At 68.1% G+C, this 54,531-nt stretch carries 49 protein-coding genes, 1 tRNA gene and 1 pseudogene; 26 read left to right on the forward strand and 25 right to left on the reverse strand.

What is annotated here, in order from left to right; genetic code table 11:
• The 4 genes and pseudogenes from D7X99_RS26130 to D7X99_RS26145 form a co-directional block, all read left to right on the forward strand.
• Positions 1-542 (forward strand): annotated as a pseudogene (locus D7X99_RS26130) (DNA primase); the annotation flags it as partial.
• Between the two features lie 90 nt (positions 543-632).
• The gene (gene rpoD / locus D7X99_RS26135; RefSeq protein WP_120563928.1) at positions 633-2,753 is read left to right on the forward strand and encodes an RNA polymerase sigma factor RpoD; all 2,121 of its coding nucleotides are present in this window, start codon (positions 633-635) and stop codon (positions 2,751-2,753) included.
• Positions 2,754-2,840: 87 nt separating this feature from the next.
• Complete coding sequence (locus tag D7X99_RS26140; protein WP_120581521.1) at positions 2,841-3,173, forward strand: MGMT family protein; 333 nt, start codon at positions 2,841-2,843, stop codon at positions 3,171-3,173.
• 71 nt (positions 3,174-3,244) lie between these two features.
• Positions 3,245-3,317, forward strand: a tRNA-Ile gene (locus D7X99_RS26145).
• 59 nt (positions 3,318-3,376) lie between these two features.
• Here D7X99_RS26145 and D7X99_RS26150 read toward each other — a convergent pair.
• From D7X99_RS26150 to D7X99_RS26155, 3 genes are all read right to left on the reverse strand, one after another.
• A complete protein-coding gene (locus D7X99_RS26150; protein ID WP_147476267.1) occupies positions 3,377-5,986 on the reverse strand; it encodes a hypothetical protein in 2,610 nt (869 codons plus the stop codon).
• Between the two features lie 596 nt (positions 5,987-6,582).
• On the reverse strand, positions 6,583-6,894 hold the full coding sequence (locus D7X99_RS44705; protein WP_346729745.1) for a DUF3592 domain-containing protein: 312 nt from the start codon (positions 6,892-6,894) through the stop codon (positions 6,583-6,585).
• Positions 6,895-6,942: 48 nt separating this feature from the next.
• Entirely contained in the window at positions 6,943-7,452 is a 510-nt protein-coding gene (locus tag D7X99_RS26155; protein WP_147476268.1) for a hypothetical protein, read from the reverse strand.
• A 210-nt stretch (positions 7,453-7,662) separates the two neighbouring features.
• Here D7X99_RS26155 and D7X99_RS44310 point away from each other — a divergent pair, with 210 nt between their 5' ends.
• Positions 7,663-7,797 (forward strand): hypothetical protein, encoded by a 135-nt coding sequence (locus D7X99_RS44310; RefSeq protein ID WP_255429570.1) that lies wholly within the window; start codon positions 7,663-7,665, stop codon positions 7,795-7,797.
• Positions 7,798-7,843: 46 nt separating this feature from the next.
• Positions 7,844-9,058, forward strand: a complete 1,215-nt coding sequence (locus D7X99_RS26160) for a methyltransferase (protein ID WP_121780160.1) — start codon at positions 7,844-7,846, stop codon at positions 9,056-9,058.
• 51 nt (positions 9,059-9,109) lie between these two features.
• On the opposite strand, the gene D7X99_RS26165 is transcribed toward D7X99_RS26160, so the two are convergent.
• Entirely contained in the window at positions 9,110-9,460 is a 351-nt protein-coding gene (locus D7X99_RS26165) for a nuclear transport factor 2 family protein (protein ID WP_121780161.1), read from the reverse strand.
• 149 nt (positions 9,461-9,609) lie between these two features.
• Entirely contained in the window at positions 9,610-10,017 is a 408-nt protein-coding gene (locus D7X99_RS26170; RefSeq protein WP_147476269.1) for a hypothetical protein, read from the reverse strand.
• A gap of 633 nt (positions 10,018-10,650) precedes the next feature.
• Between D7X99_RS26170 and D7X99_RS26180 the strand changes: the two genes are divergently transcribed.
• Positions 10,651-12,591, forward strand: coding sequence for an Ig-like domain-containing protein (locus tag D7X99_RS26180; protein WP_158627072.1), 1,941 nt, complete (start codon positions 10,651-10,653; stop codon positions 12,589-12,591).
• A 109-nt stretch (positions 12,592-12,700) separates the two neighbouring features.
• Entirely contained in the window at positions 12,701-12,943 is a 243-nt protein-coding gene (locus D7X99_RS44315) for a cytochrome c oxidase assembly factor Coa1 family protein (protein WP_121760943.1), read from the forward strand.
• Between the two features lie 144 nt (positions 12,944-13,087).
• Here D7X99_RS44315 and D7X99_RS26190 read toward each other — a convergent pair whose 3' ends face one another.
• From D7X99_RS26190 to D7X99_RS26205, 4 genes are all read right to left on the reverse strand, one after another.
• Positions 13,088-13,501 carry a thioesterase family protein gene (locus tag D7X99_RS26190; RefSeq protein WP_121780165.1) on the reverse strand — a complete coding sequence of 138 codons (414 nt, stop codon included), beginning with the start codon at positions 13,499-13,501 and terminating at the stop codon, positions 13,088-13,090.
• Positions 13,501-14,250 carry a class I SAM-dependent methyltransferase gene (locus D7X99_RS26195; protein WP_121780166.1) on the reverse strand — a complete coding sequence of 250 codons (750 nt, stop codon included), beginning with the start codon at positions 14,248-14,250 and terminating at the stop codon, positions 13,501-13,503. The genes D7X99_RS26190 and D7X99_RS26195 overlap by 1 nt, the downstream gene beginning before the upstream one ends.
• Positions 14,240-14,746, reverse strand: coding sequence for a MarR family winged helix-turn-helix transcriptional regulator (locus D7X99_RS26200; RefSeq protein WP_121780167.1), 507 nt, complete (start codon positions 14,744-14,746; stop codon positions 14,240-14,242). The genes D7X99_RS26195 and D7X99_RS26200 overlap by 11 nt, the downstream gene beginning before the upstream one ends.
• 272 nt (positions 14,747-15,018) lie before the next feature.
• Positions 15,019-15,447, reverse strand: coding sequence for a tellurite resistance TerB family protein (locus D7X99_RS26205; RefSeq protein WP_121780168.1), 429 nt, complete (start codon positions 15,445-15,447; stop codon positions 15,019-15,021).
• 245 nt (positions 15,448-15,692) lie between these two features.
• On the opposite strand from D7X99_RS26205, the gene D7X99_RS43905 reads away from it, so the two are divergent.
• The gene (locus D7X99_RS43905; protein WP_233613738.1) at positions 15,693-17,318 is read left to right on the forward strand and encodes an MSCRAMM family adhesin SdrC; all 1,626 of its coding nucleotides are present in this window, start codon (positions 15,693-15,695) and stop codon (positions 17,316-17,318) included.
• Between the two features lie 60 nt (positions 17,319-17,378).
• Here D7X99_RS43905 and D7X99_RS26215 read toward each other — a convergent pair whose 3' ends face one another.
• Complete coding sequence (locus D7X99_RS26215) at positions 17,379-19,469, reverse strand: aldolase/citrate lyase family protein (RefSeq protein WP_121780169.1); 2,091 nt, start codon at positions 19,467-19,469, stop codon at positions 17,379-17,381.
• 222 nt (positions 19,470-19,691) lie between these two features.
• On the opposite strand from D7X99_RS26215, the gene D7X99_RS26220 reads away from it, so the two are divergent.
• Positions 19,692-20,330, forward strand: coding sequence for a response regulator transcription factor (locus D7X99_RS26220; RefSeq protein ID WP_304997803.1), 639 nt, complete (start codon positions 19,692-19,694; stop codon positions 20,328-20,330).
• A 48-nt stretch (positions 20,331-20,378) separates the two neighbouring features.
• Here the strand turns inward: D7X99_RS26220 and D7X99_RS26225 are convergent, their stop codons facing one another.
• On the reverse strand, positions 20,379-21,968 hold the full coding sequence (locus D7X99_RS26225) for an adenosine deaminase (RefSeq protein WP_121780170.1): 1,590 nt from the start codon (positions 21,966-21,968) through the stop codon (positions 20,379-20,381).
• Between the two features lie 297 nt (positions 21,969-22,265).
• Here D7X99_RS26225 and D7X99_RS26230 point away from each other — a divergent pair, with 297 nt between their 5' ends.
• Complete coding sequence (locus D7X99_RS26230; RefSeq protein WP_121780171.1) at positions 22,266-23,849, forward strand: amidohydrolase family protein; 1,584 nt, start codon at positions 22,266-22,268, stop codon at positions 23,847-23,849.
• Positions 23,850-23,942: 93 nt separating this feature from the next.
• On the opposite strand, the gene D7X99_RS43910 is transcribed toward D7X99_RS26230, so the two are convergent.
• A complete protein-coding gene (locus D7X99_RS43910; RefSeq protein WP_233613746.1) occupies positions 23,943-24,215 on the reverse strand; it encodes a hypothetical protein in 273 nt (90 codons plus the stop codon).
• Positions 24,216-24,448: 233 nt separating this feature from the next.
• Between D7X99_RS43910 and D7X99_RS43920 the strand changes: the two genes are divergently transcribed.
• Positions 24,449-24,622, forward strand: coding sequence for a hypothetical protein (locus D7X99_RS43920; protein ID WP_233613748.1), 174 nt, complete (start codon positions 24,449-24,451; stop codon positions 24,620-24,622).
• Positions 24,623-24,694: 72 nt separating this feature from the next.
• On the opposite strand, the gene D7X99_RS26240 is transcribed toward D7X99_RS43920, so the two are convergent.
• Both D7X99_RS26240 and D7X99_RS26245 read right to left on the reverse strand, forming a co-directional pair.
• Positions 24,695-25,030, reverse strand: coding sequence for a hypothetical protein (locus D7X99_RS26240; protein ID WP_121780172.1), 336 nt, complete (start codon positions 25,028-25,030; stop codon positions 24,695-24,697).
• 204 nt (positions 25,031-25,234) lie between these two features.
• Positions 25,235-25,780 (reverse strand): ester cyclase, encoded by a 546-nt coding sequence (locus D7X99_RS26245; RefSeq protein ID WP_121780173.1) that lies wholly within the window; start codon positions 25,778-25,780, stop codon positions 25,235-25,237.
• Between the two features lie 142 nt (positions 25,781-25,922).
• Here D7X99_RS26245 and D7X99_RS44320 point away from each other — a divergent pair, with 142 nt between their 5' ends.
• From D7X99_RS44320 to D7X99_RS26260, 4 genes are all read left to right on the forward strand, one after another.
• Positions 25,923-26,057 carry a hypothetical protein gene (locus D7X99_RS44320; RefSeq protein ID WP_255429572.1) on the forward strand — a complete coding sequence of 45 codons (135 nt, stop codon included), beginning with the start codon at positions 25,923-25,925 and terminating at the stop codon, positions 26,055-26,057.
• A gap of 56 nt (positions 26,058-26,113) precedes the next feature.
• Positions 26,114-27,352, forward strand: coding sequence for a site-2 protease family protein (locus D7X99_RS26250; RefSeq protein WP_121780174.1), 1,239 nt, complete (start codon positions 26,114-26,116; stop codon positions 27,350-27,352).
• 4 nt (positions 27,353-27,356) lie between these two features.
• Positions 27,357-29,327, forward strand: coding sequence for a tetratricopeptide repeat protein (locus tag D7X99_RS26255; RefSeq protein WP_121780175.1), 1,971 nt, complete (start codon positions 27,357-27,359; stop codon positions 29,325-29,327).
• 84 nt (positions 29,328-29,411) lie between these two features.
• Positions 29,412-30,218, forward strand: a complete 807-nt coding sequence (locus D7X99_RS26260) for a hypothetical protein (protein WP_121780176.1) — start codon at positions 29,412-29,414, stop codon at positions 30,216-30,218.
• Positions 30,219-30,314: 96 nt separating this feature from the next.
• Here the strand turns inward: D7X99_RS26260 and D7X99_RS26265 are convergent, their stop codons facing one another.
• From D7X99_RS26265 to D7X99_RS26275, 3 genes are all read right to left on the reverse strand, one after another.
• Positions 30,315-31,247, reverse strand: coding sequence for a PD40 domain-containing protein (locus tag D7X99_RS26265; protein WP_121780177.1), 933 nt, complete (start codon positions 31,245-31,247; stop codon positions 30,315-30,317).
• A 103-nt stretch (positions 31,248-31,350) separates the two neighbouring features.
• Complete coding sequence (locus D7X99_RS26270; protein ID WP_121780178.1) at positions 31,351-32,136, reverse strand: LytTR family DNA-binding domain-containing protein; 786 nt, start codon at positions 32,134-32,136, stop codon at positions 31,351-31,353.
• Positions 32,133-33,185, reverse strand: coding sequence for a sensor histidine kinase (locus D7X99_RS26275; protein ID WP_121780179.1), 1,053 nt, complete (start codon positions 33,183-33,185; stop codon positions 32,133-32,135). The genes D7X99_RS26270 and D7X99_RS26275 overlap by 4 nt, the downstream gene beginning before the upstream one ends.
• 38 nt (positions 33,186-33,223) lie before the next feature.
• Between D7X99_RS26275 and D7X99_RS26280 the strand changes: the two genes are divergently transcribed.
• Positions 33,224-34,288, forward strand: a complete 1,065-nt coding sequence (locus D7X99_RS26280) for a hypothetical protein (protein ID WP_121780180.1) — start codon at positions 33,224-33,226, stop codon at positions 34,286-34,288.
• A gap of 18 nt (positions 34,289-34,306) precedes the next feature.
• Here D7X99_RS26280 and D7X99_RS26285 read toward each other — a convergent pair whose 3' ends face one another.
• Positions 34,307-34,963, reverse strand: a complete 657-nt coding sequence (locus D7X99_RS26285) for a hypothetical protein (RefSeq protein ID WP_233613743.1) — start codon at positions 34,961-34,963, stop codon at positions 34,307-34,309.
• Positions 34,964-35,251: 288 nt separating this feature from the next.
• On the opposite strand from D7X99_RS26285, the gene D7X99_RS26290 reads away from it, so the two are divergent.
• Entirely contained in the window at positions 35,252-35,746 is a 495-nt protein-coding gene (locus D7X99_RS26290) for a hypothetical protein (RefSeq protein ID WP_121780182.1), read from the forward strand.
• Between the two features lie 68 nt (positions 35,747-35,814).
• On the opposite strand, the gene D7X99_RS26295 is transcribed toward D7X99_RS26290, so the two are convergent.
• Together D7X99_RS26295 and D7X99_RS26300 are read right to left on the reverse strand one after the other, a co-directional pair.
• Complete coding sequence (locus D7X99_RS26295) at positions 35,815-37,248, reverse strand: aldehyde dehydrogenase family protein (RefSeq protein WP_121780198.1); 1,434 nt, start codon at positions 37,246-37,248, stop codon at positions 35,815-35,817.
• Positions 37,249-37,281: 33 nt separating this feature from the next.
• On the reverse strand, positions 37,282-38,913 hold the full coding sequence (locus tag D7X99_RS26300) for an acetolactate synthase large subunit (RefSeq protein ID WP_121780183.1): 1,632 nt from the start codon (positions 38,911-38,913) through the stop codon (positions 37,282-37,284).
• Between the two features lie 102 nt (positions 38,914-39,015).
• Here D7X99_RS26300 and D7X99_RS26305 point away from each other — a divergent pair, with 102 nt between their 5' ends.
• Both D7X99_RS26305 and D7X99_RS26310 read left to right on the forward strand, forming a co-directional pair.
• Positions 39,016-39,900: a LysR substrate-binding domain-containing protein gene (locus D7X99_RS26305; protein WP_014395108.1), complete on the forward strand. Its 885-nt coding sequence runs from the start codon at positions 39,016-39,018 to the stop codon at positions 39,898-39,900.
• Between the two features lie 225 nt (positions 39,901-40,125).
• Positions 40,126-40,656, forward strand: a complete 531-nt coding sequence (locus D7X99_RS26310) for a hypothetical protein (protein ID WP_121780184.1) — start codon at positions 40,126-40,128, stop codon at positions 40,654-40,656.
• A gap of 31 nt (positions 40,657-40,687) precedes the next feature.
• On the opposite strand, the gene D7X99_RS42910 is transcribed toward D7X99_RS26310, so the two are convergent.
• Positions 40,688-41,098: an MAPEG family protein gene (locus tag D7X99_RS42910; protein WP_158627073.1), complete on the reverse strand. Its 411-nt coding sequence runs from the start codon at positions 41,096-41,098 to the stop codon at positions 40,688-40,690.
• A 205-nt stretch (positions 41,099-41,303) separates the two neighbouring features.
• On the opposite strand from D7X99_RS42910, the gene D7X99_RS26320 reads away from it, so the two are divergent.
• Together D7X99_RS26320 and D7X99_RS26325 are read left to right on the forward strand one after the other, a co-directional pair.
• A complete protein-coding gene (locus tag D7X99_RS26320) occupies positions 41,304-42,056 on the forward strand; it encodes an alpha/beta fold hydrolase (protein ID WP_121780186.1) in 753 nt (250 codons plus the stop codon).
• A gap of 85 nt (positions 42,057-42,141) precedes the next feature.
• The gene (locus tag D7X99_RS26325; RefSeq protein WP_233613740.1) at positions 42,142-42,684 is read left to right on the forward strand and encodes a biotin transporter BioY; all 543 of its coding nucleotides are present in this window, start codon (positions 42,142-42,144) and stop codon (positions 42,682-42,684) included.
• Positions 42,685-42,706: 22 nt separating this feature from the next.
• Here the strand turns inward: D7X99_RS26325 and D7X99_RS26330 are convergent, their stop codons facing one another.
• On the reverse strand, positions 42,707-43,618 hold the full coding sequence (locus D7X99_RS26330) for a LysR substrate-binding domain-containing protein (protein WP_121780188.1): 912 nt from the start codon (positions 43,616-43,618) through the stop codon (positions 42,707-42,709).
• A gap of 114 nt (positions 43,619-43,732) precedes the next feature.
• On the opposite strand from D7X99_RS26330, the gene D7X99_RS26340 reads away from it, so the two are divergent.
• Both D7X99_RS26340 and D7X99_RS26345 read left to right on the forward strand, forming a co-directional pair.
• Positions 43,733-45,673 carry a M61 family metallopeptidase gene (locus D7X99_RS26340; protein WP_158627074.1) on the forward strand — a complete coding sequence of 647 codons (1,941 nt, stop codon included), beginning with the start codon at positions 43,733-43,735 and terminating at the stop codon, positions 45,671-45,673.
• Positions 45,674-45,909: 236 nt separating this feature from the next.
• Complete coding sequence (locus D7X99_RS26345) at positions 45,910-47,664, forward strand: SBBP repeat-containing protein (protein WP_121780191.1); 1,755 nt, start codon at positions 45,910-45,912, stop codon at positions 47,662-47,664.
• A gap of 33 nt (positions 47,665-47,697) precedes the next feature.
• Here the strand turns inward: D7X99_RS26345 and D7X99_RS26350 are convergent, their stop codons facing one another.
• The gene (locus D7X99_RS26350; protein ID WP_147476271.1) at positions 47,698-48,660 is read right to left on the reverse strand and encodes a hypothetical protein; all 963 of its coding nucleotides are present in this window, start codon (positions 48,658-48,660) and stop codon (positions 47,698-47,700) included.
• 218 nt (positions 48,661-48,878) lie between these two features.
• Here D7X99_RS26350 and D7X99_RS26355 point away from each other — a divergent pair, with 218 nt between their 5' ends.
• Together D7X99_RS26355 and D7X99_RS26360 are read left to right on the forward strand one after the other, a co-directional pair.
• Entirely contained in the window at positions 48,879-49,916 is a 1,038-nt protein-coding gene (locus D7X99_RS26355) for a sensor histidine kinase (protein ID WP_121780193.1), read from the forward strand.
• Complete coding sequence (locus D7X99_RS26360; RefSeq protein WP_121780194.1) at positions 49,909-50,706, forward strand: LytTR family DNA-binding domain-containing protein; 798 nt, start codon at positions 49,909-49,911, stop codon at positions 50,704-50,706. The genes D7X99_RS26355 and D7X99_RS26360 overlap by 8 nt, the downstream gene beginning before the upstream one ends.
• A gap of 12 nt (positions 50,707-50,718) precedes the next feature.
• Here the strand turns inward: D7X99_RS26360 and D7X99_RS26365 are convergent, their stop codons facing one another.
• Both D7X99_RS26365 and D7X99_RS26370 read right to left on the reverse strand, forming a co-directional pair.
• Positions 50,719-52,260 carry a hypothetical protein gene (locus D7X99_RS26365; RefSeq protein WP_147476272.1) on the reverse strand — a complete coding sequence of 514 codons (1,542 nt, stop codon included), beginning with the start codon at positions 52,258-52,260 and terminating at the stop codon, positions 50,719-50,721.
• Between the two features lie 41 nt (positions 52,261-52,301).
• A complete protein-coding gene (locus D7X99_RS26370) occupies positions 52,302-54,362 on the reverse strand; it encodes a glycosyltransferase family 39 protein (RefSeq protein ID WP_121780196.1) in 2,061 nt (686 codons plus the stop codon).
• Positions 54,363-54,531: the final 169 nt, after the last annotated feature.

A 54,531-nucleotide genomic window follows, 5' to 3' on the forward strand; every position in this document is an offset into this window, starting at 1 on the left:
CCCCTGCCTCGTACCCCAACGCCGTCCCCGTCCAGGCCGTGCCCCGCCCGGTGCCCAAGCCCCAGGCGGAGCGCCCTCCGCCGGAGTCGGAAGCGCTCTATGTGGCCGCAATCCTTCGGGATTCCCGGCTGCTCGCCCGGGACACCTTCCGCGTGTGTGATGAGCTGTCCCACATGGGACTGCGGATGGTGCTGGCCCAGACAACGTCCGGGCAGGGGCTGGAGGAGGCGCTCTTCGAGGCGTCGGAGGTCGTCAAGCGGACGCTCCTGGAGGCCGGCCGCCGGCTCTCTCCCGCGGGAATGGAGCTCGAAACGGAGTTCATCCTCGCGTGCCGCGACATCATGAAGAAGCGCATTGACGAGCGGCTCGTTTATATAAAGCGAGCGACGGAACAGACGCAGGGGGCTTTTGATTTGACAGAGGAGACGCGGTTGCTCCTGTCAGAGCGCAAGGAGCTGCTGGCGCTCCGCAAGCGCGTCCTGGATGAGCTGACCCCCGCTTCCTCGGCAACGGGAACAAAGGGACCAATGCAACCGGTTTGAGTTCGCGTTTGTAAGAAAGCTCGACTTTGCGGTAGATCGGCCGGCTCGCCCAGGCCAAAGCACCTGATTTTCTTAAGGAGAAGTACCCGAATGCCGACGCAGAAGCCCCCCAAGGCATCCGTGAAGCCCACCAAGAAGAAGGTGGACCCGGTGATCCGCAAGAAGAAGGCCCCGGACAGCCCTGCGGCGAAGGTCACGAAGGCAGCGGAGCCCGAGGAGAAGGAGCTGCTGGCGAAGGACGCCCCCGCCGAGGCGCCCGAGAAGATCAAGAAGAAGAAGGGCGTCGCCGCCATGGCCGACGACGTGGACCCCGAGGAGGCCGCGGAGGAAGCCGCCGCCGCCGTCCAGGTGGACCCGGACGCCGTGGAAGACGACGTGGAGGAGGATCCCGTCGCCGAGCGCAAGGAGGTCAAGGACCTGCTGGCCGCGGGCCGCGAGAAGGGCTTCCTCACCTATGACGAGGTGAACGACGCCCTCCCCGCCGACATCGTGTCGTCCGATCAGATCGACGACGTGATGAGCATGTTCGGCGACAACGACATCGAGATCGTGGACGCGCAGAAGGCCGCGCAGTCCAACGAGATCAAGCCCACGGTCGCCGTCGAGGAAGAGAAGGAAGACCAGGACGAGGACGAGAAGGACGAGGACGACGAGCCGGGTGGCAAGTCCAACGATCCCGTCCGCCTCTACCTGCGCAAGATGGGCAGCGTCAGCCTCCTCACCCGCGAGGGCGAGGTGGAGATCGCCAAGCGCATCGAAGAGGGCGAGAAGGAAGTCCTGCGCGCGCTGCTCGCCTGCCGCGTCGCGGTGGCGGACATCCTGGACATCAGCAACCGCCTGAAGACAGGCAAGCTGCGCGTGCGCGACGTCATCAAGGACGCGCCCGAAGAGGCCCAGTCGGAGAACGCGGAAGAGCCCGCCGAGGAAGCAGCCGAGGGCGAGGCCCCCGCGCAGCTGGCGCAGAGCGAGCTCAACAAGATCGAGCAGATCTCCAAGCAGATTGAGCGCTTCCGCAAGTTCGCCAAGGACTGCGAGGTCCTGGAGGAGGAGCTCTCCGGGAAGAAGAAGCTCACGGAGGTTCGCAAGAAGGAGCTGAAGCAGGAGGTGAAGGACCTTCGGACCAAGATGATGGAGGTCCTGGAGGAGATGCGGCTGAACAAGAAGCAGGTGGACCGCATCGTCGTGAACCTCAAGGGCCTCATCGAGCGCGTGGAGAAGGCGGAGGAGGAGCTCGGGGACCTGGAGCGCCGCTACGGCGTGGTGATGAAGGACCTGCGCCCGCAGCTCAAGGAGTCGCGCGAGAACCCGAACATCGCCAAGAAGCTCCAGAAGCAGCTCAACTTCACGCCTGAGCAGCTGGAGGTCCTGGACCGCGACGTGCGCACGGCGGTGCGGAAGATCAAGCGCGTGGAGGAGGAAGCCAACCTCCCCGTGGACGCGCTCCGCCGCAACTACGACGCCATCCGCCTGGGCGAGAAGCGCGCCGAGCGCGCCAAGAGCGAGCTGGTGGAGGCGAACCTGCGCCTCGTGGTCTCCATCGCGAAGAAGTACACGAACCGCGGCCTGCAGTTCCTGGACCTCATCCAGGAGGGCAACATCGGCCTGATGAAGGCGGTGGACAAGTTCGAGTACAAGCGCGGCTACAAGTTCTCGACGTACGCCACCTGGTGGATCCGTCAGGCCATCACCCGCGCCATCGCGGACCAGGCCCGCACCATCCGCATCCCGGTGCACATGATCGAGACCATCAACAAGCTCATCCGCACGAGCCGCTACCTCGTGCAGGAGATTGGCCGCGAGCCGACGCCGGAAGAGATCGCGGAGAAGATGGAGCTGCCGCTCGACAAGGTGCGCAAGGTCCTGAAGATCGCCAAGGAGCCCATCTCCCTGGAGACGCCCATTGGCGAGGAAGAGGACAGCCACCTGGGCGACTTCATCGAGGACAAGAGCCTGGTGTCGCCCGCGGACGCGGTCATCAACATGAACCTGGCCGAGCAGACCCGGAAGGTGCTGGCCACGCTCACGCCGCGCGAGGAGAAGGTCCTGCGCATGCGCTTCGGCATTGGCGAGAAGAGCGACCACACGCTGGAAGAGGTGGGCCAGGACTTCGAGGTGACGCGCGAGCGCATCCGCCAGATTGAAGCCAAGGCGCTGCGCAAGCTGCGCCACCCCAGCCGCTCCAAGCGCCTGCGCTCCTTCGTGGAGAGCTGAACCGCTGAAGTAGACTGTTGAGCCCGGAGGCCTCCGTTCCTTGAGTGGACGGGGGCCTTCGTCGTTTTGTCCCGTGTGAGGTGCGCCATGGCCGCGAAGAAGCCCGCCGGAGAGCCCCTGCCCTTCTCCGACAGCGTGATGAAGCAGGTGCGCTCCATTCCCCGGGGCGAGGTGCGCTCGTACGCGCAGGTGGCCATCTACGCGGGCAGGCCGGGCGCGGCGCGGGGCGTGGGGCGGGAGTTGAAGCACCTGCCGGGGCAGGCCACGCAGGTGCCCTGGTGGCGGGTCGTCCGCTCTGACGGGACGCTGGCGCCCCCGGTAGCCCACGAGCAGGCGAAGCGGCTGAGAGCGGAGGGCGTCACCGTGGACGAACGGGGGCAGGTGTTCCGCGTGGTGGTGAAGAAGGACGGCAAGGCCTGACACGCGGCGGCGCTTGCCAGGCGCGCGCGGGCGGAGAGATAGTCAGCGCGCGTCTGGCGTCAGAGACATGAGGGCCCTTAGCTCAGCGGTTAGAGCTGTCGGCTCATAACCGATTGGTCCCTGGTTCGAATCCAGGAGGGCCCACTCCCCTCATCTCACAACAAGTGGCTGGCCATTTGAACGAGCCAGCGACTCCCAATGCCTTACTTCTCGCTTCCGGCGGAGCCACCCTTCGCGGGGTCCTCCTCCTCGTAGGAAGGAAGGAACCCCCGCTCTTGTGCCACGGCTCGGATGCCGGGCGGCAGGGCTTCCCCCAAGAGGACGTTCGCGTGCACCGCACCGTCCGCGAATCCATACAGGTGTCCCACTTCCTCCAGGGTGCGAGTCCGGACGAAGTCCTCCCAGACCGCAGGGTCATCCTTCGAGCCTGCGCTGCCCGCGCCAGCACTCCCATGGATCGCGGCGGCGCCAGCGCTTCCCGCCGACGCGCCGGAGGTACTCGTCGCCACGGCCCCCCGCCACGGACCGCCGTTGAAGCCAGGAGTGCTGGCGGCTGACCCTGCGCTTCCGCCAGCGCGCGGCGTCCCGGACGCGGGTTCGAAGAAGAACCCTTCGAGCCCGTACCGCGAGACCCGCTCCAGGATGGGGTCCGCGAGCCTTTGGGAGGCTGCTCCCGGAACCTTCAGGGCGCCGTTCCAGAACGGGTTGTGACTCGACTGGGCGATGCCCAGCTGGTGGAACCACTCCATCGCGTGGAACATCGCCGCGCGCTTGGGATCGTCATACGCGCGCTGCTTCACGTTGCTGTTGTAGACAAGCTCGGGGCCGAGCATGGCGTCGAAGTTCGCCCGGGGAAGGGCCTCCTTGGAGCGCGCCTCCCTGGCATCCATGCCGTGAGCGGGGGGCTCGATGACGACCGAGCACATCCGGACCTCCTTGCGCGTCCCTGGCGCCGTCACGCCGGCGAAGCTCACCTCCGAGATGGCGCACCGCCCACAGGTCTCCTTTCCCCAGTGGCCCGACTCGTCGCTCGGGACCAGCTGCTTCGAGCCCTCGAATGGCACCGACAGCTCCATGTCCGCCATCCGGTAGAAGAGCTGAGCCGCCGCCATGATGGCCGCCGGCTCGGCGCACTGAATCGAGTTCCACTGCTGGATGGAGGCGATGGATGACTCCAGCGCATCCCGGACCCACACCCCCTTCATGAACTGCATGGAGCTCAGCATCGCCTGCTTCGCGGGAAGCTTGAACCCGAGCGCTCTGCGGGCCTCGTAGAACCCGCGCAGCGCGAAGAAGCGCCCCACCAGCCGCAGCCCCGCCGCCCCCATCGCATTGCGGCCCTGCTCGTCCGCCGTCAACTCCGGCACGCCCAGCTTCCGCAGGTAGTCGTCCGCGCGGAACCCATGACTGCCTCCGCCGGAGATGCCGAAGAAGGGCACGTGGATCGTGTGTCGGCCATCCTTCGTCGGCTCCTCGGCGAACATGATGCAGAAGCACCCAAGGTCTCTCTGCACCAGCCGGCCTTCGGAAGCAGCGAGGAAGCGGTATTTGCGCACCAACGCGTTCGCGTGTTGGACCAGCGCGGCGAAGCGGGCCTGCTTGCTCAGCTGTCCTTCCAGCACACAGTAATCCCGAGAGGGGAAGACGCCCCCCATGGGAAGCGGCAAGGGAAGCAGCAGGAAGCCCGCGAGCTCCAGCTTCGCCCTCATCGCCGCGAGAGGAAGGTCTGGCAAGGGAGGGTAAGCCACCCGCGTCTCGGCCTCCGCGATTCGCTCCTCGAATCGCGTGCGCAGAGCCGCCAGTTCGCGGCGCGCAGCCTCCTTCTGCTTCTCCACGCCCAGCGCCTTGGCCTCCACCTTTTCACGGCTGGCCTGACTCCACTCCTGGAGGATGTCTCGCTTTCGCCGCTCCAGGGCGCCCATTCGCGTCTGGTGCTGACGCTGGGCTTGGGTCCACTCCCGCGCCAGTGCATCACGCTCCTTCCTGGCCTGCTCCCTCCCCTCATCCACGTAGCGCGCCATGTCGACGGGCTTCCCGACCTTGCCCATCAGCCACTGCTCCGCGAACCGCCGGCCAGGGGCGCTGGGAGCGGAGTCCGCGTGTGCGATTCGCGCCTCGAGCGCGGCGCGACGCTTCTCGAACTCGCGGCGCGCCGCCTCCTTCTGCCTCTCCACGCTCAGCGCCTTGGCCTCCACTTTTTCACGGTTGGCCTGACTCCACTCCTGGAGGATGTCTCGCTTTTGCCGCTCCAGGGCTCCCATCCGAGCCTGATGCTGGCGCGCCAGTTCCCGCAACTCCGCCTGCGGCGTCTCGCGGGGCTCGGCCCACCGGGCACACTCGCGGGCCAGGCCGGTCCAGAAACCATCCACGTCCTCGATACGCTTCAGCTTGTACTCGAGCATCTCGATGGCATTGACCAACTCCACGTCCACCATGCTTCGCCAGACGGAGGGGGCGTCGCTGCGTCGCTCGGCGAGAGCGATGTCATCCCGAGCGCCTCTGGGGCCCCGGCTCGCCCAGAGCCGCGGCCGGGAGCCGCCCTCATACAGTTGCCGCTCCCGATCTCTTTCGAGCTTCACCAGTTGGAGAAGGTAGGCGACGTCCGCCTCGACGCCATGGTCCAGATACAGCGCGGCCTGAAGATCGCCGCGCTTCCGGACCCGCCGTGCATGCGCGAGGACATCGGTCAGCCGCTGCTGTCCCTTCAACATCGCGGAGGCAACCCTTTCGAGGGCCAGGGACAACTCCAGGATGAACTTGTCGATCTTCGAGTATTGCGCCTTCGTCGGACGCTGCCCTTCGCGGAAGAGCACCTTCCAATCCTGGATCAGCCCGCGCAGGCGCCCAGCTTGCGCTGCGATCCGTTCCTTCTCGTAGAGCAACTTCCGTGGCCCCTGGCTCTCGCTCAGTTCGTGTACCCACGCCAGTGCGTGAACCCACTGAGGGTTCACGTCCCACGTGGACGCGTCCCATGGCCGCGCCCCCCACTGCTCCATTTCTGTCATGCATCCCCCTCGAATCTCCGAACCGCGTCAGGAGCGCTGCCCCCCGTCTCCGACCGCGATGGCGATGCAGGGAGAAGCGGAAGCCCTCCACCTGCTCACCCGGGAACGCACAGGTCCGCCCGCCAACAATCAGCGACAGCCCGAATCGCTCCTCGTGGAGCACTGCCGCAAGCACTCTGCGCTTTTCATGCCACACGCTGACGCCTGGGAGACGAGCCGCGCGGCCTCGCTTGCGGGCCAACCGAACGCAGCCGCGTCTTGCCAGAACGCAATACACGACGCAGACCTTCACTCCTGGGAGCGGGGGCATCCTTGTGCTCGACGGAGGAGTCCGTAGAGCATGGACGTGACCATCCCCCCGGCTCTGGACAACCCGGTGTCAGGTTTGTGCGCGCAAGGGGGCCCTACAGACCGACGAGAAAGGGGGCGCAGAGAACCACGAGCCCGATGGTCCCCAGGATGATCAGGCCCACCCACAGGTTCTCCCCGGGCAGCACCACGTGCCGGGGCTGCTTCGGGTTGTAGAGCACCTGGACCATGTCTCCATACTTGAACTTGGAGGCATTGCCCGTACTGAGCCCGATCTCCAGGACCTCCCCTCCGTCCTCCGGGCGCGAACATGCAGAACAGCCCCGTGGAATCGGAGGTGGCGAGCGGTGCTCCCAGGGTAGACATCCACGAAAAGCAAGGAGATGGCACGGTCGTTGACCACTCACTGGAAGTCGAGGAGCAGCAGGCTCTTGAAGCAAGGAGCCACCGGGTCATCAAGCCGGGATGGCGTGGAGCAGGACACGCGGCTCGTCGTGGCCCCCTCGCCCCAAGAAATAGAAGGGCGCGGTGGTCGGCAGGCCGCGGAACTCCGGGCTGTCAACCGCGCGAGCCAGGGCGCGCGAGGTCCACTCGAAGCTGCGCAGGAGGAACAGGCTCCGAAGCTCGTCGAAGCGCGCGTGGTCCTGGACCGCGGGGTCCTCCGCCGCGTCTCCCAGCAGTGGCAGCGGTGAGGGGTCGAAGCCCTCCAGCTCTCGGAAGAGCACGCGCTCGGGTCGGAACTCGCCATCCTGGAGCGTGTGCCCGGCGTAGCCAGCACCCCAGGCTTGCGTGGGCACCCAGGGCTCGACATCCGCGCCGATCCAGGAGAACTGGAGGACTGACAACCGGTCCGCCGCGCTCACCTTTCCGGCGTACATGGCGAAGGACTTCTCCAGCGCGCCCTTCAGCGCCAGGATTTCTGGCTCGGAATCCAATTGGCGGAACACCTCCAGAAGCGGTTCCAAGATGCCGTCTGAGGCCGCCTGGAGCGAGATGAGGTGTTGCCGGACCTGTTGAGCGAACGCGTCAGCGGGCATGGTGGGCACGGGGCGTGGAGCTTATGCGAAAAGGGAGCACGCGCCCGCCGGGGTCCGACAGCGGCTGCTCGAAGAATTCGCGCGGCGCTTCGGCCCCTGATCGATAAGTATTGCCAACAAAGCGATGTCATCAGCGGCATGGCCTTGCAGAAGTACCTCCTGCTGGGGCAGGCGGCGAACCAGGGCACCCGAGGGTTCCAGCAGGCCGCCGTGCTCACCGTGCCTCCCTATCTGCTGCGGCTCAACCAGCTCACCGAGGAGAGCGACCTGTAGTGCGGAGACGCTGTGTCACGTGGGAGCCCGGGTAGGATGCGCCGCCATGGACTTCCAGGCGCGACTCGAGGCGCTCACACACCAGCTCCGCCCCTGGTCTCCTCTCTGGTCCCGCTCCATCCTCCAGGGCTGGCCCGGGTCCGGCGCCGCCTTTCCCGAGGACTGGCTGGCCTACGCCCGGTCGCACGATGAAGCGGGCGAGCGACAGCTGGACCAGGGAGTGCTCGTGGGCGCACCGCCTCCCTCACTGGCCGCGCTGGTGGGCGCCCTCCAGGAGCTGACGGCGCTGCCCTGGCACCAGGGCGCTCATCCGCTGACGAGTGCGCAGACGCAGGGGCTCAGCACCAAGAAGACCCACGAGCTCGAGCGGGTGCTCGCCCTGCTCACGCCCAGAACGCGCTTCATCCATCAGGCGGTCGATATCGGCGGCGGCATGGGACATCTCGCCCGTCTCTGTGCGCGGACGTTCGGGTGGACCTTCCACAGCATCGACAGGGACGCCGCGTTGCAGGACAAGGGCCGTCAGTGGCTGACGAGAACCCGCCCCCTGGGTGGCGACACCCTGCACTTCATCCAGGCCTCCGTCGAGGACGGGCACCAACCGGTGATTGATCCGCTCTTCTCCGGCCGGGACCGGGCCTCCATCGGTCTGCACACCTGCGGGCCGCTCGCTCTCACGCAGATCCGCAAGAGCCAGGGTGCGGGCTTCGTCCTGAACGTCGGCTGCTGCTACGACAAGCTGGAGGCCCCGCGGGATTACCCCGTCTCCCGCTTCGGGAGCGCGCATCCCCTGCCCTTCACCCCGCATGCCCTGGCGCTGACGACGCGGGGACGGCATCACAAGACCGAGGTGGAGTTCGCGCGGATGAAGCAGGTGTACGCGTGGCGCTTCGCGTTCGATCTCCTATCGAGGCGGCGCTTCCCCGAGCGCGGCTTCGTGCGGGCAGGAGACGCCCCCCGGACGCTCTATGACGGCCCCTTCGCCCTCTACGCGCGCGACCGCTTGGCGCGCCTGGGCCTGGAGCCCGGCATGACGGACGCCGAGCTGGATGCTTTCGAGGTGTCCGTTCGCGCCGAGACGCGAGACCTCCTGCTCTGCCATCTGCTGAGGGACCGCTTCGCGAGGGCATTGGAGGTCGTGCTCCTGCTCGACCGCGCGCTCCTCCTGGAGGAGCTGGGTTTCCAGGTCGAACTCCTCCAGCTCTTCGACCCGCGCCTGTCTCCGCGCAACCTCGCGCTCATCGCGTCGCGGAGCGATTGAGCGCCCCGGGCCTTGCTCATCTGCCCATGGGGCAAACAGGGAAGCGTGGGCTCAGCGCTTCTCCAGCAAGGGGCGCGGATCGAAGGTGACGCGAATGCGGGTGATGCGTCCGTTCTCGACATGGCTCCAGTTCGCCACCGGCACGGGCTCGTGCCCGGAGGGATGGATCTCGAACCAGGTCATCACGTCGTCGCCGTCCACGAAGCGGTGAAGCACGGTCACCTGGGGCGACACCTGCCACATGCCGTTGACGAGCCCCTTCACGCAGGCCTCCGCGCCCTCCGCCTTGCCGAGCGCGCCGACGAAGCTCACGTCGGGCGCGAGCGTGTCCCGCAGCATCGACTCATCCTTCGCGCTCCACGCATCGAAGTACGCCTGCACCACCTCCACGGGACGTTTCATGTTCGGCCTCCAGGTGCTCGACGGGGGAGTCCGTCGAGCATGGACGTGAGCATCGTCCCGGCTCCAGACAACCCTGTGTCAGGTTTGTTCGAGCAAGGACCTGCCTCACGCCCCCGGAGTTCCGCCCGGCAATCACCTGCCGTTCAGGGTCACGACCTCATCCAGGATGGTGGCCTTGTCCACCGCGGCTCCGGGTTCGTGGGCATCCGCAGCGTGCTGATGACCTGGTCCTCGTTCCGGCCGTAAAAGGCCACGCCCGCGGCGCCCTCGCCGAAGTCCACGATGGACCGCTGCTGCCAGCATTCAGCCTGGCCCACGGCCCCAACGACGCCGTCCTCCTCCAGACTGCCCAGGCCGGTGACCACCAGCCCCTCGTCCGCGTCCTCCAGCGACGCATTGCCCGTGGCGCAGTGGGTGATGCCCTCGAAGCGATTCACGCAGTCGTCCGTTGCCGCCGTAATGCCCTGCGACGTGGATCCAGGGGCTGCTTCCTTCGAGGGCTCCAGCTGACAGCCCGCGAACGCGCCCACCAGCGTGGCCGTCAGCAGCGGGCCCATGAACATTCTCCGTGCGCATCATTGACATCCATTTCTCCCTGGGACGCGGACAGCGGAGGCCAGCCACCAGCGATGGTTAGACCCATCTCTTCACACCCAGAAACTCCAGAAATGACAATGATTGCCGCTCGATGGGGAAGCGGTCCCCTGGACGCGCACGCCGTAAGCCCCCGTGGCGCTGAGGGCGACGGGAGCGGCTTGCGTTCCCTGGGCGGCGAGGGAGCCGTCGACGATGAGCTCACCCCTCACGGTGTCCACGCACGAGCGCAGGCCGCCGGATGACGCGACGGCAAGGGAGGCCCCTGGCGCCAGGGTGAGCGTGACACCGGGGCGGACGGTCAGGTCGCCCGCGAGCGTGTTCGCACCGGTGAGCGTCAAGCCGCAGACGAAAACAGCCTTTACAGCTCCGTCAGGCTTTCCCCGGAAGCATGACCATGGGTCATGTCCCTCCCATCTGTCGCCGCCAGATGTCTCGTGTTAGGCGTTGAATCAGGAGGGGAACCCCCAATGACAAACAGACGCACTGGTTGGCTGGCCCTTGGAATGGCCTGCCTGCTGCAAGCATGCACTCCGATGACGGCGGAGCCTTCAGACGACACGGCGGTCCGGGAACAATCCCAGGCGGCTTCCGCCATGACAGGCTCGCTGGCGAAGTCCCGGACCTCTACCCCGCTCACGCGCCTGCAGGATGGACGCGTGCTGGTGGCGGGTGGCAGCGAGCCCAGCGACATCTTCATTCCACAGGGTCAGCCGTTCCTCTCATCCTGTGAGCTGTACGATCCGGCGACGGGCACCTGGTCCTATACGGGCAGCTTGCAAGTCATGCGCGAAGGCGCCTCTGCCCAGCTCCTGGACGATGGCCGCGTGTTGGTGGCGGGTGGTTACTACAACACCAACGTCGCCAACTACCATGTCACCGCGGAGCTCTATGACCCCGCGGCCGGGAGCTGGTCGTACACGGGGAGCATGAGCCAGCCTCGTAACCGGGCCGCCACCGTGAAGCTCCTGGATGGGCGGGTGTTGTTGGCGGGCGGCACCACCCCCCAGTCCACCAATCCCCTTTCCGCGGAGTTCTATGACGCCACCACGGGCACCTGGACGGCCACGGGGCCCATGCTGGCGAGGATCGAGAAGTCCGAACTCCTTCCGGACGGCCGCGTCCTGGGGCTCGCCTCGGGGCAGATCGTGCAGATCTACACGCCGGCGACCAATGCATGGACGAGCCTGGGCGCGCTGCCCACGGGGCTGCTCCCCGAAATCGTGGTTTCGCTCGCGGATGGCCGGGTGCTCGTCGCGGGCGGGGGAAACGCGACGGTGCGGTATGCGTCGCTGTTCCACCCCACGACGAACACCTGGGCGGCCACTGGCGGACTGCTGGCGCAGATCATCAGCACGAGCGCCGTCCGCATGCCTGATGGCACCGTGCTGGCATTCGGGGGCCGCGACCCCAACAACTTCATCCCCCTGACCACCGTGCAGCGCTACACCCCGTCCACGGGGCTGTGGACCGCCGAGCCCTCCTTGGTCGGGGGGCGGATCGGCCCTAGAGCGGTGCTCCTGGCCAGTGGTGACATCCTCGTCGCCGGCGGCTCGAATGGCCAGACGCTGGGGAATCTCAAGACCTGCGAGCGCTATGTCTCCGCCACCTGTGTCCCTCTCTCATGCACGAGCCAGGGCGCCGCGTGCGGCACCCTCCCGGATGGCTGCGGCGGGACGGTGTCGTGTGGCACGTGTGGCTCCGGCCTGACGTGCTCGGCCGCCAACGCCTGCGTGAGCGACGCGACGCCGCCGACGGCCACCCTCACCGCCCCCACGGCGGGGACGCCCGTGTCCGGCACGGTGACGCTCCAGGCCACCACGTCCGACGACGTCGGCGTGACGCACGTGGAGTTCCTCGACGGGACGAAGCTCCTGGGCACGAGCAGCACCGCGCCCTATTCGCTGGACTGGAACACCGTGGGCGCTGGCGACGGCAACCACTTCCTGGTGGTCCGGGCCCATGACGCCACGGGCAACGTCGGCAGGAGCACGCCGGTCACCGTGCAGGTGCTCAACTCCCCCAACGCGAATGTGGCCGCCTACGACGCCACCTTCAGGACGCCCCGCTGCGCCACGGCGGGCGCCTCCTGCGACACCGGGAGCGTGGTGGATGGGCGCGGCAGCGTGGGCCCGGAGCTGAACGCTCCCAACACCCTGAATGGCGCCTGCCAGGACGGCAACAATGGGACGTACCACTCGGACGAATCCATTGACCGGCTGCGCATCGCGACGCTCGACGGTTCGCCCCTGGCGCCCGGCAAGGTCGTGAACATCCAGGTCACCGCCTATGTCACCATGCCGGCCAGCAATCGGATCGAGCTCTACAGCGCCACGAATCTGGCCAACCCGGTGTGGCAGTTGATCAACACCATCATGCCGCCCACCAATTTTTCACAGACGTTCACCCTGCGGTACTCCCTGCCCGCCGCGCCCATCCAGGCGATCCGCGCACGCATCAGCTACAACGGTCCGCTGACGTCCTGCGGTAGCGGCAGCTTTGACGACCACGACGACCTGGTCTTCGCGACGCAGTAGCCGCTCCCTCCCCGGCCCGCTTCCAGCAGCGGGCCGGGGACGAGGAGGGGCTGGTGCTTCGCTGACGTCATGGGCTTCTCCTTGAGCTGGGCCCGGGTTTCGCCGTGCCTTGGACAAGCTCAAGGGGCGTTCCACGGACATCGCACACTGGGAAGGACATACCGCATGCCCCGGCGCCGCCAGGAACAAGGATGGCCAGGCGAACATGACCATCAACCTCTCTGGCAGCAGGCAGGACGGCCGGCTGGAGGTGAAGGCCGTCCGCACCGACGACGTCTGGGGTTTCAGCCGGCTGCGCGTGGTGGCGGACAACGGCGAAGCGGTGGACGTCGGAGGGTACAGCCGGCACTGAGTGCACGAGATTGCCCAGCGCCGGGCCGGCTTCGACGTGGACGGCCCAGGTGCTCCACAATCGCTCGCACCCCTCTGGCCTCGTTTATGTACGCCGGCACTCTCAAGCCTGCCGCGACACTTCAGTGACTTGTTCTTGTGTCCTTCACGCCTTGAGGCATTTGCAGAAGCGGGCCATGTCGATGATGGCCCGCCGATGAGTGCCTTCGCTGACGAGTCCAGCATCGTCGTGACAGGTCACCTTGAAGAGAAGGGACTTGCCATCGATGCTGACCCACTCGACCGCTGCCGTGACGGTGCGTCCAGTCGGAGTGGGTGCCACATGGCTGATGTCTACGTGGGTGCCGACTGTTCGTTGTTCGGCGGTGAGGAGGCTGCGGAGCCCGAGCACGCAGGTGTGCTCGATGAAGCCGACGAGCATTGCGGTTGCGAGCACTGGAGGCATGTCCGAGAAGCCAGGCCAGTCCGGGTTGAAGCGAGGAACCGTGTGGCGGTCTTCTACGTGCAGTTGCTCGCTGTGTCGCAGGCCGACTTCCAGAGTTGCGTGACTCTCATGCATCAGACTTCTCCGAGGCGGATGTTGATGGGCCAGATGATGGTTCGGGGGCGGTTGGGATCACCCCATGAGGCCAGGAGGTCGCGCGAGAAGGCCGCGAGCATTTCCTCCTTGCCGGCAACGCGGGCACGTTGGGTGGCCGACCAGGTGGAGACGTATCCAAGGAAAGCGTGTGCATCCCATTCTCGTTGGAGATTCTGACGAGGGACCAGTAGCTCCCTAAAGGGGAAGGCCAACTCGGCGTAGCCACCGTCGACGAGCTTTCGCTCGGGAGGCCAATAGGGCCCGACCTCATCCTTGTAGAACGCGAGGAAGCGCTCATTCAGCCCGGCCTCGAGCTGGGCTACGCCATAGCTGATGAGGGAGAGCTTCGCGCCCGCCACACAGACGCGTCGGACCTCTTCGTAGAATCGAGGCAGGTCGAACCAGTGTGCTGCCTGGGCGGCAGTGACGAGGCTGATGCTGTGGTCCGCGACGTCGAGATTCTCGGCCGAAGCCGCGCGGTATTGGACACGCTCATGCGACACCGCGTGAGCGAGTTGGTCGGCGCTGGTGTCGAGGCCGACGACTGCATCGAAGTGGTTTCCGAGCTGGCAGCTGAACTGTCCGTTGCCGCAGCCGACATCGAGCGCCATTCGGGTGTCGGGCGAAACCTGAGCAAGGAGTCGGGCCAACGCATCAGGGTAGTTGGGGCGGTAGCGGGCATAGGCGCCGCCGCCTTGCTCGAACCAGTTGTGAACATCACCTGGCATGAGCGCCCGTCCTCTGTTTGCGCTCTCGCTTGGAGAGCGTCCGCAGCCGGTCGGCGAACCCGCGACGCTCCAATGCATCGGCCGCGTCCATCAACACGCGACGCAATGGGTGGCCAATCTCCTTCTCCAGCTCGTCCAATGCGGAGAAGATCAACTCCCACTGCGCCGAAACCTTGGCCAGGAGTGCCTCCCCACTGTCCGTGAGTCGGAGCTCGGACTTGCGCCCGTCGGACATCGGAGAGCGGGAGATGATGCCATCTGAAATCATCAGCCCCGCCGTTTGGCTGACGGCGCCCTGCGTGAGCCGAGTCAGCTCCGTAATCTCGGTGACGGTGACGGCGCCGGCGGCGATCGCTCGCAGCACCGGCGTGTAGCGAGCGCGATAGCTGACTCCGAGGTCGGCGTAACGCTCTTCCGAGCCACCATCGAGCAGCTCGGTGACGTAGCGGAGGAGCTCCCCCAAGCCTGGCGCGAGCGGGACCTTTGTTGTCGTCATTACATTAGCGCTAATGCACTTGGATACGTGATGCAAGCCCGGGGTCTTGCTCGCGCGGTGAACGGGTCACCTCAGCATCCTGACGCCGGCTCCAGGAGGTCTCCGCTCGCCCGCATGCCGCTCGCGCTGGCACGCGAGGGCCGCTGACTTGAACGTGTCCGTGTGCCCACGGCAGGACGGGCACACTCCTCGGTCCTTGCACGAGAGGGCGACGAGAGGCGCGTCCTTGCAATTCTCGCAGTGCACCCGCGCGAAGTCGCGCGGGCGGCTCGTCAGAGCAGCTTCGACATGATGTCGCGCTCGCGCTGATCGAGCTTGATGGAGTCGAGCGTCCAGTTGACGAGCTCGTCGGCGACCGAGGCGTCGTAACCGAAGGTGGTGGCGGCCTCCTTCACCGATGCGCGCTCCTCGGCCGCGAGCTCTCCGTCGGCACAGGCCACTTCGACGAGCATGCGCAGCAGGGAGGCGCGCAGTTCGCGGATTTCGATCTTGCTGACGATGTCGCTGAGCCGGCCGGGCTTCTGGAACTCCGCCTCGATGAGGGCGGCGACCTGCGGGTCGCGGGGCGACAGGCCGATGTTCAGCACCACCTCGTCGAGCTGCTGGCGCTCCTCCTCGGTGATGCGGCCGTCGCTCGCCGCCACGTTGGCCATGGCCTGGACGAACGCCAGCAACTGCTCCTGGGGGTACTCGCTCGACATGTCATCTCCTGGGTAGGCGGCATGCGGCTGGCTGAGGGCTCACCGCCAGCCACGGAGCCGGACTGCTCGTTCACGCAGGATAGTGGCGGCCCACGAGGAGCGAAAACGGTTTCAGCCGGACACCGGCCCCCGCACCCGAACGAGGAACACGGGTTGGGGACAATTCAGGATTGTCTCCACGAGGCGGTGACGCAGAAGGCCAAGCCCCCTCGCTTCTCGTCACTGAACCCGTGACAATCCGCGGCATGACCCTGCGACTCTCGATTCTCCCCCTGTTGATATTCTCCCTCGCGGTCGTACCTACCCTTTCAGCTTGTGGCTCCGATGACGGCGATACACCGCCGGATGCGGGCACCAGGCCCGACTCAGGCACCCCGCCCGACTCAGGCACCGAGCTGGATGCTGGCGCCGAGTTCGACGCGGGCACTGAGTCCGACGCGGGCACTGAAGTCGACGCGGGCACCGAGGCCGATGCGGGTACCGAAGTGGACGCGGGCACCGAGTCCGATGCGGGCACCGAAGTGGACGCGGGCACCGAGGTGGATGCGGGCACCGAGGTGGATGCGGGCACCGAGGTGGATGCGGGCACCGAGCCCGATGCGGGAACTACTCCCGATGCGGGCACCGAGCCCGATGCGGGCACTGAACCGGACGCGGGCACCACTCCTGACGCGGGCACCACCCCTGACGCAGGCACCACTCCCGACGCAGGCACCACTCCCGACGCGGGCACCACTCCCGACGCGGGCACCGACCCCTTCACCACCTGCGAGGGCACGTGCAAGGACACCGCCGTCACGGTTCAGATTGACGGGAACCAGCGCGTCCTGCCCCGCGCCTACTTCGGCTACGAGGAGCCGACGAACGCCGGGGACCCGTGGACGCTGTGGATCGAGATCAACAACGGGCCGACGGGTGAGTGCCCGTCTGAGACTGCGCCGACCCCTCCGCAGCTCGTCAACGTCTACTCGGTGAAGGTGCCGGTGGACACGACTCCGGAGATGGGCTCTTCGGGGGAGGGAGGACCGACCGCGACGCTGGCCGACTTCGAGGGCGCGCTCCTCTCCTGGCCTCCTTTCGCTCACAGCACGAACCTCACCTTCACGCCCGTGGCGGCCTCGCTCTGCCCCAGCTGCATCAAGGCCGGGGCGCCTCCCACGTCGCACTTCGTGGCCTTCGATGTGGCCGGCACCTACGAGAACGGCGCCATCTCCGGCCACGGATACGCGACCTACTGCCCCTCGCTCGACCGCATTCAGAACGACGTACCGGACGCAGGCACTGAGCCGGACGCAGGCACCACTCCCGACGCGGGCACCGAGCCCGACGCGGGCACCAGCACGGATGCTGGCACCGACCCCTTCACCACCTGCGAGGGCACGTGCCAGGACACCACCGTCACGGCCCAGATGGACGAGAACCAGGTGGCCCTGAACCACGCCTACTTCGGCTACGTGGAGCCGACGACCGCTGCGGACCCCTGGCGGCTGGTGTTCGAGCTCAGCAACGGCGAGACGGATGAGTGCCCGTCTCCGACAGCGCCACTCCCGCCGCAGATCGCCACTCTCGAATCGGTGAAGGCACCGGTGGACACAACCCCGCAGACGGGCTCCACGGCGGGTGGACCGGCATCGTACTTGTTCGACTTCGATGGCGCACTCATGCCGGAGTATGCCGCTAGCGACACGGGCCTCACCTTCACGCCAGTGGCGGCCTCGCTCTGCCCCAGCTGCATCAAGGCCGGGACGCCTCCTCCCGCGAAGCACTTCGTGGCTTTCGACGTGAACGCCACCTACGAGAACGGCGCCGCCGTCTCCGGCCACGGGTACGCGACCTACTGCCCCTCGATGAACACCCTCCAGAACAACTGAGCGCGGTCCTGACACACGTTCCCCCGGCCCTCCGATTCGGGAAGGCCGGGGGACCCCCGGTCAGCCCTTGAGTCGCAAGAGGCGCCGCGTGGCCACACACACCACGCGGCCCTCCAGTGCCTGGAGCCCGTGCTCCCGGCAGAACGCGTCGTAGGCGGAGGGCCGATCCCCTTCGATGTGGAACAGCGCCCGGGGCAGGACCGTGTCCGCCAACTCCTCGGACGGCGTGAGGTCCGTCACCCCGAGCGTCCGGACCACCAGCTCCTCCAGGTGGGCCTGCCCCTCCACCGGCCTCCGGGAGAATACATACGAGAGCGCCCCCACCGTCTGGGTCGGCGCCACGGGACGCAGGTTGTCCGCCGCGAGCAATTCCTCCCAGAGGACCTCATGCAGGTCCCTCGCGGCCGCCGCGAGCGTCATGGACACCACCAGCCCTCCGCTCACCACCACGCCCCGGCCATGCCCCAGGTCGAAGCGGTGATGGTCCAGGTGGATGGGGTGCGTCACCAACAGCTGCGTCGAAAGCGCCAGGTTCGCCGTCACGCCCAGCGGCCTCGCGAAGCCGTGCAGCAGCAGCTCGCCCTCCTCGAATGACGTCGCGGGGGCGGCGCGCGGCGGCACGTCCTCCAGCCGCCGTGTGAGCGCATCCCGGAAGGCCGTAGCCATCTCCTGCTCCTCCGCCCCCTGCTTCGCCGCGGAGGGGGACGGACCAAAGGACTCCGGCTGGCGGCGATACAGCTCCAGCTTGTCCAACGTGAAGACGGGGACGTCGTCCCCCACGCGCAGCATGCGGCGGTGGGTCGTCACCACGGCGCGCTTGCCGTCCCCGGTGTTGCGCACCGAGCGCACCTGGATCTCCTGCCGGAAGGTGTCCCCCACCCGCAGCGGCGCGAGCTGCCGCGCGTCGCGGAAGCCCAGGTGATAGATGGCGCCGTGCGTGCTCGACATGCTGCACGCCAGATAGAGGCCCATCATGAAAGGCAGGGGCGGAGCGTCCGGACCGGACAGCCCCAGCCGGGCCGCGAACGGTGCGCTCGTCACCACCCGGTCGTGTGAATAGAAGCACTGGACCCACAGGTCGCGCATCCCCGCCGTCGCCGTCATCTCGTACGGATTGGGCAGCACGTCGTCCGGACTGGGCGGGCGGTGGAGCGCGTGCGACACGCGGCGCCCCCGCACCCGTGGCTCCGCCTCCGTGGCCAGCACGGCCGGAGGACAGAGCGCGAGCATCCGGTGCGCGGCCTTCAGGTGCGGCGGTCCCACGAGCACACCGTCAACGACAGCCATCCCCTCCGTCTCCGCCGCGCCACCAACACCGGACGCCGTGAGCCCCGGCACCTTGCGCGTCAGCGTCGCCAGCGCACCCTGCCCTTGCGCCTGCGTCACCTTCCGGGCCCACGCCAGCTCCGATGCCGTGGGCGTCATGCAACGGTTCACGGTGTCGAGCTGATCCGGATGCAGGCAGCACTTGCCCGTGAAGCCGTGGACGTGGCCATCCGCCGAGTGCTGCTCCAGGCCGATCCGGTCCGCGACGTTCGTGTACGGCGTATCGAACGGCTCGATGCCCGCCGCGCGCGCCGCCATCACCACCAGGCTCCGGGGATGCGCGAGCGTGAGCTCCGCGTGCGGCAGCGCGCCCGCCAGCCGGAAGAGGTCGCCGTGCCCGAGCATCAATCCCAGCAGGCGCCCCCCGCCCGCCACCGCCAGCCGCCCCACCTCCAGCAGGGCCGCCGGGGTCTCGATGAGCGGCAGGAAGCGCGTGTGTCCCCGGGGCAGCCCCCGGGCCTCCTCCAGCACGCGGATGCGCTCGTGCAGCGCATCCAGGTCCTCCGGACACGTCGTCATGGTGGGCATCAGCGCCGTCAGCCCCGGCAGCCCGATGCAGGCCTCCAGGTCCGCGTCGAGCAGCTCGGGCCGCGCCGCCTCGTTGATGCGCACCACCACCGGACGTCCGGCGAATGTGCCTGCCTTCAACGCCTCCACCAGCCCTGCTCGCGCGGCGGCCTTCGCGGCCAGGGGCACGGCATCCTGCAAGTCCACGATGAAGCAATCCGCCGCCAACCGCGCGGCGTTCACGAAGGCGAACTGGGGAATGAACAGCAGGCTGCGCCAGGTGGCCGGGGGCCGCGGCGCCTGAGACACGTCTTCCATGAGGGTGCGCTCCAGGAGGCCCGACCCGGGTCAATTCACTGGAATTGAGAAACACAACCAGGCGGCCGTGACGCACTCCTATCCCTTCGCGAAGGCGCCGCCATTGAGCACTTTGTTGCATTGACAGAGGCGGAAGGCGTGGCCTGCGTCATGGCGGTGGCCATGCATGGGAATGCTCTCTTTCCTTCTGCCCTGGCTCACGGCCCCTGGAACCGGTGGGCCGTGATCACGGACCGGCCCACCATCTTCGTCGTGGACGATGATCCGCCCGTGCTGCGCAGCATGGAGCGCGTGCTCCACACGGAAGGCTACGCGGTGCGGAGCTTCGTACATCCCCGGTTGATGCTGGCGTGCGAGCCCTGGCCGGGACCGGGCTGCGTGCTCATGGACCTGCGCCTTCCGGAGCTCGACGGGTTGGAGCTCCAGGAGCAGCTGCGGAAGGCGGGATGGCGACACCCCGTCGTCTTCGTCAGCGGCTATGGGGATGTGCCCGTCGCCGTCCAGGCGATGAAGGCCGGTGCGGTGGACTTCCTGCCCAAGCCCGTCAGCACCGAAGCACTGTTGGCCGCGGTGTCTCAAGCGCTCGCGCGAGACCAGACCTTGAGGGCCGCCCACGCCGAGCACGAGCGGCTCCGCCTGCGCTTCTCCACGCTGACTCCCCGGGAGTGGGACGTATGCCGGGGCGTGGCGAGGGGACTGCTCAACAAGCAGATCGCCGCGGAGCTGGGCACGGCAGAACAGACCGTGCGGTTCCAGCGGGGCCGCGCCATGGCCAAGCTGGCCGTGGGCTCCGTGGCGGAGCTGGTCCGGCTGCTGGACAGATTGGAGCCACCGTCCGGCGCGAATCCGGGGACGCGGTAGCGCCAGCGGCCTTCGCGCCTCCTGACGTGGAGGCGCGAAGGCGGGGACTCACGGGGCGACGACGCGCTCGAAGGTGGCCAACTGCATCTCCAGCTTCCACTGCAACATCGCGCGCGTGTTGGCGGCCAGGAAGCTGTTGCAACCGGCGGACACTGCGGTCTGCTCCGGCTTGTCGGAAGCGCAGGCATCCACCGTCTTGGAGAAGTCATCCCGGGCGGCCCAGAGGCTGTCGCCCTCCGCGAAGGCGTGCTCCAGGCTGGCGCGCGCCATCTGCTTGAGCGTCTTGTACTCGAGCTTCTGGTCCGTGGCGGCGGCGACGTACTCCTGGGTGATGTCCCCGCGCAGGATCCCCGAGTCGTCGGTCGACAGCGCGACCGGCACGTTGTTCTTCAGATAGGCGGCGAGCGGGTGCGCCTCTCCCGACATGCCCAGCAGGACGCGGTTGGAGGTCAGGCAGATCTCCACCATCACGCCCGCGTCATGCATGTCGCGCAGCAGGTCCGCGGCGCCATCGCCAGACGTCTCGGCGAGCACGTCCGCGCCGTGGCCGATGCGCTCCGCATGGGCCTTCTCCACGGCCTCGCGGATGTGGAAGGTCATGTGCTGCTGGTCCTGCGCCGTGAGCACCGCCGGGATGAGCTCCCCGGCGTGCAGCGAGACATGGACCAGCTTGCGGCCGACCTCCTGGTCATTGAAGTCGTCGAGCGTGCCCAGGGCGAACATCTCATCCTGGTAGAAGGCCAGGGAGTTGGCGTTCTCCTCCGGGGACACCAGGTTCACGCCGACGATCTCCGGCACCTTCTGGGCCAGCTCATAGGCATACACCCACTGTCCGAAGACGTTCGTCCGGTCCGCGGTGCGGTTGGCGGAGACGATGAGCCGCACCTCCACGCCGCAGCCGGGATCCGGCTGGGCCGTGCCACACCCCAACAGGGTGCGAGTGCCCGTCAGGGTGTTCGCGATGCTGGTGGCTTGCGCCGTCAGGGCGTTCTGGAAATCCGGCAGCGCGATGAGCTGCTGCCGTTTGGCCAGCAGGGTCGCCTTGTCCCAGGTGTCCGTGGACGTGAACAGCGGCGTCGCGAGGCTGCCACCCCGGCCCGCGCCAAAGCCTTGCATCAGCTCCACGTAGACCTGATGGTGCCTGCCCGCGCGCGAGAGGATGTCCGCGTAGCTGTCGTCATTGCGCGAGTCGTTCTGCACCGCGCCGTACTTGCCGAAGGCGTCGAAGAAGTGCTGGTGCGCCGTCAGCAGGGGCCCCGGGTGGTCCTCCATGGACCAGGCGCTCAGCACCGCATCCCGCAGGGCGAGGTCGCTCTCCGTCTGGGACAGGGGCACCGAACCGGCCGCGCACGGGTTGCTGGCCACGAAGGTCGTCGTGTTCACGCAGGCGCCGTCCTCGGCGCCCCACGCAATCAGCTTCTCCGTGGTGATGGCGCCGGAGGTGTGGCTGTGCAGGTCGCCGCCCTTGGGCATCTCGAAAAGGAAGGTCCCGAGCGCCGTGGCGTCGCTTCGCAGCGACTCCATGTGCTCGTTGACCCGCTCCTCTCGCGACTTCTCAACAGGCGGGACGGGATCCTCTTCACTACAAGCGCTCAGACCGAGCGCGGCGACGATGGCGAATGATGAGAACTTGAGCATGGGGGTAATGGCAATCCTTGTGGAGGTGCGGGGCGCTCCGTACAGGGTGCCAAGGAGAACGTGAAGCGATTTTCTCGTCTATCTCATTTTACTCGAATGTATATGAGAATGGATTCAAGAGGGACCCAGGTCGGACGCCGCTCGCTCCGCGCGGAGGCAGAAGCGGGCGCGGGGCGGCGCCCTCGGCCCCGCCCTCGCCCCACCCTCCCGGCTCCGTCGTCCCTATCTTCAAGCTGCTGGGGCCGCCGGTAGCTCCTCCCCGGAGTCCGGGAGGCCCACCGCCATGGGAGGCGAGCCATGAACGCCGGAGCACCCGAGCCCACCGAAGCAGTCCCCCACTACGTCCTGGAAGGCCGGGTGGTGACGCTCAACTCCGGGGACGAGGTGATTGAACGGGGGCGCGTCCTCGTCCGTGGCAGCCGCATCGTCGCGGTCGAGCCGTCGGGCGGCCCCCTCCCCGAGGCCTTCCGGAGCGCCCCCACTATCGACACCGGCGGGACGCTGTATCCAGGGCTTATCGACCTTCACAACCACTTCGTCTACGACGTGCTGACGCTGTGGCGGGTGCCGAAGCGCTACTTCAATCGCACCCAGTGGCCTCGCCACGCGGAATACGCCACGCGCATCTCCCTGCCCATCCGAGTGCTTGCTGGCCACTCCCCTTCTGCCCGCGCGGTCGTCCGCTACATCGAAGCCAAGGCGCTGCTGGCGGGCACGACCACCGGTCAGGGCATCCGGACCCGCGTGTCCGGCGGAGAAGCCCTCTTCCGGGGCGCCATGCGCAACGTCGAGGAACCTCGCGACGACCACCTGCCCGCGGGCAGCACCCGCGTGATGGACCTGCATGACGACGCCGAGGACATCGAATCCTTCCGCGACGCCCTGAAGTCCCGCGCCGCGTACTTCTACCACCTGGGCGAAGGCGTGGATGATTACGCCCACCGCCGCTACGCCGACCTGGCCGACCATGACCTCGTCCAGCCTTCACTGATTGGCATCCACAGTCTGGGATTGCAGCGCCCGGACCTGGACAGGATGGCCGCCATGGGCGCCAAGGTCGTGTGGTCCCCCTTCAGCAACCTGCTGCTGTATGGACAGACACTGCACATCGCGGACCTGCTCGGCGCGGGCGTGACGTTCTCCCTGGGCTGTGATTGGTCCCCTACCGGCAGCAAGAACCTCCTTCAGGAGCTGAAGGTCGCCCGCCACGAAGCAGCGCGACAGGGCGTGTCCCTGTCCTCGAAGACATTGGTGCGCTCGGTGACGGCGGACGCCGCCCGGGTCACGGGTTGGCAGACCCAGCTGGGCACGCTCCGCGCCAACGCCCTCGCGGACCTGTTGGTCATCGCGGGCACCGACGGCGACCCCTATGACGCGTTGATCTCCGCGACGGAGAAAGAGGTGCGCCTCGTCGTCGTGGATGGCGTTGCCCGCTACGGAGACCGCGCGCTGATGGAACCGCTCGCCTTCGACCCGGGCCATCCCTCCGAGCCCTGGACCGTCGACGGCGTCGAGAAGGCCTTCTCCCTGTGGACGGACGACTCCCCCCTCAACGACGTGGGCTTCGAAGCGGCGCGCTCCCTCCTCGAAGAGGCCATGGCGGACCTGCCGGACTTCCGGCGGCGGATGGAGCGCGAGGAGCGCGATCAGCTGCGTTCCGGTGCCCCCAGGCCCTTCGAACTCGTGCTCGACAATGAGCCGCAGGACGTCGTCGCCTCCGGCCCGGATGCCTCCACGTTCGTCACCGACCTCGAACGCGTGGCCGGGCGGATCACGCTCGACGCGCCCACCGTGGGCGGGCCGGACTACTGGGAACTCCTGTCGTCGCAGATCAATCTGGATGACACACTGAAACAACAACTGAGGTCGGACTACGCGTGAAAGGCGTCCGGCCGAGGAAATAAATGCCCCTGACGGCGTAACCCCGGTGCGACGGCGGCACTGGACAGTGCCGGAAGGGACATTTCGAATGAATCACAGCGTGCGGAAGGCTGGATTGGCGGCGCGTACACGGATGCCGAAGCGGTGCAGGGCATGGTGCTCCAGGGCTCCAGCGTCGTCCTGGGCAGGGGTGACCACTTCGCGGCCGTGCGCATCACCTCCAGCGGCAGCCAGGACATGACGTTCGGGACCTCCGGCATCGCGAAGAGCGAGGGCGGCCAGGCCCACGCCCTCGTGGCGAGGCCCAACGGAGGCCTGCTGCTCGCGGGCGAACGGCAGGACGCGAAGGTCGGCGGCGAAGCGCACGGCGTGCTCAAGCTCGTGGCGTACACGGCGGACGGCAAGCCGGACGTCACCTTCGGCCCCGCGGGCGTGCGGGAGCTCACCGCACCCGTCGGCGTGCTCGACGTGGTGGACGTCAGCGGTCTGCGCATCCAGACGGATGGGAAGATCCTCGTCTTCGCGGACGTGTACGCGAAGCCCGTGCTCTTCCGCCTGCTGGCCAACGGTGAGCTGGACATGTCCTTCGGCACGCCGGCGTGGTGCGCTGGCCGGAGACGCCGCTGGCGGTGCCGCTGTTCATCCGCTCCACCACCGGACCGAAGCTGGCCATCCTGGGCGACAAGGCCTTCGTCACGGAGGCGAACATCTTCTCGCCCGGGTACTTCCCCAGCGAGAACGCGTACGTGCTGCTCAAGAGCACGGGGCTGTAGGCCCCCAGACAAGAAGCCCGGCCTCCCTCGTGGGCGCCGGACTTCCTGGACAGACGCAAGGCCTTGAAAGGCCTAGCAGGTCTTGTTGTAGAGCGCGATGCAGTTGTCCTTGAGCTGCTTGGTGGTGCACTTGCCGTTGTCCTTACAGACGCCGATGTCCGTGCCCGGCCACTTACAGTACAGGAGCGTGACCCAGCAGTTGGGGCCCATCGCCGAAACCTCGGACGGCGACTCCATCGACGCCAGCGGCTCGTCCGACGACGTCATCGGGTCGTGGTCGAGGATGATGTTCTGACCGGACTCGGTGGAGATCATCTCGGCGTTGTCGGACGGGTAGTCCTCCACACCCGTCCCACATCCCACCAGCGGAACCGCGGCCAGCATGAGCCCCAGGAGCAGCTTCTTCATGGTTGGTCTTTCTCTCGGTCAGTCAGGGACGCCCGAAGGGACGCACCGCGTGGATGGCCACCATCCACAGACTCGAACACTATATTCAAGAACAAACAGAACAAACTGGATTTACCTCCTACGCCTGGGAGGACTGCGGATTCTGAACAGAAGGTTCCCACCTTGACATCCTGGGGTCTCTTGGACCGGCCCACCGTGCGTGAATCAGTCGTTGAAGACGGGCGGAGTCGTCTGGGTGAGGATGGGCACCGGCTTGTCGCCGGACATCGCCAGCAGGCCCTTGAGGCACCGCGCGGCGAGCAGCCAGTTCTTCGGGTTCTTCATGTCCAGCCCACCGACGAGCTGTTTGAGGATGCTGAGCGTGTCGAAATAGACGCGCTCGCACACCAGGGTCTCCGACGCGTCGAAGATGAAGTACGCAGACATGCGCACCCGGAACGTGTTGCCCGTGGCGGGAATCCGCCCCAGCGGCCCCAGGTGGGTGCCCATGAGCCAGAACTCCACGATGACGGCGTCATCGCTGTGCCGAAACGAGATGATCTCGTGGTGCTGGTCCGGGAAGGCCACGCGGGTTTCGCGGTAGTAGTCGCGCACCGCGCTGTTGCCGTCATGCACCGTCAGGGTGGGGATGAGCTCGTAATGCGGATGAGGGAAGGTCGACAGGACGGCGTCCCAGTCCTGTCGCACCTCGTCGTGGAAATGGGCCAACACCAGCTTCTGCCGCGCCTTGCGGACCTGCGCCGTGAGCATGCCTGTCTCTCTTGCCGGGGGATGTTTCTGAAGGGTCCGGCGCCCGACCGCCTCGATACAATCCTGCTTTATCGCGGAGGTCGGATTGACACGGACCGTCTAAAATTCCACAATTCCAATTGCAACTCAAAAGGAGCCGCACATGGACAAGAAGAGCGCGATGAAGAAGTTCGTGATCCGTGAAGTGGAGACCGTGAAGACGACGGCGGCCTTCTATGACTGCAAGGTCTGCTTCCCTCTGTGTGAAGTCCTCGGTGACGTCCTCACCGCGAACTGATTTCACCTCGTGACAGGGGGGACTGCGGCCCGGGCCGCAGTCCTCTTCATCCCGACATGAGCTGGCTCGATCACGCCGCGTCCGTCACCGTCCATCCCTTCACGCGCCAGGCCGGAAGCGATGAGGTGGTCATCGGCCCCACGCCCGCCGGACGGTTCCTGTCCCTCCCGCTGGAGGCGGTGGCGCTGCTGGACGAGCTGGCCCTGGGCAAGACGGTGTCCGAGGCCCGGACCTGGTACGAGTCCCGTTACGGGGAGGAACCCGACATCGAAGGGCTCCTGGAGCACCTGTCCGCGTATGGCATCGTGAGCCTGCCAGGAACGGTCCCCCAGCCGGCCCCGTCCGTCACTCCGGCGGCCACCCGGCCGACGTACCACCTGACCTTCATCTCCGAGCGCGTGGCCCGCTTCTTCTTTGGCCGCGTGGCCGTGGCCCTCTACGGGGCGGTCATCCTCGCGGGCGTCGTCGCGCTCGTCACGCACCCCGGCCTGCTGCCCACGTGGCGCGCCCTCTTCATCCCGGAGCACATCACCGCCACGTCGCTGCTCGTGATGTTCCTGAGCCTGTCCACGCTCGCGCTCCATGAGCTGGCCCACCTGGTGGCGGCGCGGTCCAGGGGCGTGTCATGCAGGCTGGGCTTCGGCAACCGGCTCTGGACCCTGGTGGCTGAAACGGACATGACGGGCGTCTGGGCGCTCCCCAGGTCCCAGCGCTTTCTGCCCATCCTCGCGGGCCCCATCTACGATGCCGTCTGCGCGTCGCTGGTGTTGCTGGTGCTGCTCGCATCCCAGAAGGGCCTCATCCTCCTCTCCGAGTGGATGCTCCGGATAGGCACCATCCTCCTGTTCATCCACGGGATGCGCCTGCTGTGGCAGTGCTACTTCTACGTGCGCACGGACTTCTACTACGCGCTGACCACGTTCTGGGACTGCAAGGATTTGATGCAGGACACGGAGGACTTCCTGCGCAATCAGCTCGCCCGGCTGCGCGGCAGGAGCGGTCCGGTGGACCAATCCCATATCCCCCAGCGGGAACGGCGGGTCATCGCGCGCTATTCGGCCGTCTGGCTCGCCGGCCGGATGCTGGCCTTCGGGCTGGTGTTCTTCGTCCAGGTACCGCTGATCATCCACTACCTTCCCCTCATCCTGCGCGCCATCGCCGCGGGGCTCCAGGGCGGCCTGTATGCCTTCCTGGACTCCCTGTTCGTCATCACGGTCTGGCTGGTGACGGCGACGCTGGGACTGACACTCTGGATCCGCGAGCTGCGCACTCCCGCCCGCCGTCCGACGAGGTAAAGCCATGCAGACCCCTCCCCGCTCGACCCTGTCCTTCTCCGAGGTTCGTGGCCACACCGCCGTGCTGGAGGCCGCGGAGGGCCCCTCCCGGGAGCGCCTGCTCCAGCAGGTGGTCGCGGAGGCAGGCACCGCGGCCAACGCCCACGTGTTCAACGCGGACATCAACGAAGCGGGTCCGTGGACGGGCCTCCAGCAGCTCCTGCGGAACATGCTCCCCCGCCTGCGGGCGGAGGCCCCGGACCTCCTCGAGAAGCACGCCTACGAGCTGGAACACATCCTCCCCGAACTGGATGGCAAGCTCGCCCAGGGACGGCTCAGCCTGACGGACTCCACCCCCGCCCCCGAGCGCGTCCGCAGCTATCCCATCGACCGCGCGTTCCGGCTGCTGCATGGCTGCGTGGACCTGATGCTCTCATGGCGGGAGCGCATCGACGGCGCCCCCTGGGTGCTCGCCTTCGACGCCGCGGACCGGGCAGGCGCCCTGGTGATGCGCTTCTTCGCGGAGCTTTCGCGGCGGTACGCGGACGGTGACGCGCTGACCCTGCTCCTGGCGATCAGCCCCGGGCAGGGGGAAACACTTCGCGGCCGCCTGGGAGAGCAGTGCCCCGTCACGCACGCCGTGCTGGACCTGCCGCACGAGGCGCCGCCCGCCGTGGATCCGGACCAGCAGGGACAGGAGGCGCGGGAGCTGGAGTCGCGCATCCACGGCAGACAGAACGCGGAGATGTACCTGCCACGCCTCATCTCGCTCTGGAGCAGGAGCCGGACCCCGGAACGGGCCCTGCGCTGGCACTGCCTGGCGCTCTCCCTCTACAACCACCATGGGTACTACGAGGACGCGCTCACCTTCGCGCGGCCCATCCTGGAGGACCTGGACTCCGCCATCGCCAACAACGGCAAGTTCAGCCGGTGGGACATCATCGCGGGGCTCTTCAACGCCCTGGTCGCGACCGGAGAGCCCGAGAAGGCCCACGACCTGGTGTTCCACGAGGCCTACTCCAAGATCACCGAACCCAACGACCTGGTGAGCATCTGCTACTCGCTGTCCATGATGCACGCGCGCTTCCTGAAGAAGCCCGACTTCACGCTGGCGGAGCAGTTCCTGGAGCGGGCCCGGGACGCGGTGGAGCGCTGCACCCTCCCTGACGACGAGAAGCACTTCCTCACCGTCTTCAACCTCAACGGGCTCGCCCTCATCCGCCACCGCCAGGGCCGTCCCGACGAGGCCATCAAGCTGTGCCGCGAGGGGTTCGACCACCTGCGGCGCCACCTGCACCAGGAGCGGCACCGGCTGCATCGCTCGGTGCTGCTCTACAACATCGCGCAGGTCAACATGTCCATCCGAGCCTACGAGGACGCCCTGCACAACTACTCGGCGGCCATCGAGATGGACCCCCACTACTCGGAGTACTTCAACGAGCGGGGGAGCGTGTACCTGCGCATGGACCGGCTGGAGGAGGCCGTGGCCGACTATCTGCGCGCCATCGAGCTGAGCCCCCCGTACCGGGAGGTGTGGACCAACCTGGGACAGGCCTGGCGGCGGATGCAGAAGTGGAGTGATGCGATCCACGCCTATTCCAAGGCACTCGAATTGGATCCCACCCAGGTGCTGCCACGGGTGGGGCGGGCGCAGGCCCATGAGGCCCTGGGGCACATCCAGGAGGCCATCGAGGACTACAGCGCGGCCCTGGCGCTGGACGGCCAGCAAGCCCTGGTCTGGGCCAACCGCGCCTCCCTCCACTTCGAGGCGGATCAGCTCGCCGAGGCGGCGGCGGACCTGGACAGGGCCATCGACCTGGCGCCAGGGACGGCCGACCTGTTCCAGAACCGGGCCCTGGCCCGGGAGCAGCTGGGGCGGCTGCGCGAGGCGAGCGAGGACTTCCGCCAATACCTTGTCCTGTCCCCCGCCGCGGAGGACCGCGACGAGGTGGAAGCACGGCTCGCGGCGCTCGACGCGCGGCTGCAAGCGGCATGAGCGGACCCCAGGCGCCAGACAGGCATGGCCCGTGCAATCACTTTCCAGCGCAGGACCCCCAACCCCTCTCCACGGAGCAAGGCCATGGACATGCGCTGGAAGAATCGCGGCTCACTCATTCGTAACGCACTCGGACTCGGATTGGGCGTCGGGCTGCTGTTCGCCGCGACGCCGGGCATCGCCAGGGACGCGACGGGCGAAGGCTGCACGTGGTTCTCCGGCGTGGAGAGCTGCCCGATTGACGCCTCGCAGCTGTCCGCCACGAACGAGGGGCTGCTCGTCCAGAGCAAGGATGGCAAGCAGGCGGGGGTGAGCCTCCGCCTGGAGGGCGCCACCGGCTGGGATGCCTGGCTGAGCCCGCTGGAGCCGGACTGGAACAGCCGGATGCTGCTGACCTTCATCGGGGCGCAGCCGGACGGCACGTCGGAGCTGCTGGAGCGGGTGGTGGTGGCCCGCTCGAAGGCGGAGAACCAGGGCGCCATCTACGTGGACCCGTCTGTCCACGGGGCCTCCACCTACACCGTGCGCGGCTACGTCGGAGGGCAGCTGGCCTTCGAACGCTTCGGCGTGGCCCCCGTCCCGGAGAGCTTCGGTGGCCCGGCGGGCCCGGGGGATGACGCGAAGTTCTCCCGGCTCGTGGCCTTCCCCGGGAGGTGGGGCAGTGGCCATGGCGTCATCGCCGGCCCCAATGGTGAGGGCTGCACGGGCGGGCTGGACTTTCCGTTCCCCAAGCCCGTCCGCTTCCCCGACCACACGCTGTCGGTCGCGGTGGACCTCGTCACCTTCCGGCCCGAAGGCGTCCAATCCAACTCACACGCGCTCCGGGAAGTGTCCCTCCAGGGAGTGGGGCTGCAAAGCTTCACCCTCCAGAAGGTGGCACGCACCCCCTGATGTCTGAGAGGCGATAGCGGTCAGGACCTTCGCGTGTAGCCGGATTCGCTACGAATCCGGCTACATGCGTGGCAATTCCGGTCACAGCCTTCGCTGTCAACGCCAGAGGCAGCGCGTGTCCAGGTGGTAGAAGTCCGAAGGCACGAACGGGTCCCACGTCTGCCGCACGAAGTAGAGCTGGCTCAGGTCGCGGCTCAGCGTGGGGTGGAACTCGTCCTTCTCCGTGTTCACCGACGGCCCCAGGTTCGCGGCGGGCGTCCAGGTGCCCGCGACGTTGAAGCTCACGTAGAGGTCGCCCAGTCCGTAGCCTCCGGGGCGGTTGAGCGCGGCGAAGACGAGCACCCGCCCATCCGGGGACACCCAGGGGTTGTATTCCCACGAGTCAGGGCTGTTCACCGCGGGGCCCAGGTTCTCCGGCGCGGTGTAGCGATTGCCCTGACGCCGGACGCGGTACATGTCGAAGTCCGTATCGAACGTGCCGCTCGCGAAGTAGACGGTCCCGTCGCGCGTCACGCTGGGGTACAGCTCCTCCCTCGGCGAGTTCACGAGTGGCCCCAGGTGCTCGGGCGTCCCCCAGCCGTTGCGGACGCGGTGCACGACCCAGAGGTCGGTGTCCGGGCGCTCGGCGCCTCCGTTCGCGGGGCGGGTGGAGGAGAAGAAGAGGGACTGCCCATCCGGAGAGAGGAACGGATCCGAGTCCTTGTACGTGCCCGAGAACGACACCACTTCACCGGGCCCCCAGTGGCCGTTCTTCAGGTGGGCCACGTAGATGGCCTGGTACGGCGGCGTGTCCGAGTCGACGTGGTAGTACGCCGTCTTCCCATCCGCGGACAGCGCGAGCCGGTACTCCGAGCGCTCCTCCAGGGAAATCTCTCCGGGCGCGAAGAGGCTGCCTCCCGGCTCGCACCGGGGCCGCGACCCGAACGCGAACTCCGACTCCAGCTCCTGGGCCCCTGCGGCACCGGACACCGCCACCGCGGAGACGGCGAGGAGGACGTTCATCGACCACTGCCTGGCGAAACGACGCATGTGCATCTCCTTTGTTGAAGGCACCGTCGCCCGGCGGCGGCGAAGCGGTCCAAGGAGATGTGACGAACCGTGGAGGGTCAGGGACGAACGGTGGAACGCAGCCTCACGTCTGCAACTCGAGCGCGCGTTGCACCTGCGCGCGGTAGCTGCGGCCCGAGGTCAGCCGCGTGCCATCCCGCAGGACGAACACGTACTCACCGGGAGGGAGCGGCTCCACCTCTTCGATGCGGTCCAACCGCACGATGAATGAGCGATGCGCGCGCAGGAACTGCCTGGGGTCGAGCTTCTCCTCCAGCGCCGCCATCGTCTCGCGCGTGAGGTGCGACTGCTTGCCCACGTGCACGGCGACGTAGTTCCCCTCCGCCTTCAGGTAGTCGATGTCCTCCACGGGGAGGAAGCGCATGCGCCACCCCACCCGGGCCACGAGCCGCGTCACGTAGCGCTCGGGTGTGGCGGATGGACGGGCGGCGAGCGACTCGAGCCGTTCGAGCAGCGCCGCGTCCAGGGAGGACGGCACGGTCCGCCGCCGGTCGCGCGCACGCTCCAGGCTCGAGCGGAAGCGCTCACGGTCGAAGGGCTTGAGCAGGTAGTCGAGCGCGTTGGCCTCGAACGCCTGCACCGCGAAGTCCCGGTGGGCCGTGACGAAGATGACCGCGGGCGCGGGGCCGGGGGCGAGCGCCCGGAGGACGCCGAAGCCGTCCGGCCCGGGCATCTCCACGTCCAGCAGCACCAGGTCCGGACGCTCGGCTCCAATGGCCGCGATGGCCTCGTGGCCGTTGCGGCACTCCCCCACGAGTTGCATGTCGGGGGCCTCCGCCAGCAGGTCCTTCAGGCGCTGACGGGCGAGCGGCTCGTCGTCGACGATGAGCACGCGCATGGCGGCGCTCATGGCGAGGGCTCCGTGCGGAAGGGAATGGCGAGCGCCACCGTGGTGCCGCCGCCCGCCGCGTCCCGGAGCTCCAGCCGGTGGGCACCGCCATACAGCTGCACCAGGCGCTCGCGGGTGATGCGCAGGCCCCGGCCGCCGCGCACGCCCTGGGAGATGTCCGCCGGGCGCTCCTTGAGGCCGACGCCGTCGTCACGGACCTCCAGGTGGAGCTCGGGCCCCTGGCGCCGAGCGACCAGCGTCACCGTCCCCGGCTCCGAGCCCGGCGCGATTCCATGCTGGATGGCGTTCTCCACGAGCGGTTGGAGCACGAGGTGCGGGACGTGGGCGCCGAGCGCGTCCTGCGCGATGTCGTGCTTCACCGTGAGCCGGTCCGCGAAGCGCACCCCCTGGATGTCCAGGTACGGCTGCAGGGCTCGCAGCTCCTCCTGGAGCGACACCTCCTCCGTGCCCGCGGCGTCGAGCGTGCCGCGGAGCAGGTCGCTCAGCCGCGCGATCATCCGCTCGCTCCCGTTCGGGTCGCGATGCACGAGCGCGGAGATGGAGTTCAGCGTGTTGAAGAGGAAGTGGGGGTGGAGCTGCGCCTTGAGCGCGTGCAGCTGCGCGCGGGCCAGCTGGGTGTCCCTCAGACGCAGCTGGTCCGCGTAGTAGACGGCGTGCGCCACGCCGAGCACGGTCAGATAGACGAACGGGTTGGAGAGCAGCGCGTGCTCGAGCACGTCCACGAAGGGCGGACGCTGCGCGTACCAGCCGACCCAGGGGTCCAGGGAGAAGATCATCGCCGCGCGGATGAACGAGACGGCGAGCGCTCCGGCCACGTGGAGCGCGACCCGCGACGTCACCTGCCGCCGCTCCAGCGGGAAGCGCAGCCCGAACTCGAGGATGGCCATGGAGAGGGGCACCCAGAGGACGTGGGCCGCCATCGACGTGAGCAGCGCATGTCCCCATTCCATCCCACCCACGGAGTGGGATTCGCTCGCGGCCGCCAGGCCGGCCAGCGACCAATAGGCGGTTGCGACCGCCCACCCCTGCCAGTTTCCGCGACGTGCCATGACGCCGCACTCTACGCCCGGCTTATGCTCGGAACGCCATGTCGATCCTCTACGCGGTGCCCTCCATCGGCAATTCGACCAACGCCCAGAAGGGCCCGACGTGCTGGTACTACGCGGCCAAGATGGTGGCCCGCTGCCATGAGCCATGGCCTCCCGCCGGACAGAAGTGGATCTCCCTCATCCGGAAGATCAGCACCTTCATCGCCGACAACGGCCAGAACCTGAACAACCTGGGCGACCAGGAGCTGCTGCAGGCGCACCAGGGCTTCATGGGCTCGGCGAAGAACAAGGACAAGGTGCAGCTCAACTCCGCGTTGAGCCGGACGGGGTTCAAGGCCCTGGACCCCGTCTACAAGTGGGACCACCTGCCGGACTCCATGGTCAACCCTACCAATATGCAGCGGGTGCCCATGCCGACCTTCATCCGGCCGCAGGACATGCCGTTGCCGCAAAACATCCAGGGCTCCCTCAACCAACTCGAAGGGCGGCGGTTCGACGGGCTGGACGAGGTCCTTCAGGTCCTGACCGGGCAGCACAGCGAACAAACCATTCGCTTCTATCGCAGCCAGATTGAAAGCAGCTTCGTCGCCACCAAGAAGCACAGCGCCCAGGAGGTCGAGGCGTCCCTGCAACAATTCACGGAATGGAAGAAGCAGGGTTTCGCCCGCGGCTATCTACTGACGATGCTGGGCTTCAAGGGTCTGGACAAGCTGACGACGATGGACACCCTGAGCAGCACCAGCAAGCTCGACGTCTTCATGAAGGCCCACGGCCCGCTCTGGTGTGGCTCCCCGCTCAGCATGGGGGCGATCGACAGCAACACGATGCACAACTATACGAAGTCGGTTGGCTTCGCCGCATACAAGTGCCCGCTGGTCGCGACGTCGGGGGCATCCACGCATGCCATCGCCATCTGTGGGGTCAGCGTGAACAAGGACTGCATCTACTACCGCGACCCCAACTTCAGCGGTCACGTCTTCTTCACGGACTTCAATGCGTTCTCATCCGCCTTCGGGTCGGTGCTCAAGGATCCGAATGTCGGCCTGATGTATTACGTGAAGAACGCCAGCGGAGGGACCCTCTGCCAGCAGCTGTCGAATTGAGGCCCCTCCGCGAGCCGCTCACTTCGCCTTCGTCTTGAGCGGGACGACCTGGAACTTCGACTGGACGTACTCGAAGGTGCCCAGCTCCTTGCCATAGGCGGAGTCGGGCTCATCCACGTAGGACGTGATGCGGATGACCCGGCCCTTCCGGGGCAGGTGGTAGGCCAGGATGGAGCCTCCCCAATCGTTGAGGTGCTTCCGGGTCAGCCCGGGTTTGCCCTTGGGCGCGATGAGCCCCGCGTTGTCGTAGAGCTGGATGGCCTTCTCGAGGGGCACATCCAGGGCGTTCTTCTCGAGCGTCCAGCCCGACTTGTCACAGCGGTAGACCGCGGTGTTGATGACCGAGGCCCCGGTGCCCACGATCGCCAGGTGGTAGCCCTCCGGGTTCTTGAAGAGGGCGGCCTCGAAGGTCGTGCCGGAGTCGTCCTCCGTGGACAGGTAGCCGTTGGGCACGTCGCGGACATTCCACTTCAGCCCTACGAATTCATCCCCGAGGGGCCGCCCGGATTCATCGTCGGGGTCCACGGCCTTGGCCGACTTCGCGGTCGCCTTGAGGTGTACCTCCAGGTACTTGAGCGCGGTCTCGATGTTGGTGGTGGCACAGCCAGCGCTCGCCGCCGGCTTCGCGGGAGGTGCTGAAGCCAGCGACAGGAGGACGACAGCCTTCAAGAGCATCACGGTGGGGTCCTTTCCAGGGGCCGGCGGGAATGCGCGCCGGAGTCCCCAGCACTCTACTCCACCGCCAATACCTCCCATCCCCAAACGCGGCACCCAAACCCTCTCCATGTGGCCTCAGGCGTCACAATCGGCAGCATCCTGTGGCAATAGTTGCCACAGTTCACGAAAAGCACCTTCGCAATTCCAGAGGAGACATTCGCGGCACGCCTTGTGCTTTGTGCACGGGCTCCACTTGCCGGGCGGCCCCTTGAGCAGGGCCTGGCCGGCCTTCCGCTGGAGCAACAAATGAAGAAGTCCTTTGGAATCTTCGTGGGCGCCTGCCTCGTCGCGGGCTTCGCCGCGACTGTCCATGCCGCCGTCAATGGGGCGCAATGGGGTGCGGTCGCCACCATCTACGGCGGCGGCACCGGCACGAACCCCAACCCGGAGTTCACCGGCAACTGCACGGCCTACCTGCAGCTGTGGCCCGCGGAAGGGAACGAACAGCACATCATCCAATGGATGACGGTGGCCGCCCCCACTCCTGCCGCATGCAGCGCGCTCGTCAGCGCCTACGTCAACGATCCCAATACGAACTGGAAGGTCAACCTCAACCTCCCTCTGTGCGCCTGCGCCTCACCGAGCATGGGGCGGGTCCTAGAGCTCTCCGATGCCAGCCCCTCGTGGACGCTGGAGCAGGAGCAGTCCCTGGAGGCCGAGTTGCAGGATTTGAGGCAGGAGTACCGCGTCAATGAGTACTACGAGCAGGTCCGGTTGCTCGTGGAGGAGCGGATTCAATAGTCCCTCGGCTTCCACATCCATGAGGCCCCTGGTCGCGCCGTGGGGCCTCATGTCACGAAAGGGACGACTCACCCCGGGCGGAGCACCAGCAGCCGCACTTCCGTCATGTCCTCCATGGCGTAGCGCACGCCCTCGCGGCCCAGGCCGGAGCCCTTCACGCCGCCATACGGCATGGTGTCCACCCGGAAGCTGGGCACGTCACCGACGACGACACCGCCCACCTCCAGTTCGTCCCAGGCCCGCATCGCCCGGGACAGATCCTGCGTGAAGAGGCCCGCCTGGAGGCCGTAACGGCTGTCATTCACCCGGTGAAGGGCCTCGTCGAAGTCGTGGAACGGCTGGAGCAGCACCACCGGACCGAAGGCCTCCTCCGCGCACAGCGCCGCGTCTTCGGGCACGCCTTCCAACACGGTGGCTTCGAGCAGCGCGCCGCGCCGCCCTCCTCCCGTCAACACCTTGGCCCCTCGCTCCACTGCCTGTTGAATCCATCCCTCCAGCCGCCGCGCCGCGGGCTCGTCAATCAGCGGCCCCAGCGTGGTGGACTCATCCCGGGGATTGCCCGCGCGCAGGGCCTTCGCCCTCGCGACGAGCCGCTCCCGCAGAGCGTCGTACAGCGACTCGTGCGCGAGTACTCGCTGCACCGAGATGCAGCTCTGCCCCGCCTGGAAGAAGGCCCCCTGGGTGATGCGGTCCGAGACGAAGTCCAGGCGCCCGGCCTGGTCCGCGTCCACCACGCAGGCCGCGTTGCCACCCAGCTCCAGCACCACCTTCTTGCGGCCGGCTCGGGCCTTCAAATCCCAACCCACCTTCTCCGAGCCGGTGAACGACAACAGCTTCAGCCGGTCGTCCTCGATGAAGGGCCCCACGTCCTCCAGACGCGTGGGCAGCACGGAGAAGGCGCCTTCGGGCAGCGCTGTCTCCGCGAGCACCTCCGCCATGAGCAGCGCGCTGACCGGCGTGCGGTCCGACGGCTTGAGGACGAAGGGGCAGCCCGCGGCGATGGCGGGCGCCACCTTGTGCGCCACCAGGTTGAGCGGGAAGTTGAACGGCGTGATGAAGGAGCACGGTCCCACCGGCACGCGCTGCGTGAAGCCCCGGTAGCCCGCGGCGCGCGATGACACCTCCAGGTTGAGGACCTCTCCGCCGCCGCGCACCGCCTCCTCCGCCGCCGCCTTGAAGGTCTCGATGAGGCGGGTGACCTCCGCCCGTGCGTCGCGCAGCGGCTTGCCCGCCTCGATGCAGAGGGCGAGCGCGAACTCCTCCGCTCGCTCCTGGAAGCGGCGCACGCAGTGCTCCAGCACCTGCTGCCGGGCATACGGCGCCAGCTTGCGCATGGGCCCCGTCGCGCGCACCGCCGCGGCGATGGCCTCCTCCACGGCGGCCGCGTCCGCGACGGCCACTCGCGTGACGACCTCCCCGGTGTACTTGTCGGTGACGGGCAGCTCCGCGTTGGGCTGCCTCGGGCGGTTGGCCACGTAGTACGGATAGCGCTCAGCCAGCATGACGTTCCTCTCCTTCGCGTGTGTGCCCATGGCTCACGACTCCACCAGGGGACCGGCACCGAGCGCCCGCGCGGTGTCCGTGTAATCAATGGGCAGGTCGATGACGTGCACTCCGCCCGACTCCAGGCAGCGCGTGAGCGTGGCGCCGAACTCGGTGGCGCTCGCCGGGCGGTGGCCTCGCGCTCCGTAGGCCTCCGCGTAGCGGACGAAGTCGGGATTGCCCAACGTCATCCCGAAGTCGTGCAGGCCCATCTCCTCCTGCTTCCAGCGGATCATCCCGTAGGCGTCGTCGCGGACGACAATCACGGTCAGGTCCAGCTTCAGCCGCACCGCCGTCTCCAGTTCCTGCGAGTTCATCATGAACCCGCCGTCACCGCAGACGGCCACCACCTTGCGCCGGGGGTGCACGAGCTTCGCGGCGATGGCGGACGGCAGGCCCGCGCCCATCGTCGCGAGCGCGTTGTCGAGCAGCAGCGTGTTGGGCCGACGGCAGCGGTAGTAGCGGGCGAACCACAGCTTGTACATGCCGTTGTCCAGGCACACGACGCCGTCATCCGGCATGGCGCGGCGCACCTCCGCGACCAGCCGCGCTGGGTAGATGGGGAAGCGGTCGTCCGCGGCGCCACTGACGAACTGCGCGTCGAGCCCCGCCCGCGACCTCTCGAACGGCGTGAAGTCCCAGTGTGAGCGCGGCCCCACTCCCTCCGCGATGCGCCACACGGCGTTCGCCAGGTCTCCCGTCACCTGCACCTGCGGGAAGTACACGGGGTCCACCTCCGCCGAGGAGAAGTTCAGGTGGATGACCGTGCGGCGGCCATCGCGCATGACGAACGGGGGCTTCTCGATGACGTCATGGCCCACATTGAGGATGCAGTCCGAGGCCTCGATGGCGCGGTGGACGAAGTCGCCGTCGGACAGCGCGGCCGTGCCCATCCACAGTGGATGCGTTTCATCCACCACGCCCTTGCCCATCTGCGTGCTGAAGAAGGGCAGCCCCACGCGGTCCACGAAGGCGCGGAGCATCTCCGACGTCAGCTTGCGGTGGGCCCCCGCGCCAATCATCAACAGCGGGCGGCGGGCCGACGCGAGCGTCTCCACCGCCTGGGCAATGGACGCCTCGTCCGCCACGGGCCTGCGCGCGACACCGGGCGACAGGGGCACGGCGTCGGTGGGCTCGCGAGCCACGTCCTCGGGCAGTTCCAGGTGGGTGGCGCCGGGGCGCTCCTCCTCCGCGCGGCGGAAGGCCTCACGGACCGCCGAGGGCACGTGCTCCGCGGAGACGAGCGTGCGGGTCGACTTGGTGAGCGGCCGCATCATCCCGACGACGTCGACAATCTGGAAGTGTCCCTGCTTGCTCACCTTGATGGGCTTCTGGCCGGTGAGCATCACCATGGGCATGGCGCCAAGCTGCGCGTACGCGGCCGCGGTGACGAGGTTGGTGGCCCCCGGCCCCAGCGTCGCCAGACACACGCCCGCGCGTCCGGTGAGCCGTCCCTGCGTGGCGGCCATGAACCCGGCCGCCTGCTCGTGCCGTGTGACGACCAGGCGCATGCCGGCGGTGCGCATGGACTCCAGCAGGTCCAGGTTCTCCTCGCCGGGGAGTCCGTAGACACAGCGCACGCCCTCCGCTTCGAGCGCCTTCACGAACAGATCCGATGCCTTCATGGGGTGCCTCTCCTTCGGTGACGAGGAAGATGTACCCAGGGGCAGCGATTCGTACATTCGTCTGTTTTCATCGAGTCGATAGACGCCGTCTATGATGGTTCCATGGAGCTCCGACACCTCCGCTACTTCTCCGCCGTCGCGGACGCGTTGCACTTCGGGCGCGCCGCGCGGCGGTTGCACGTCTCCCAGCCCACGCTGTCGCACCAGATCCACCAGTTGGAGGAAGAGGTCGGAACACCGCTCTTCGAGAGGGCTCGCACCGGGGTACGGCTCACGCAGGCTGGGGAGCTGTTCCGCACGTATGCGTCCCGCGCGCTGGAGGACGTGAACGCGGGCCTGTCCGCGGTGGGCGCGTTGCGAGGACTCGCCACGGGGGCACTGCGCGTGGGCTATCCCCCGAGCATGCGAGGCCTCGTGGTGCCGGCGCTGACGGCGGTGCTTCGCAGACATCCCGGGCTGGCGCTGAGCGCGCAGGAGGCCGTGGTCCGGAAGCTGGAGCGGCAGCTGGCGGACGGAAAGCTGGACGTGGGCCTGGGCTATGCGCCCGCGCGCCTGGCGGACCTGGACGCGGAGCCCGTCTTCGACAGCCGGCTCGCGCTCGTCGTCGCACGGGGGCATGCACTGGCGGGTGCGGAGTCCGTGGGGGTGAAGCTGCTCGCGGAGGAGCCGTTCGCGCTGCTGTCACGCGGCCTGCGGGTGCGCGCCCGCGTGGACGCGCACTTCGCGGCGATGCGGTTCGCGCCTCGCATCGCACTCGAATCAAACGCGGTGGCCACCGTACTGGCCATCGTCCGCGCGGGCCTCGCCGTCACGGTGCTTCCGGAGCCGCGACTCGCGGATGCGGAGCGGCTGGTGGTGAAGCGGCTGTCCCCCGCGCCCCGCTCGGAGCTGGCGGCGCTCCTCTGGCGCAAGGGTGCCCCTCGCACACCCGCGGCGGAGCTGTTCGCGGCGGAGGTCCGGACTCGGGCAAAGGAAGACGTGGGGTAGGTCCGCCCCCTCCCATCTCATCCATTGGGAGACTGGGAGAACAAGGAATCCATACTATCCACAAATGACACGTGTCGTGGCCGGCTGGGGCAATGGCTGTCATTCGTGGGTGGATGCACTCTTGGGTTCAAGGCGGACACAGCCATCCATGTCCGCCCGGCCGGATTTCCCCATGCGGGGGAGGCGGGCCTTCCTGTCCCGGATGGCGGCGTGCCCAGGTGAACCATGGCGAACATCGGCAAATCCCTTGTGGGTGTGGCCTCGTGTGCGTTGTTCCTCGGTGCTTGCGGTCCTCTTCCGGAGGGTGAGGAGCTCGACGGCTCCGTTCCCGGGGAGGCCGAGGTCCTGGACGACAACCAGTCCGAGGAGCCCCGGCGCGTGGAGGCCCAGACGCTCGTGGGAGATCTGGGGAGCGCCCTGGGAAGTCCGGTCGCGACCTACCCCACGAGCTGCACGGCGAGCAATCAGTGGGCGACCACGTGCCGCTCGGGTTCGTCGCGAGACGTCTCCTGGGTGTGGAAGGTCCCCGAGACGGCGACCTATGCGTTCAGCACGAGGAACTCCAACTTCGACACCATCATGGAGATCCGGAACTACAAGGCCACGAATGAGGTCCTGAAGTGCAACGATGACACGGGCGACCTCTTGACGTCCGGCATCACCCTCACGCTCATCAAGGGCAGCCAGTTGCTCATCATCGTCGAGGGCTACGAGGGTGAGTGCGGCAACGTTCGCCTGAACATCGCCAAACGGTAGCCCCCGAAGCTCGCGCCCTGGGGAAACTCCATCAGCCCCAGGGCCGCAGCCAGAGCACCCATCCCGCCAGGCCCAACTGCACGACCAGGGTCAGCGTCGCGCCGACCGCCTGGATGGGATTCGTGCGGAGCAGCCCGAAGGCATGCGCCAGGCGCGCCACGAGCAGCGCACCGCCGAAGACATGGAGCGCCGTCGAGTTCCCACCGCTCAGCTCCGCCAACAACAGCAGGATGAGCGCCAGGGGAACCTGCTCGACGTTGTTGCCATGCGCGCGGATGGCGGACCCGAGGCCGGCATGGCCTCCGTCGCCCCGGAACACCTTGAGCTTCGTGCGGACCAGGCTGACGTTGATGGAGAGCGCCAGCGTGAGGAAGGCGTTGAGCGCGGCGTAGAGCGAAGTCACCGGGACCAGGGAGAGCGTGCCGAGCAGGGGATTCGTCAAAGAGAGAGCCTCCAACCACGAGAAGGCTGGGACGCTAGCCGTTTCATGACGCCCGTGGGATGCGACGACTCCTGCGTTGACGCCGCGAGGGTTGACTGTGACCCTGCGTCCCGTGTCCTTGAACCCCCAGGCGGAAGCGTTCTTCACGGCATCAGGCGTTCGGCTCCGGCGGCGGGGTTCTCGTCCAGGCGCCTTCAACTGGCTGATGCTCCCGGGCGGGCCGGGGATTGGCTCCGAGAGCCTGTTCGGCCTGGCGGACGCGTTGGACGTTCCCGGGACCTGCTGGATGGTGGACCTGCCGGGAGACGGGTCCAACGTCTCTCCTCCCGGTGCGTCCGAGAATCCCTACGACGTGTGGCCGAGGGTTCTCATCGAGGCCGCCCAGGCACTTCCGAACTGTGTCTATCTGGGGCACTCCACGGGCGGCATGTATCTGCTGTCCGTGCCGGAACTGGAGTCGCTCCTCGTGGGCCTGGTGCTCGTGAGCACGGCGCCGGACGCGAACTGGCGTGCGCCGTTCTTCGAGATGACCCAGCGCCATCCCCTGCCCGAGGTCGACGCCGCGACCCGGCGTTATGAAGCCGAGCGCACGGATGAACGGCTCCGCGACATCGCGGTGGCGTCGGCGGAGTGGAACTTCACGCCGGAGAGCGTCGCAGCGGGGCGCGAGCTGTTGCGGCGGATGCCCTACAACCGCGCGGCGGTGGACTGGTCCGACCGGAACTTCGACGAGACGTACGTCCACACCTGGTGGCCGCGCTCCCTGCCCACGCTCATCATCAGCGGCGCCGAGGACCGCATCGTCCAGCAGACGCCCTGGTCGCAGCCCGCGTTCCAGGGGCCGCACATCCTCCACCAGCGGGTGGAGGGCGCCGCGCACTTCCCCTGGATGGAACGCCCGGACGCCGTGGCTTCCGCAATGCGCGCGCTGGTCGCCCGGATGACGCCTCGTCCCTGAGCCCCCAGGTCTTGCACCAGCCTACGTCCTCGCCGAGCATCGACCCGTGTCTCCCCTCCCCTCTCACGTCCTGGCTGACCGCTTCGTGCGCACGCGCGCACGGGAAGCCGCGCTCGTCCTGGGCGCTGCGCTGTGCACCGCGCTCTTCGCCCAGGTCTCCATCTCCGTGCCGGGCTCACCCGTGCCCATCACGGGACAGACGCTCGCGGTCGTCCTCACGGCGGCGGCGCTCGGCCCCGGGCGTGGCCTTGCCGCGCAGGTCGCCTATCTCCTTCTGGGCGCGGTGGGACTGCCCTTCTTCGCGAAGGGCGCCAGCGGATGGGGAGCGCTCGCCGGTCCGACGGGCGGCTTCCTGGTGGGCTTCCTCCCCGCCGCGTTCCTCGTGGGCCTCGCGGCGCGCCATGGATATGACCGGCGGTGGTGGACGGCGGTTCCGCTCTTCCTCGCGGGCCAGCTCCTGGTCCTGCTCATCGGCGTGTCGTGGCTCCACGTGAAGGCCGGGCTCGACTTCGCCACGGCCTTCCAGAAGGGCTTCGTTCCCTTCATCCCCGGGGGAGTGCTCAAGGCCGTCATCGCGGGTGTGATCATTCCCCTCGCCTGGAAATACACGCGGCCTCGCGCGCCCTGAAGCGGCGCGGACGGGGTGGGCGTCAGCCCGCGCCGCGCGGCCGTGAACGCCGGGGCGTCGTCAGCTCTTGCGCGAGCGCTTCACGCAGGATGCCCGCCAGTTGGGCCACGGTCTCGCTCGGCTCCCGTTCGGCCCTGAGCAGGTACACCGGAATGCTCCCCAGCGCGGGCAGGCCCGAGAGGCCGGGCTCCAGCACGGCCAGCGTCTTCGGCAGACCGAAGGCCGTCCGCAGCGTCACGCCCAGCCCTGCCTCGGCCGCCGCCCAGAGGCCCGCGAGGCTCGGGCTCGCGAACGCGATCCGCCAGGCGAGCCCCTTCCGGTCCAGGGCGGTCGTGCAGGCCTCCCGGAAGACGCATGGCGCTTCGAAGGCGATGAGCGGCAGCGGCTGGCCGCGACCCTCCATGCCCTGCCAGCCAGACGGGCCAATCCACACGAGCGGCAGCTCGGCGACGCGCTCACTGCATCCCCGCGCCCCACTGCTCCAGGCGAGCGCGAGGTCCAGCTTGCCCGTCATGACGTGGTTGACGAGTTGAGCGTTGCGCTCGGTACGCACCTCGATGCGCACCGCCGGATGCGCGCGCGCGAAGGCGCTGAGCACCCGGGGCAGCCAGGTTTCAGCGAAGTCCTGCGGCAAGCCCAGACGGACCTCTCCCTCCAACTCGCTGCCTCGCAAGCTGTCCACGGTCTGATCATTCAATTCGAGGATCCGCCGCGCGCGGCCCAGCAGCACCTCCCCCGCCTCGGTCAGGACCAGGCCTCTTCCGGAGCGTTCGACCAGCGCGCGGCCCACCTGCTCCTCCAGCTTGCGCAGTTGGGAACTCACCGCTGACGGCGACCGGCCCACTCGTGCGGCGGCCCGGGCGAAGCTGCCCAGCTCGAAGGCCGTCACGAACGTCCGCAAGACATCCATGTCCAGGTTGATCCGGGGGAGCATCGTTCGATTTCCTCGAACCCAGGCTTCCAGACTTCGGATTTTTCGGCAAGGCGGGTCCGGGATACGACGCCGGTCATGCCGGCCTCTCCCGCCCATCCTCGAAGCGTCAGGGTCATGCCATTCGTTGTCGCCACGGTGGCCGTCTGGATGGTTTCGGCGGCGGCGCACGCGCAGGCCCCCTCCGCGTCCCCGTCCTGGCCGCTGCCCCAACCCGCGCCCACGCCACCGCCCATCGCGGCGCCGCGAGACACGCCCTTCCCCGGCACCATTCGACTGCGCGTCGATGCCACCGACACGGCGCGCGGTCTCTTCCGCGTCACGGAAACCCTCCCGGTCACGCCTGGAAGGCGGTTGACGCTGTTCTTTCCGCAGTGGCTTCCAGGGGACCATGGGCCCACCGGGCAGTTGGACGGACTCGCGGGGCTGAAGGTCCAGGCAGGGAAGAGAGTCCTTGCGTGGACCCGCGACGCCGTCCAGGTCGCGGCGTTCCACATCGACATCCCCGCCGGAGTGACGTCCATCGACGTGCACTTCCAGTTCCTTGGTGCCACGGAGCCGCGCGTGGGCCCGGTGGTGGCCACGTCCACGATGATGGATCTGCAATGGCACAACCTGGTGCTGTATCCCGCGGGCCATTACGCCCGGCGCATCACCTGTGTGGCCAGCGTGAAGCTGCCGCCCGCGTGGGAGTTCGCCTCGCCGCTGACCGTCGCCCAACGGGAGGGCGATGAGGTCCGGTTTCAGCCGGTGACGCTGGACACGCTGGTCGACTCGCCCGTGATTGCCGGCCGCGCCTTCAAACGCATCCTGTTGAGCGAGGACCCCGTCCCGGTCCACGTGAACATCGTCGCCGACGACGCCGCGAGCCTCGAACCGCCTCCCGGCTTCGTCCAGGGCTACCAGGCGCTGGTGCAACAGGCCTACCGGCTCTTCGGCTCGCGACACTATGACCAGTACGACCTGATGGTCTGGCTGGCGGACGGCTTCGGCCCCAGCTACTTCGAACACCTCCGCTCGGGCGAGAACGCCGTACCCGCCGACTTCTTCACGACCTGGAAGGACCGGCCCGGGCACCGGGGCCGGCTGGCGCATGGGTTCGTCCATTCGTGGAACGGCCTCTTCCGCCGCCCCGCGGAGATGTGGACGCCGAACTTCAACACGCCGGAGCGCGATTCGCTGCTCTGGGTGTTCGAGGGATTGACCTCATACTGGCAGGACGTGCTCACCACCCGGGCGGGTTTGTGGACGCGGGAGGACGCGCTCGATGACCTGGCCGCGAACGCGGCGGCCATGGCCAGCCGCCCCGGCCGGCGCTGGCGCCCGCTCCGGGACGTGACGAACGACGCCATCGTGCAGCGCCGCAAGCCGCTCTCCTGGAAGGGCTGGCAGCGCGACATGTTCGATGCCTACTCCGAGGGCCAGTTGATCTGGCTGGAGGCCGACACGCTCATTCGGGAGCGCAGTGGCGGCCGCAAGTCACTGGATGACTTCGCTCGCGCGTTCTTCGGCGTGCGCCCGGACAGCCAGGTGACGATGACGTACACGCTGGAAGACATCGTCACCACGCTCAATGACATCCAACCCCATGACTGGGCAGGCTTCTTCCGCTCCCGGATTGAAGAGATGCACGACGCCCCGCCCCTGGAGGGAATCACACGAGGCGGCTACGCGCTCACCTGGGGCGAGCAACCCACGGATGCCGTCCGGCGCGCCGAAGCGGCGAGCGGGAACGTGGACCTCGGCAACTCCCTCGGCATGACACTCGCGAAGGACGGAAAGGTGCTCCGGGTGGATTGGGAGAGGCCGGCCTTCGAGGTGGGCCTGCTGCCCGGCGCGGTGGTGACGGCCGTGAACGGGAGCCCCTACGACGCGCAACGGCTGAAGGACGCCGTCAAGGCCACCGCGCACCAGCAGCCCTTGCGGCTCTCCTGGCGCCAGGGCACGGCCACGCGCTCCGCCCTCATTCCCTGGCATGAAGGCTTGCGCTACCCCCGGCTGCGGCGGGTCGAGGGCACACCGGCGCTCCTAGATGAAATCCTGGCGCCGCGAGACTGACTCCGCGAGGCCCACCGGTTTCATCCCAGCACACGGCGGTCTCGTCCCGCGCGCCGGCGGTTTCGTCACATAACGCCCGGGTGAAAGGGAGCAGGCCGGTATCTCCCGGTGCGCCGTGCGGCTGTCCGCACGCGTCCCGAGGAGTCACCGTGAACATCCGAAATTCCGTTCTCGCGAGCGCGCTGGTCCTGACGTCCCTTCCAGGTTGTCAGGGAGAAGACCCACCGGAGGCCAGCATGGGCACCGTCGCGCAGGAGCTCACCTGCGTCAACGTGATGCCCGTCATGACGGGCTCGACGACACCAGCCGGCGTCGTCACGCGCTCCAGCGCGTACAGCGCGGAGTACGAGGCCTGGAAGGCCTTCGACGACCCCTCCTCCACGTCGATGTGGATCTCCGCGCGGGGCAACACGCCCGCGTGGATCGGCTACCAGATGCCCGCGAACAACGTCACCATCCATCGCTATGCCATCGTCTTCCACAACGGCTCGACCCTCACCTCGCGCGCCCCCAAGAACTGGACGCTGCAGGCCTGGAACGGCTTGACCTGGGAGGCCATCGATACCCGCACCAATCAGACGAACTGGGCCGGCTACGAGCGGCGTGAGTTCACGCTCGCCACCCCCGCGACAAACACCTATTTCCGGCTGAACGTGACGGACGACAACGACGCTCGCACGGGCATCGAGGTCGTCTCCATGCGCCAGCTGGAACTGATCCACTGCGCGAACGCCGGACCCTACACCCCTGTCACCGCCCTCTGGACGCGGAGCGCGGGCGCCGCTGGGTCCTGGGCCCAGGTGCAGGGAATGGCCGGAGACCCGGCCGGACGCTCCTACGCCGCGGGCATCACGACGGGCGGACTGCTGGGCAACCCGATGGTGGGCCTGATGGACGCCTTCCTCCACGCGCGCGACTGGAACGGCAACGTCGTGTGGTCGAAGCAGATCGGCGTCCCGGGGGGCGTCACCCTGGGTTACGACATCGCGCGCAACAGCACCTGGGAGGAGCTGTTCGTGGCCGGCTTCACGAGCGGGTCGCTCGATGGCTCGCCGCTCGTGGGCGAGCGGGATGCCTTCCTGACGAAGTACCGCTACACCGGCGTCCGTCAGTGGACCCGGCAGGTCGGCGGTCCGGGCGTCCTCACGGAGGGCTACGCCGCCGCGGTGGATGATATGGGCAACTCCTTCCTGGCCGGCTCCGCCAACGGCGGCGTGGATGGGAACACGCGCATCGGTACCTTCGACGCCTTCGTCACCAAGTTCGACTCCACGGGCGTCAAGCAGTGGACCCGCCAGTTGGGCAAGCTGAGCGCGACCACGCACGCGCGCAGGGCCGCGGCCGACGCGGCGGGCAACGTCTACGTCTCCGGGTGGACCACGGGAGGACTGGATGGAAACACCCTCACGGGCGCCCAGGACGCCTTCATCGTGAAGTACGACGCCGCGGGCGTGAAGCAGTGGACCCGGCAGCTCGGGTCCCCGGGGAACAGTGTCTGGCTTTATGGCTCGGCGACCGATGCCGCTGGCAATGTCTATCTGGCGGGCTACAGCGGCGGCGGTCTGGGAGGGAACCCGAACGGCACGCCCGGCGTGGATGCCTACCTGGCCAAGTACGACAGCGCGGGCACGCTGCTGTGGACCCGGGAAATCGGCTCCAACAGATGGGTCTGGGGCACCCGAATCTTCATCGACAACACGGGGGTGTACCTGACCGGCCATGGACAGGGGGACGTGGGCAATCCCACCAACTCCACGTTCAGCGTGGCGCACCCCTACGTCGCGAAGTTCAACACGGCGGGCACCCGGCAGTGGCTGGTGCAGCAGAACGCGGCGACGAACGCGGGGGCTGCGTCGCCTGTCTACAGCAACGGGCTGAACCTGGACGAAGCCGGGAACATCTACCTGGGCGGCTACTTCACCGGCGTCCTCGACGGCAACGCGTCGGCCGGTGACCCGGGCACGTTCGTGTCGAGGCTCCCGGCGCAGTAGTCCCTGGAGGGTGGCGGCACGAAGGCCGTGCCGTCACTCCTCCGCGTCGGGGGCCAGCCCCCTGACGACGGCCCCTGCGTTGATCCGCTGGTCTCCCTCGGGATCGGACGCGAGGAAGGCGGCGAGCTCCTTCCGCGCCTCGGTGTAGCGGCGCAAGCCGACGAGCGCGCGGATCTCCAGGCCCCGCGCGTCCCGGTACTCATTGAGCTCCACCGGCGTGGACCCGACCCCGAACTCCGTCTGGAACGCCCGGCAGGCCGTGAGCGCCTCCTGGTGGAACATCCCCGTGGGGACGGTGCAACGCAGCAGGGCCAGCTTGCGGCGGACGGGCTCCGTGGGCTCACCACGCTTCTCCCGCTCGGCGATGTCCTGGGCCGCTTGCGACTCCGCCTTGCGAAGCGTCTCCGTGTTGTCCTTCTGGGACTGTCGTTCGTAGTCGCGGTTGTAGACGACGTTGCGCATCTGGAGCCCGACCGAGCCGGCCATGGGACTTTCCGGGTACAGCCGCAGGAAGGTCTCCCCCTCCTTCGTCATCCGGTCCCACTCCCTCAGGTTCCACAGGGCCATGATGAGCGTCCAGCGGGCCTGTTCATCGGGGAGACGCTCCTTGAAACGCGGCAGGTCCAGCTGGGTGACGCGCTCCGCGTCGCGAGCCAGCGAGCGCCAGCGCTCCCTCATCCAATGGGCATCCAGCAGGCGCAGTGCCGCCGCTGAACGCGCCAGTGGCGGGAGGCTCGTGTCCTCGACGAGGGCGCGCGTCCGAGGCACCTGCTCCGGTTGGGTGGGCAGGAGCGGGTCCAGGGGCGGAGGGACCGCCGGCTCCACCGCCGCGGGCGTCGGGCTCCTGGCGGGAGGCGCGGTTTCCTCCGGGGGGCGTGGCGTTTCCATCGTGGGTTCCTGGCGAGGAGGGGCGGTCGTGGAGTTCCGGAGGAAGACCGCCACGCCAGGCAGCGCGAGGCCGGCGGCCACCAGCAGGGCGGTCAGCACCGTGGACACGCGGCGGCGCTCCGGGACCGGCTCTGCCTCCTCTTCGCCTTGGACGTACAGCGTGCCGCCGCGGCGTTCGGGCGGGGCGTCCTCGGGGTCTCGGTCTGGAAGGCGTTGCGTCACGGTTTGGGGAAAGCATAGCGGAACCCGCTTCCTCCGCTACGCTGCGAGGCTTGCACGAGAGGAATCACAGTCTGCGTTCGACTCCCAGGGTCTGGGCGCTGGGCATGGCCGCGGGAGTCCTCGGCGCCCTTCCCCACGCGCTGCGCGCCTATGCGGTGGAGCCTCGCGATTTCCTCCTCAAGTTCGCCCTGGAGCTGGTGCCCTACAGCGCGTGGGCGCTGCTCGGGCCGCTGGTGCTGGCGGTCTTCCAGCGCGTGCCGCTCGAAAGCCCCCACGTGGCCCGCCGCCTGGGAGTGCTGCTCGTGGCCGGGGTGGGCTTCGTCCAGCTTCACGTGCTGCTGCTCTCGCCGGTCCTCGCGGCGCTCCAACAATGGAACGCACACGGCAGGTCCTTCCCCCAGGGGTTGTGGGGCCTGCTGCTCGAACGCGGCGCGGTGGGCTTCTTCGAATACCTGCTCTTCCTCGCGGCCTGGACAGCGCTGCGGACCACACGGCGTCTGCGCGAGCGGGAGCTTGCCCAATCGCGACTCGCGCTCCAACTCGCGGAGTCCCGTTTGCAGGCGCTGCGTGCGCAGTTGGACCCGCACTTCCTCTTCAACACCCTGAACGCGGTGACGGGGTTGATCCGCCAGCAGCGCAACCCCGAGGCCGTGGAGGCGCTCGCGGATCTGGGGCACCTGCTGCGCGTGAGCCTGGAGGGCCAGGGCGACCATGAGGTGCGGCTGGAGGACGAGCTGGAGCTGGTGCGCCGCTTCCTGGGCATCGAGCAACTCCGGTTCGGCCCAAACCTCTCCATCCAGTTCTCACCGGCGCCGGACACGCTGAAGGCCCGGGTGCCCGCGCTCATCCTCCAGCCCCTGGTGGAGAACGCCATCAAGCACGGCATCGCCCGCAGCGAGGCCCAAGGCCAGGTCCACGTGCGCTCCGAACGCCGGGGCGACCGGCTGTTGCTCGAGGTGATGAATGACGGGCCCGGACTGCGCTCGGGAGGAGTCCGGGGCACGGGCATCGGCGTGAACAACACCCGTGCCCGCATCCAGCAACTCTACGGCGAGCGGTATGGACTGGTGTTGGAGGACCTGCCGGAGGGCGGCGTGGTCGCGAGGGTGGAGTTGCCGTTCGTGGAGTCGCGCCATGGGTGAGCCACAGCGTGGCGGAGGGTGGCGGGTCCTGGTGGTGGATGACGAGCCGCTGGCCCGGAGCAACGTGACGCACCTGCTGGCCCAGGCCCCCGACGTCACCGCCGTGCAGGAGTGCGAGGGAGGGCAAGACGCCATCGCGGTCATCCTGCGGGAGCGGCCGGACCTCGTCTTCCTGGACGTGCAGATGCCCGGGTGTGATGGCTTCGACGTGCTGCGCGAAGTGGGCGTGGAGCGGATGCCGCCCGTCATCTTCGTGACCGCCTTCGACCAGTACGCGGTGCGTGCCTTTGAAACGAACGCGCTGGACTACCTGCTCAAGCCCTTCAGCGACTCGCGCTTCCGGGACGCGCTGGACCGCGCACGGCGCCAGCGCGCCCAGGGGAAGGACCAGGAGTTGCTGCGGCATCTGTCCGCGCTGCTCGAACAGCACCGGCCCCCACCGCCGCCGCCCGAACCGGTGGAGCGCATCGCGGTGAAGACAGGCGGCAAGGTGCTGCTGATTCCCGTCGAGGAGCTGGACTGGTGCGAGGCGGAAGGCAACTACGTCATCCTCCACGCGGGCACCCGTTCGCCCATGCTCCGCGAGACGCTGAACCAGGTGGAGCAGTGGCTGAATCCGCGCCGCTTCGTGCGCATCCACCGCTCGCTGCTGGTCAACGTGGACCGCATCCGCGAGATGGAGCCCGACGTGGACAAGGGCTGGGTCGTGGTGCTGCGCGATGGCACACGCCTGCGGCTGAGCCCCAACCGCAAGGCCGCCGTGGAGGCCCTGCTGCGTCAGTCGTTCTGACCCCGTGCACCGTCAAGGACAGTTCAACGTCGCTGGGGAAGGAAGGTTGTTCGGGTTCTGCGGAAGCGGCTGGGGATCCGCCGGAATCGTCCAGGAGAAGTCCGTGGTCGTGAAGCCCGCGAACCAGGGGTACGTGGCGAAGTTGATGGGCGCCTTGTAATCACAGGGATACGAGGGCGTCTGGAGCACCCACGCCGCGGGCGGACTGCTGGCGGTGTTCGCGAAGGCGCTGGCCACGGCCGCGGTGCCATGACACGTCATGCAGTTGCTCTGGACGCCCACGGGGATGTTCGGTGAGGTCTCCAGGTAGGGGTTGAAACAGACGGTCATCTTGCTGCTCCCCCTGCCCTGGGTCTGGTTGTAGGCGGTGCACATCGCATAGTTGCGCCCCGCCCCCGTGACCTTGTCCGTCATCCCCTTCTTGCTTCCGGGAAAGTCATCCGGCGCGTCGCTGCCGGGCTGCCACCAGAAGGTCTGCCACGTCCAGTTGACGAGCTCCTTGGTGTTGACGTGCATCGCCGTGAGCACGGCGTAGTCGCCCGCTTCCGCCTCGAGCCCTTCGATGGTGGTGCTGTTGAAGGCCTTGGCTTCGTCGGCCGTCATCTGGAAGGAGTAGAGGGCGGAGAGCGGCGTGTGCAGGTAGTGCTCGCAGCTGAGGATCGCGGACCCGGGATGGGCGCTGTTCACCTGGTCGATGAGTGGCTCCACGCCCTGGATCTGCTCGGCGGTGGCCTCCGTGATGGGAGCATCCGCCGGCGCCGTGGGGTCCACGATGGCGCACGTCAGCCACAGCGAGGGCGTGGGATGGCACTTGTCCGCCTCTTGTTGCTCGGGCGTGCACGTAGTGTCTGAGTTGACGCTGCCCGCGAGGCCCCTCCACACGGGCACTGGCGTGGGCTTGTGCTTCTTCACCAGGTACAGCACGGGCTTGAGCTCCATGGCCGCCGAGCCCCGGTTCCCCGCGGAGGGCGCGGTGTACGGCGCCTGCTGCACCGTCCGCTGCGCGGTGGGTGTATTCGCCGGCCACTGGCTGTTGAGGTCGGCCAGGCTGGTGAACCGGTTGTAGAAAAACGCCGGTCCCCCCGGCGCGACCGGATGCCCCTGCGTCAGGTACGCGGCCATCTCCGGATTGAACTTGTTGAAGGAGACGAGCTGGTCGGTGGGGGTGACGACCGGGCCCGAGCCCGCGGGATGGTGGAACTGGCGGGGCCCGTGGAAGCCATGGGTGGCCTTGCGCCGCGACACGTCTGGCGTTGGCTGATCCGGGGCCGGGAAGAGCTCCTCGCCATTCCAGGTGTCCCAGACGGGCATGGGGAGCCCGGTCCCCGGGTAGGCCTGTCCGGAATCGGCATGCAGACCGGCCCAGAGGTTCCAGGCCTTGGGGGTGATGCGGGCGGTGTTCCACGCGTCCGCCCACTGCTGGATTTCCTCCCGGCTGCCTGGAAAGTCATATCCAGGAGGGATGGGGGTGGGAGTAATCCATGGGTCGCGAGGCTTGCAGGCGACCAGGATACAGACGCAGGTCAGCAGGAGGGTCCGAACGGGATGGCGCATGGGTGAAATGCAAACGCATGCACCCGAAATGTCTTTGCGGCTCAGGGAGGAGACACGGCCACGCGCTGCCCCACGGCGCCGAACTCCAGGTGTGTCACCTTCGCGCGGGACGGCCCCAGCGCGGGCAGGATGAACCACGCAGCGCCCACCAGGGCCTGGGGCCTGCGCAGCGTCACCCCTGGCTCCAACACCCGCTCCACGATGCCGTCGGGGCCGTGGAAGGTGACCCGCAGCGTCTGTGGCACGCCGAGCGCCCGGACATAGAAGGCGTAGCGCTCAATGCCATGGCCCAGGCTCCGCGACGCGAACCCGAGCACCTCCAGGTTCCCCTGCCGCACGGACAGGGGCGTGATGCCGTCAGGCAGGGGCGCGGGCTGGGGTAGCGGCGCGTCCAGGTCATAGGCCCGCAGCGCGGCCTGGGGCGGCACCCCGGGCACGGGCGCGTAGGGCTCCGCGAGCGGCGAGACGAGGTACGGGTGATACCCGCGCTCGTGCGCGAGGGCCACGTCCGGAGCCCGCCGGTACGTCATGCGCCCGCTCCAGAACATGAGGTTCAGGTTCTCGAAGTTGAGCGGCGGGTCCGAGTCCAGCGCGGCGAAGACGACGCTGCGCTTCGGCGTGTTCCGGGACAGCGCCAGGCCCACCTCGCGCGAATAGCTGACGTACAGCTCTTCGAGGTGCGCGTCCTCGTAGCGCGCCTTCTCCACCGGCAGCGTGATGGCCAGGTGCCAGGCGAGCACGCCCGACGCCGCGAGCCCCAGCACCCCGGTCATCCATTCGGGTTGGCGCGCCAGCCGCCACACCACGGCGGTCATCGCCCCCGCGAAGAAGACCATCACCAGCCCTTCGGCGAGCCCCGGAAGCGTCCGCGTCTGGTCCCAGGACGCGGGGAGCGACTCGCGCATGCGGGTCAGCGCGGGCAGGTGCTCCATGGCCAGCGGCGTGCCGAGCGCCGCCAGCAACAGCGCCGCGAGCGTCGGATGGCGCCACGCGTCCGAGCCCGCGATGGCCAGCGCGGCGAGGACCGCGGGCACGGCGCCCCAGGCAATGGCCGGGACCTTCACCGTGCCCAGCGACAGGACGAGCCATGTCGCGCCCACCCACAGCGCGAGCCCCACCGTCTCCAGGTCCCGCTTGCGCACGGCGCGCACCAGCAGCCAGCAGAACGCGACCAGGGGCAGCACGTTCGGGAGCGGCTGGAAGCTCGTGCGGTTGACCTCGTTGAGGACGGCGTCCAGCGGGCGGCGCCAGGGGCCCACGTCCACGGTCGGATCATGGAAGAGGTGCGCTCGAGTGACGCGCGACTCCAGGTCATGCAGCTCCGGCCAGCGCCACCCGGAGTAGAGGCTCCACGGCGCCGCCACCACTCCGGCCGCGGCCACCATGGCCAGCACCGTGGTGAACCTCGGGCCCGGACAGAAGCGCAGGCGGCTCAGGCCCCACAGCGTCGCGGCCACGCCCAGCGGCGTCAACGCGAGCCCCGTCTTGCAGAGGTAGCCCAGCCCCACCACCGCTCCCGCCGCGAGCCCCCACCGCCAGGAGTTCTCCCGGGTGGCGTGGAAGAGCAGCGCCACCGCCACGGCGTTGCACCCCGCCAGCGTGCAGTCCGTCACGTCCCCGAAGAAGCGCCCCTGCACCAACTGCCAACCGAAGGGCAGCGCCAGGAACCCCACCGCCGCCAGCGTGGCCCACAGCCGCCCCGCGGGCCGTCTGGCGATGAGGTAGATGGCGGCCCCCGCGGCCAGGTGGCCCAGGAGCGAGGCCAGCCGCAGCGCGAGCGGCGTCACGCCCACGACGTGCATCATCAGCGCCCCGAACCAGAAGGGGCCCGTGGGCTTGTGCATCCAGACGTTCGCGGCCCACCAGTGCCGGATGTCGCTCGGGTAGAGCGGGTCCTTGTAGATGTGCGGCGTGAAGAAGGTGTCGTGCGTGCCGCGCGCGGCGGCCTGATGCATCGCCTCGTCCCAGTTGTAGATGGCGGGATGGGCCAGATGCGGCGCCAGCTGCGCGAGCCCCCACACCACGAGCGCCACGACAATCAGGCCGTCGAACTTCGTCCGGTACGGGTCAGGGGCGCGGTAGGTCTGGAGGGGGGCGTTCATCGGAAGGGGGCAATTCACCACCCACGCCCTGGGACCGCAAGCCGCGCAGGAGCGGCCGCCCGAGCCGATTCCGGAGCAGGAACGGACCAGACGCCGCAGGTCCGGACCGTGTGTCCGCCCCCGGTTTCGGGCCCAATCCCCTCCCGCGTGCTCATGGGACGGGCGGGGT

This window comes from Corallococcus sp. AB032C, from assembly GCF_003668935.1.
Taxonomy (GTDB): domain Bacteria; phylum Myxococcota; class Myxococcia; order Myxococcales; family Myxococcaceae; genus Corallococcus; species Corallococcus exiguus.

Coding starts and splice junctions, on each gene's coding strand:
- D7X99_RS26250 (WP_121780174.1), top strand. CDS start 26,114: ATGAGCTGGCTCGATCACGCCGCGTCCGTCACCGTCCATCCCTTCACG.
- D7X99_RS26230 (WP_121780171.1), top strand. CDS start 22,266: ATGAACGCCGGAGCACCCGAGCCCACCGAAGCAGTCCCCCACTACGTC.
- D7X99_RS44310 (WP_255429570.1), top strand. CDS start 7,663: ATGGCCTTGCAGAAGTACCTCCTGCTGGGGCAGGCGGCGAACCAGGGC.
- D7X99_RS26355 (WP_121780193.1), top strand. CDS start 48,879: ATGGCCGCGGGAGTCCTCGGCGCCCTTCCCCACGCGCTGCGCGCCTAT.
- D7X99_RS26295 (WP_121780198.1), bottom strand. CDS start 37,248: ATGCTGGCTGAGCGCTATCCGTACTACGTGGCCAACCGCCCGAGGCAG.
- D7X99_RS26245 (WP_121780173.1), bottom strand. CDS start 25,780: ATGCTCACGGCGCAGGTCCGCAAGGCGCGGCAGAAGCTGGTGTTGGCC.
- D7X99_RS26190 (WP_121780165.1), bottom strand. CDS start 13,501: ATGCATGAGAGTCACGCAACTCTGGAAGTCGGCCTGCGACACAGCGAG.
- D7X99_RS26215 (WP_121780169.1), bottom strand. CDS start 19,469: ATGGAAGACGTGTCTCAGGCGCCGCGGCCCCCGGCCACCTGGCGCAGC.
- D7X99_RS43905 (WP_233613738.1), top strand. CDS start 15,693: ATGACCCTGCGACTCTCGATTCTCCCCCTGTTGATATTCTCCCTCGCG.
- rpoD (WP_120563928.1), top strand. CDS start 633: ATGCCGACGCAGAAGCCCCCCAAGGCATCCGTGAAGCCCACCAAGAAG.
- D7X99_RS26305 (WP_014395108.1), top strand. CDS start 39,016: ATGGAGCTCCGACACCTCCGCTACTTCTCCGCCGTCGCGGACGCGTTG.
- D7X99_RS26310 (WP_121780184.1), top strand. CDS start 40,126: ATGGCGAACATCGGCAAATCCCTTGTGGGTGTGGCCTCGTGTGCGTTG.
- D7X99_RS26280 (WP_121780180.1), top strand. CDS start 33,224: ATGTCGATCCTCTACGCGGTGCCCTCCATCGGCAATTCGACCAACGCC.
- D7X99_RS26195 (WP_121780166.1), bottom strand. CDS start 14,250: ATGCCAGGTGATGTTCACAACTGGTTCGAGCAAGGCGGCGGCGCCTAT.
- D7X99_RS26265 (WP_121780177.1), bottom strand. CDS start 31,247: ATGCGTCGTTTCGCCAGGCAGTGGTCGATGAACGTCCTCCTCGCCGTC.
- D7X99_RS26225 (WP_121780170.1), bottom strand. CDS start 21,968: ATGCTCAAGTTCTCATCATTCGCCATCGTCGCCGCGCTCGGTCTGAGC.
- D7X99_RS26320 (WP_121780186.1), top strand. CDS start 41,304: ATGCTCCCGGGCGGGCCGGGGATTGGCTCCGAGAGCCTGTTCGGCCTG.
- D7X99_RS26200 (WP_121780167.1), bottom strand. CDS start 14,746: ATGACGACAACAAAGGTCCCGCTCGCGCCAGGCTTGGGGGAGCTCCTC.
- D7X99_RS26290 (WP_121780182.1), top strand. CDS start 35,252: ATGAAGAAGTCCTTTGGAATCTTCGTGGGCGCCTGCCTCGTCGCGGGC.
- D7X99_RS26360 (WP_121780194.1), top strand. CDS start 49,909: ATGGGTGAGCCACAGCGTGGCGGAGGGTGGCGGGTCCTGGTGGTGGAT.
- D7X99_RS26330 (WP_121780188.1), bottom strand. CDS start 43,618: ATGCTCCCCCGGATCAACCTGGACATGGATGTCTTGCGGACGTTCGTG.
- D7X99_RS26340 (WP_158627074.1), top strand. CDS start 43,733: ATGCCATTCGTTGTCGCCACGGTGGCCGTCTGGATGGTTTCGGCGGCG.
- D7X99_RS26285 (WP_233613743.1), bottom strand. CDS start 34,963: ATGCTCTTGAAGGCTGTCGTCCTCCTGTCGCTGGCTTCAGCACCTCCC.
- D7X99_RS26370 (WP_121780196.1), bottom strand. CDS start 54,362: ATGAACGCCCCCCTCCAGACCTACCGCGCCCCTGACCCGTACCGGACG.
- D7X99_RS26140 (WP_120581521.1), top strand. CDS start 2,841: ATGGCCGCGAAGAAGCCCGCCGGAGAGCCCCTGCCCTTCTCCGACAGC.
- D7X99_RS26270 (WP_121780178.1), bottom strand. CDS start 32,136: ATGAGCGCCGCCATGCGCGTGCTCATCGTCGACGACGAGCCGCTCGCC.
- D7X99_RS26180 (WP_158627072.1), top strand. CDS start 10,651: ATGACAGGCTCGCTGGCGAAGTCCCGGACCTCTACCCCGCTCACGCGC.
- D7X99_RS26300 (WP_121780183.1), bottom strand. CDS start 38,913: ATGAAGGCATCGGATCTGTTCGTGAAGGCGCTCGAAGCGGAGGGCGTG.
- D7X99_RS26240 (WP_121780172.1), bottom strand. CDS start 25,030: ATGAAGAAGCTGCTCCTGGGGCTCATGCTGGCCGCGGTTCCGCTGGTG.
- D7X99_RS26205 (WP_121780168.1), bottom strand. CDS start 15,447: ATGTCGAGCGAGTACCCCCAGGAGCAGTTGCTGGCGTTCGTCCAGGCC.
- D7X99_RS44320 (WP_255429572.1), top strand. CDS start 25,923: ATGGACAAGAAGAGCGCGATGAAGAAGTTCGTGATCCGTGAAGTGGAG.
- D7X99_RS26345 (WP_121780191.1), top strand. CDS start 45,910: ATGGGCACCGTCGCGCAGGAGCTCACCTGCGTCAACGTGATGCCCGTC.
- D7X99_RS26170 (WP_147476269.1), bottom strand. CDS start 10,017: ATGGGCCCGCTGCTGACGGCCACGCTGGTGGGCGCGTTCGCGGGCTGT.
- D7X99_RS26255 (WP_121780175.1), top strand. CDS start 27,357: ATGCAGACCCCTCCCCGCTCGACCCTGTCCTTCTCCGAGGTTCGTGGC.
- D7X99_RS26275 (WP_121780179.1), bottom strand. CDS start 33,185: ATGGCACGTCGCGGAAACTGGCAGGGGTGGGCGGTCGCAACCGCCTAT.
- D7X99_RS26160 (WP_121780160.1), top strand. CDS start 7,844: ATGGACTTCCAGGCGCGACTCGAGGCGCTCACACACCAGCTCCGCCCC.
- D7X99_RS26365 (WP_147476272.1), bottom strand. CDS start 52,260: ATGCGCCATCCCGTTCGGACCCTCCTGCTGACCTGCGTCTGTATCCTG.
- D7X99_RS26260 (WP_121780176.1), top strand. CDS start 29,412: ATGGACATGCGCTGGAAGAATCGCGGCTCACTCATTCGTAACGCACTC.
- D7X99_RS26165 (WP_121780161.1), bottom strand. CDS start 9,460: ATGAAACGTCCCGTGGAGGTGGTGCAGGCGTACTTCGATGCGTGGAGC.